Origin of the sequence: Aquicoccus sp. SU-CL01552, from assembly GCF_040365005.1 — a bacterium.
Taxonomy (GTDB): domain Bacteria; phylum Pseudomonadota; class Alphaproteobacteria; order Rhodobacterales; family Rhodobacteraceae; genus Antarcticimicrobium.
Map to the genome: position 1 here is coordinate 111,198 of NZ_BAABWV010000007.1, position 56,767 is coordinate 167,964.

General features: G+C 65.0%; 51 protein-coding genes, 2 tRNA genes and 1 pseudogene (2 of these 54 only partly in view). 34 read left to right on the top strand and 20 right to left on the bottom strand.

The features are described 5' to 3' along the window. The 5 genes from ABWV23_RS10075 to ABWV23_RS10095 all read left to right on the top strand — a co-directional run. A protein-coding gene (locus tag ABWV23_RS10075) for a Lon protease family protein (protein WP_353347326.1) crosses the window boundary here: on the top strand, positions 1-895 show its end. It extends 1,562 nt beyond the left edge of the window; only the last 895 of its 2,457 coding nucleotides appear in the window; its start codon lies beyond the left edge, outside the window; its stop codon occupies positions 893-895. 2 nt (positions 896-897) lie between these two features. Then, the gene (locus ABWV23_RS10080; RefSeq protein WP_353347327.1) at positions 898-1,632 is read left to right on the top strand and encodes a hypothetical protein; all 735 of its coding nucleotides are present in this window, start codon (positions 898-900) and stop codon (positions 1,630-1,632) included. 220 nt (positions 1,633-1,852) lie between these two features. Beyond that, on the top strand, positions 1,853-2,416 hold the full coding sequence (gene petA / locus ABWV23_RS10085; protein WP_353347328.1) for a ubiquinol-cytochrome c reductase iron-sulfur subunit: 564 nt from the start codon (positions 1,853-1,855) through the stop codon (positions 2,414-2,416). Positions 2,417-2,428: 12 nt separating this feature from the next. Further along, positions 2,429-3,772: a cytochrome b gene (gene petB / locus ABWV23_RS10090; protein ID WP_353347329.1), complete on the top strand. Its 1,344-nt coding sequence runs from the start codon at positions 2,429-2,431 to the stop codon at positions 3,770-3,772. A gap of 18 nt (positions 3,773-3,790) precedes the next feature. Beyond that, positions 3,791-4,588 (top strand): cytochrome c1, encoded by a 798-nt coding sequence (locus ABWV23_RS10095; protein WP_353347330.1) that lies wholly within the window; start codon positions 3,791-3,793, stop codon positions 4,586-4,588. 68 nt (positions 4,589-4,656) lie between these two features. Here ABWV23_RS10095 and ABWV23_RS10100 read toward each other — a convergent pair whose 3' ends face one another. From ABWV23_RS10100 to ABWV23_RS10110, 3 genes are all read right to left on the bottom strand, one after another. Further along, positions 4,657-6,669, bottom strand: coding sequence for a hydantoinase/oxoprolinase N-terminal domain-containing protein (locus tag ABWV23_RS10100; protein WP_353347331.1), 2,013 nt, complete (start codon positions 6,667-6,669; stop codon positions 4,657-4,659). Positions 6,670-6,742: 73 nt separating this feature from the next. Then, positions 6,743-7,855, bottom strand: coding sequence for a tRNA epoxyqueuosine(34) reductase QueG (gene queG / locus ABWV23_RS10105; protein WP_353347332.1), 1,113 nt, complete (start codon positions 7,853-7,855; stop codon positions 6,743-6,745). 31 nt (positions 7,856-7,886) lie between these two features. Further along, positions 7,887-8,519 carry a class I SAM-dependent DNA methyltransferase gene (locus tag ABWV23_RS10110; protein WP_353347333.1) on the bottom strand — a complete coding sequence of 211 codons (633 nt, stop codon included), beginning with the start codon at positions 8,517-8,519 and terminating at the stop codon, positions 7,887-7,889. An 85-nt stretch (positions 8,520-8,604) separates the two neighbouring features. Between ABWV23_RS10110 and ABWV23_RS10115 the strand changes: the two genes are divergently transcribed. Together ABWV23_RS10115 and ABWV23_RS10120 are read left to right on the top strand one after the other, a co-directional pair. Then, positions 8,605-9,465 carry an SDR family oxidoreductase gene (locus tag ABWV23_RS10115; RefSeq protein WP_353347334.1) on the top strand — a complete coding sequence of 287 codons (861 nt, stop codon included), beginning with the start codon at positions 8,605-8,607 and terminating at the stop codon, positions 9,463-9,465. Beyond that, positions 9,462-10,058, top strand: coding sequence for an exopolysaccharide biosynthesis protein (locus ABWV23_RS10120; protein WP_353347335.1), 597 nt, complete (start codon positions 9,462-9,464; stop codon positions 10,056-10,058). The genes ABWV23_RS10115 and ABWV23_RS10120 overlap by 4 nt, the downstream gene beginning before the upstream one ends. A gap of 42 nt (positions 10,059-10,100) precedes the next feature. On the opposite strand, the gene dxs is transcribed toward ABWV23_RS10120, so the two are convergent. From dxs to ABWV23_RS10150, 6 genes are all read right to left on the bottom strand, one after another. Continuing rightward, the gene (gene dxs / locus ABWV23_RS10125; protein WP_353347336.1) at positions 10,101-12,029 is read right to left on the bottom strand and encodes a 1-deoxy-D-xylulose-5-phosphate synthase; all 1,929 of its coding nucleotides are present in this window, start codon (positions 12,027-12,029) and stop codon (positions 10,101-10,103) included. Positions 12,030-12,053: 24 nt separating this feature from the next. Then, positions 12,054-12,920, bottom strand: coding sequence for a polyprenyl synthetase family protein (locus ABWV23_RS10130; RefSeq protein WP_353347337.1), 867 nt, complete (start codon positions 12,918-12,920; stop codon positions 12,054-12,056). Then, on the bottom strand, positions 12,920-13,174 hold the full coding sequence (locus ABWV23_RS10135; protein WP_353347338.1) for an exodeoxyribonuclease VII small subunit: 255 nt from the start codon (positions 13,172-13,174) through the stop codon (positions 12,920-12,922). Before ABWV23_RS10135 ends, ABWV23_RS10130 begins: the two co-directional genes overlap by 1 nt. After that, on the bottom strand, positions 13,171-14,094 hold the full coding sequence (locus ABWV23_RS10140) for a histone deacetylase family protein (RefSeq protein WP_353347339.1): 924 nt from the start codon (positions 14,092-14,094) through the stop codon (positions 13,171-13,173). The genes ABWV23_RS10135 and ABWV23_RS10140 overlap by 4 nt, the downstream gene beginning before the upstream one ends. A 70-nt stretch (positions 14,095-14,164) precedes the next feature. Then, positions 14,165-14,866: a response regulator gene (locus tag ABWV23_RS10145; RefSeq protein ID WP_353347340.1), complete on the bottom strand. Its 702-nt coding sequence runs from the start codon at positions 14,864-14,866 to the stop codon at positions 14,165-14,167. After that, positions 14,863-15,375, bottom strand: a complete 513-nt coding sequence (locus tag ABWV23_RS10150) for a MarR family winged helix-turn-helix transcriptional regulator (protein WP_353347416.1) — start codon at positions 15,373-15,375, stop codon at positions 14,863-14,865. The genes ABWV23_RS10145 and ABWV23_RS10150 overlap by 4 nt, the downstream gene beginning before the upstream one ends. Before the next feature lie 177 nt (positions 15,376-15,552). On the opposite strand from ABWV23_RS10150, the gene ABWV23_RS10155 reads away from it, so the two are divergent. Continuing rightward, complete coding sequence (locus ABWV23_RS10155; protein ID WP_353347341.1) at positions 15,553-16,419, top strand: branched-chain amino acid aminotransferase; 867 nt, start codon at positions 15,553-15,555, stop codon at positions 16,417-16,419. 121 nt (positions 16,420-16,540) lie between these two features. Next, positions 16,541-16,614 (top strand) — tRNA-Gly (locus tag ABWV23_RS10160). Positions 16,615-16,697: 83 nt separating this feature from the next. Here ABWV23_RS10160 and argE read toward each other — a convergent pair. Beyond that, on the bottom strand, positions 16,698-17,876 hold the full coding sequence (gene argE, locus ABWV23_RS10165) for an acetylornithine deacetylase (protein WP_353347342.1): 1,179 nt from the start codon (positions 17,874-17,876) through the stop codon (positions 16,698-16,700). Next, complete coding sequence (locus tag ABWV23_RS10170; protein WP_353347343.1) at positions 17,873-19,057, bottom strand: M24 family metallopeptidase; 1,185 nt, start codon at positions 19,055-19,057, stop codon at positions 17,873-17,875. Before ABWV23_RS10170 ends, argE begins: the two co-directional genes overlap by 4 nt. Positions 19,058-19,374: 317 nt before the next feature. Here ABWV23_RS10170 and ABWV23_RS10175 point away from each other — a divergent pair, with 317 nt between their 5' ends. The 6 genes from ABWV23_RS10175 (at position 19,375) to ABWV23_RS10200 (ending at position 26,522) form a co-directional block, all read left to right on the top strand. Beyond that, the gene (locus ABWV23_RS10175; RefSeq protein ID WP_353347344.1) at positions 19,375-20,475 is read left to right on the top strand and encodes an ABC transporter ATP-binding protein; all 1,101 of its coding nucleotides are present in this window, start codon (positions 19,375-19,377) and stop codon (positions 20,473-20,475) included. A 95-nt stretch (positions 20,476-20,570) separates the two neighbouring features. Beyond that, the gene (locus tag ABWV23_RS10180; RefSeq protein WP_353347345.1) at positions 20,571-21,677 is read left to right on the top strand and encodes an extracellular solute-binding protein; all 1,107 of its coding nucleotides are present in this window, start codon (positions 20,571-20,573) and stop codon (positions 21,675-21,677) included. 179 nt (positions 21,678-21,856) lie between these two features. Continuing rightward, on the top strand, positions 21,857-23,512 hold the full coding sequence (locus tag ABWV23_RS10185) for an ABC transporter permease (RefSeq protein ID WP_353347346.1): 1,656 nt from the start codon (positions 21,857-21,859) through the stop codon (positions 23,510-23,512). A gap of 76 nt (positions 23,513-23,588) precedes the next feature. Further along, positions 23,589-24,761, top strand: coding sequence for an ABC transporter permease (locus ABWV23_RS10190; RefSeq protein ID WP_353347347.1), 1,173 nt, complete (start codon positions 23,589-23,591; stop codon positions 24,759-24,761). A 155-nt stretch (positions 24,762-24,916) separates the two neighbouring features. Beyond that, positions 24,917-25,528, top strand: coding sequence for a TetR/AcrR family transcriptional regulator (locus ABWV23_RS10195; protein WP_353347348.1), 612 nt, complete (start codon positions 24,917-24,919; stop codon positions 25,526-25,528). A 13-nt stretch (positions 25,529-25,541) separates the two neighbouring features. Beyond that, entirely contained in the window at positions 25,542-26,522 is a 981-nt protein-coding gene (locus ABWV23_RS10200; RefSeq protein WP_353347349.1) for a zinc-binding dehydrogenase, read from the top strand. 288 nt (positions 26,523-26,810) lie between these two features. Here the strand turns inward: ABWV23_RS10200 and ABWV23_RS10205 are convergent, their stop codons facing one another. The 3 genes from ABWV23_RS10205 to dapE all read right to left on the bottom strand — a co-directional run bounded on the left by ABWV23_RS10205 (position 26,811) and on the right by dapE (position 31,733). Next, positions 26,811-28,142 carry a lytic murein transglycosylase gene (locus ABWV23_RS10205; RefSeq protein ID WP_502901643.1) on the bottom strand — a complete coding sequence of 444 codons (1,332 nt, stop codon included), beginning with the start codon at positions 28,140-28,142 and terminating at the stop codon, positions 26,811-26,813. A gap of 105 nt (positions 28,143-28,247) precedes the next feature. Next, the gene (gene rnr, locus ABWV23_RS10210; protein WP_353347350.1) at positions 28,248-30,500 is read right to left on the bottom strand and encodes a ribonuclease R; all 2,253 of its coding nucleotides are present in this window, start codon (positions 30,498-30,500) and stop codon (positions 28,248-28,250) included. Between the two features lie 87 nt (positions 30,501-30,587). Then, a complete protein-coding gene (gene dapE / locus ABWV23_RS10215; protein WP_353347351.1) occupies positions 30,588-31,733 on the bottom strand; it encodes a succinyl-diaminopimelate desuccinylase in 1,146 nt (381 codons plus the stop codon). Between the two features lie 140 nt (positions 31,734-31,873). Between dapE and ABWV23_RS10220 the strand changes: the two genes are divergently transcribed. Then, positions 31,874-32,935, top strand: coding sequence for a transporter substrate-binding domain-containing protein (locus tag ABWV23_RS10220; protein ID WP_353347352.1), 1,062 nt, complete (start codon positions 31,874-31,876; stop codon positions 32,933-32,935). Positions 32,936-32,947: 12 nt separating this feature from the next. On the opposite strand, the gene ABWV23_RS10225 is transcribed toward ABWV23_RS10220, so the two are convergent. Beyond that, a complete protein-coding gene (locus tag ABWV23_RS10225) occupies positions 32,948-33,307 on the bottom strand; it encodes a DUF8846 family protein (protein ID WP_353347353.1) in 360 nt (119 codons plus the stop codon). 175 nt (positions 33,308-33,482) lie between these two features. Between ABWV23_RS10225 and ABWV23_RS10230 the strand changes: the two genes are divergently transcribed. Beyond that, entirely contained in the window at positions 33,483-35,051 is a 1,569-nt protein-coding gene (locus ABWV23_RS10230) for a choice-of-anchor L domain-containing protein (protein WP_353347354.1), read from the top strand. Positions 35,052-35,124: 73 nt separating this feature from the next. Here ABWV23_RS10230 and dapD read toward each other — a convergent pair whose 3' ends face one another. Beyond that, complete coding sequence (dapD, locus tag ABWV23_RS10235; protein ID WP_353347355.1) at positions 35,125-35,952, bottom strand: 2,3,4,5-tetrahydropyridine-2,6-dicarboxylate N-succinyltransferase; 828 nt, start codon at positions 35,950-35,952, stop codon at positions 35,125-35,127. A gap of 91 nt (positions 35,953-36,043) precedes the next feature. Between dapD and ABWV23_RS10240 the strand changes: the two genes are divergently transcribed. Further along, positions 36,044-36,439, top strand: a complete 396-nt coding sequence (locus ABWV23_RS10240) for a VOC family protein (protein ID WP_353347356.1) — start codon at positions 36,044-36,046, stop codon at positions 36,437-36,439. 15 nt (positions 36,440-36,454) lie between these two features. On the opposite strand, the gene ABWV23_RS10245 is transcribed toward ABWV23_RS10240, so the two are convergent. After that, positions 36,455-37,375 (bottom strand): threonine/serine dehydratase, encoded by a 921-nt coding sequence (locus ABWV23_RS10245; RefSeq protein ID WP_353347357.1) that lies wholly within the window; start codon positions 37,373-37,375, stop codon positions 36,455-36,457. A 164-nt stretch (positions 37,376-37,539) separates the two neighbouring features. Here ABWV23_RS10245 and ABWV23_RS10250 point away from each other — a divergent pair, with 164 nt between their 5' ends. After that, entirely contained in the window at positions 37,540-38,385 is an 846-nt protein-coding gene (locus tag ABWV23_RS10250) for an LOG family protein (RefSeq protein WP_353347358.1), read from the top strand. 46 nt (positions 38,386-38,431) lie between these two features. Here ABWV23_RS10250 and ABWV23_RS10255 read toward each other — a convergent pair whose 3' ends face one another. Then, the gene (locus tag ABWV23_RS10255) at positions 38,432-38,644 is read right to left on the bottom strand and encodes a hypothetical protein (protein ID WP_353347359.1); all 213 of its coding nucleotides are present in this window, start codon (positions 38,642-38,644) and stop codon (positions 38,432-38,434) included. A gap of 128 nt (positions 38,645-38,772) precedes the next feature. On the opposite strand from ABWV23_RS10255, the pseudogene ABWV23_RS10260 reads away from it, so the two are divergent. The 9 genes and pseudogenes from ABWV23_RS10260 to ABWV23_RS10300 all read left to right on the top strand — a co-directional run. Further along, positions 38,773-38,877, top strand: a pseudogene (locus ABWV23_RS10260) (ATP-binding protein); the annotation flags it as partial. A 14-nt stretch (positions 38,878-38,891) separates the two neighbouring features. After that, the gene (locus ABWV23_RS10265) at positions 38,892-39,437 is read left to right on the top strand and encodes a nitrilase-related carbon-nitrogen hydrolase (RefSeq protein WP_353347360.1); all 546 of its coding nucleotides are present in this window, start codon (positions 38,892-38,894) and stop codon (positions 39,435-39,437) included. 29 nt (positions 39,438-39,466) lie between these two features. Then, entirely contained in the window at positions 39,467-40,381 is a 915-nt protein-coding gene (locus tag ABWV23_RS10270; protein ID WP_353347361.1) for a LysR family transcriptional regulator, read from the top strand. A 93-nt stretch (positions 40,382-40,474) separates the two neighbouring features. Continuing rightward, positions 40,475-41,431 carry an agmatinase gene (gene speB, locus ABWV23_RS10275; protein ID WP_353347362.1) on the top strand — a complete coding sequence of 319 codons (957 nt, stop codon included), beginning with the start codon at positions 40,475-40,477 and terminating at the stop codon, positions 41,429-41,431. Between the two features lie 32 nt (positions 41,432-41,463). Next, positions 41,464-42,528, top strand: a complete 1,065-nt coding sequence (locus tag ABWV23_RS10280) for an ABC transporter substrate-binding protein (protein ID WP_353347363.1) — start codon at positions 41,464-41,466, stop codon at positions 42,526-42,528. Between the two features lie 66 nt (positions 42,529-42,594). After that, positions 42,595-43,632, top strand: coding sequence for an ABC transporter ATP-binding protein (locus tag ABWV23_RS10285; RefSeq protein ID WP_353347364.1), 1,038 nt, complete (start codon positions 42,595-42,597; stop codon positions 43,630-43,632). Beyond that, entirely contained in the window at positions 43,629-44,483 is an 855-nt protein-coding gene (locus ABWV23_RS10290; protein ID WP_353347365.1) for an ABC transporter permease, read from the top strand. Before ABWV23_RS10285 ends, ABWV23_RS10290 begins: the two co-directional genes overlap by 4 nt. Next, a complete protein-coding gene (locus ABWV23_RS10295) occupies positions 44,480-45,280 on the top strand; it encodes an ABC transporter permease (RefSeq protein ID WP_353347366.1) in 801 nt (266 codons plus the stop codon). Before ABWV23_RS10290 ends, ABWV23_RS10295 begins: the two co-directional genes overlap by 4 nt. Further along, entirely contained in the window at positions 45,273-46,292 is a 1,020-nt protein-coding gene (locus ABWV23_RS10300) for an alcohol dehydrogenase catalytic domain-containing protein (RefSeq protein WP_353347367.1), read from the top strand. Before ABWV23_RS10295 ends, ABWV23_RS10300 begins: the two co-directional genes overlap by 8 nt. A 407-nt stretch (positions 46,293-46,699) precedes the next feature. Here the strand turns inward: ABWV23_RS10300 and ABWV23_RS10305 are convergent, their stop codons facing one another. Next, complete coding sequence (locus tag ABWV23_RS10305; protein WP_353347368.1) at positions 46,700-47,311, bottom strand: TetR/AcrR family transcriptional regulator; 612 nt, start codon at positions 47,309-47,311, stop codon at positions 46,700-46,702. Positions 47,312-47,495: 184 nt separating this feature from the next. Here ABWV23_RS10305 and ABWV23_RS10310 point away from each other — a divergent pair, with 184 nt between their 5' ends. The 5 genes from ABWV23_RS10310 (at position 47,496) to ABWV23_RS10330 (ending at position 55,596) form a co-directional block, all read left to right on the top strand. Then, positions 47,496-50,723 (top strand): acetyl-CoA carboxylase family protein, encoded by a 3,228-nt coding sequence (locus tag ABWV23_RS10310; RefSeq protein ID WP_353347369.1) that lies wholly within the window; start codon positions 47,496-47,498, stop codon positions 50,721-50,723. Positions 50,724-50,755: 32 nt separating this feature from the next. Beyond that, positions 50,756-52,465 (top strand): AMP-binding protein, encoded by a 1,710-nt coding sequence (locus ABWV23_RS10315; protein ID WP_353347370.1) that lies wholly within the window; start codon positions 50,756-50,758, stop codon positions 52,463-52,465. 94 nt (positions 52,466-52,559) lie between these two features. Further along, on the top strand, positions 52,560-53,675 hold the full coding sequence (locus ABWV23_RS10320) for a C4-dicarboxylate TRAP transporter substrate-binding protein (protein ID WP_353347371.1): 1,116 nt from the start codon (positions 52,560-52,562) through the stop codon (positions 53,673-53,675). A gap of 71 nt (positions 53,676-53,746) precedes the next feature. Further along, positions 53,747-54,295, top strand: coding sequence for a TRAP transporter small permease subunit (locus ABWV23_RS10325; RefSeq protein WP_353347372.1), 549 nt, complete (start codon positions 53,747-53,749; stop codon positions 54,293-54,295). Continuing rightward, positions 54,292-55,596: a TRAP transporter large permease gene (locus ABWV23_RS10330; protein WP_353347373.1), complete on the top strand. Its 1,305-nt coding sequence runs from the start codon at positions 54,292-54,294 to the stop codon at positions 55,594-55,596. Before ABWV23_RS10325 ends, ABWV23_RS10330 begins: the two co-directional genes overlap by 4 nt. A gap of 777 nt (positions 55,597-56,373) precedes the next feature. Here the strand turns inward: ABWV23_RS10330 and ABWV23_RS10335 are convergent. Then, positions 56,374-56,460, bottom strand: a tRNA-Leu gene (locus ABWV23_RS10335). 228 nt (positions 56,461-56,688) lie between these two features. On the opposite strand from ABWV23_RS10335, the gene ABWV23_RS10340 reads away from it, so the two are divergent. After that, positions 56,689-56,767, top strand: the 5' end (the start) of a protein-coding gene (locus ABWV23_RS10340) for a complex I NDUFA9 subunit family protein (protein ID WP_353347374.1). It continues 905 nt past the right edge of the window; the window shows 79 of its 984 coding nt (coding positions 1-79); its start codon is at positions 56,689-56,691; its stop codon lies beyond the right edge, outside the window.

Here is a 56,767-nt window from a genome sequence, read left to right on the forward strand (position 1 = left end):
GGGCGATATCCTGCGCGAGGCCGATCACTATGCCGACCGGAACCGGCGCGAGACCATCGAGGCCGAGGATGTGGAAAAGGCCGTGCAGCAGGCCGACCGCCGCGCATCGCGGATCAAGGACCGCATGCGCGAGATGGTGACGCGAAAGACCATCCTGATCGACACCGAGGGGGCGCAGGTGGGCCAGGTCAACGGGCTCTCGGTGATTGGGCTGGGCGGTTATCGTTTCGGGCGGCCGGCACGGATCACCGCCCGCACCCGCATGGGCAGCGGCAAGCTGATCGACATCGAGCGCGAGGTGGAACTGGGCGGCCCGCTGCATTCCAAGGGGGTGCTGATCCTGTCGGGCTATCTCAGCTCGACCTATGCGCTCGACGTGCCGTTCTCGCTGCAGGCCAGCCTCGTGTTCGAACAGAGCTATGGCGGCGTCGATGGCGACAGCGCCTCGGCGGCGGAGCTTTTCGCGCTGATCTCCTCGCTGTCCGGGCTGCCGCTTGCCCAGCGGTTCGGCGTCACCGGTTCGGTCAACCAGAACGGCGAGGTTCAGGCCATCGGTGGCGTCAACGAGAAGATCGAGGGATTTTTCGAGACCTGCGCCGACCGGGGGCTGACCGGGACGCAGGGGGTGATCATCCCGGCCGCCAACGTGGATCACCTCATGCTGCGCCAGGACGTGGTCGATGCGGTGCGCGACGGCAAGTTCCGGGTGATCGCGATCCACAGTATCGACGAGGGGCTGGCGGTGCTGACCGGGCGTGATCCCGGGGTGCGCGGCGCGGATGGCAGCTATCCGCCCGACTCGGTCAACGGGCTGGCCGAGGCCCGGCTGCGCGGCTTTGCTGAACAGCGGTTGAAATTCGCCCGCGACGCCAAGCCTTCGGGACAGGGGGGCTGAGCATGGCGGCACGGGGGACCGGACACAGACGTATCCTTGTCGGCGCCGGCAGCTATGCCGACGCCCGCGCGGCTCTGGCCATTCTCGAGCGTCTGGCCGGATTCGGCATCAGCGACATCGGCGGCGTGTTCCTCGAGGATCGCGGCATGATGGAGGCCGCCGCGCCGGGACTTTGCGCGCTGGTCAGCCCACGCGGTGCCCTTCGCGGGGTGCCGTCGCGGCACGGGCTACGGCGGATGTGGCAAAGCGACGCGCGCGCCTTTCGCGAACAGCTGATGCAGCTTGCCGCGCGCCAAAGCCTTCGCTGGAGTTTCGAGCGGCTGCCGGGCGATCCGGTGGCGGACCTCTGCGGTGCGGCGCAAAGCTGGGACTGGCTGCTGATCGGGCACCTGCCCGCCGGGCGCCACGCCGGTAAGGTGGTGGGCATCGCCCATGAGGATGGCGGTCCGGACGGTGTCGCCGAGCTGACCGGGGTGCTGGCACAATCGCTGCGCACCGGCGTCGAGCTGATCCCCGATACCACGCCCGAGGTGGATATCCTGTCGCGGGTGGGCCGGCTGCATGCGGCGGCGGTGGTGGTCGATGCCGCCACCGGGCCGTTCCGCACCTCCGGGCAGATCCGGGCGCTGCTCGACGTGGCGCGCTGTCCGGTCCTCGTGCTCGGGGCGGGGCGCCTTCCCGGCCTTGTCGAACACAGCACCCAGATCCCGCAACCGCCGGACCCGGCCCCCGGCTGACCCGCGCCTGCGCTCGCGGCGACCGCCGGCTCGGGCGAAACGCGGTCGCGCAGGTGTGACCAAACTGCGTCAAACGGCCACGTCTGCGACTCCTTGAACCGTCAAAGCCGCTGGACGAAGCCGGTTCACAACGATAGATACCCGCCGTGAGACACCGCGCGCATGCAGCGGTGCCCGTGCTTATTTGCCCCTTGCGGGCGCAGGAATCGGAGAAAACCTCGTGTCCCACGCAGAAGACCACGAAGGCACCCGGAGGGATTTCCTCTACTACGCCACTGCCGGCGCAGGTGCCGTGACCGCCGGGGCCGCCATCTGGCCGCTGGTCAACCAAATGAACCCCTCGGCCGACGTGCAGGCGATGTCGTCGATCCGCGTCGACGTCAGCGGGGTCGAAACCGGCACCCAGATCACCGTCAAGTTCCTTGGCAAGCCGGTGTTCATCCGTCGCCGCACCGAGGAAGAGATCGAACAGGCCCGCGCCGTCGAACTGGCCGACCTCGTGGATGCTGGCGCCGAGAACAGCAACCTCAATGCCGATGCCACCGCCATCGACGAGAACCGCACCATGGACGAGGCCGGCGAATGGCTGGTCATGATGGGGGTCTGCACCCACCTGGGCTGCGTTCCGCTGGGCAACAACTCGGGCGATTTCAACGGCTGGTTCTGCCCCTGCCACGGCTCGCACTACGATACCGCCGGACGCATCCGCAAAGGGCCCGCGCCGCGGAACCTGCCGATCCCGTTGGCGGAATTCGTCGACGAAACCACCATCAAACTGGGGTAAGGGAACGCAAATATGTCCGGAATTCCGCACGACCATTACGAACCCAAGACCGGCGGCGAAAAGTGGCTGAACAAGCGCCTGCCGATCGTCGGGCTGCTTTATGACACCCTGATGATCCCGACGCCGAAGAACCTGAACTGGTGGTGGATCTGGGGCATCGTCCTGGCCTTCTGCCTGGCGCTGCAGATCGTCACCGGCATCGTCCTGGTGATGCACTATACCCCGCATGTCGACCTGGCCTTTGCCTCGGTCGAACACATCATGCGGGACGTGAACGGCGGCTACATGCTGCGCTACATGCACGCCAACGGTGCCTCGCTGTTCTTTGTCGCCGTCTACATCCACCTGTTCCGCGGGCTGTTCTACGGCTCGTACAAATCGCCGCGCGAGATCACCTGGATCATCGGCATGCTGATCTTCCTCGCCATGATGGCGACCGGCTTCATGGGCTATGTCCTGCCCTGGGGTCAGATGTCGTTCTGGGGCGCCACGGTGATCACCGGCCTGTTCGGCGCGATCCCCTTCGTCGGCGAATCGATCCAGACTTGGCTGCTCGGCGGACCGGCGGTGGACAACGCCACGCTGAACCGTTTCTTCTCGCTGCACTACCTGCTGCCCTTCGTGATCGCGGCGCTTGTGGTCGTGCACATCTGGGCCTTCCACACCACCGGCAACAACAACCCCACCGGGGTCGAGGTGCGCCGTGGCTCCAAGGAAGAGGCCAAGAAGGACACGCTGCCGTTCTGGCCCTACTTCGTGATCAAGGACCTGTTCGCGCTGGTCGTGGTTCTGGTGGTGTTCTGGGCGATCGTCGGCTTCATGCCGAACTACCTCGGCCACCCCGACAACTACATCGAGGCGAACCCGCTCTCGACGCCCGCGCATATCGTGCCCGAATGGTACTTCCTGCCGTTCTACGCCATCCTGCGCGCCTTCACCTCCGAGGTCTGGGTGGTGCAGATCGCTTCCTTCATCACCGGCGGCATCGTCGACGCCAAGTTCTTCGGCGTGCTGGCGATGTTCGGCGCGATCCTGGCGATGGCGCTGGTGCCCTGGCTGGATACCTCCTCGGTGCGCTCGGGCAAGTACCGCCCGATGTTCAAATGGTGGTTCTACCTGCTGATCATCGACTTCTTCGCCCTGATGTGGCTGGGCGCCATGCCCGCGGAAGAGCCCTACGCCTCGTTCTCGCTGATCGCCTCGGCCTATTGGTTCGGCTACTTCCTGATCATCCTGCCGATCCTCGGCGTGATCGAGAAACCGACCGAGATGCCCGCGACGATCGAAGAGGATTTCGAGGCCCATTACGGCAAGAAACCGGACGCCTCCGCGCCCGAAGCCACCCCGGCCGAGTAAGAGAAGGGACCGCATAAGATGTTCAAGAAACTTGCAATCGGTGCCGCTGTTGCCCTGGGGCTGACCGCCCCGGCAGCCACCTACGCGGCGGGCGCCGGCGGTCACGTGGAGGATTTCTCGTTCTCCTTCGAGGGACCCTTCGGCACCTATGACCAGAACCAGCTCCAGCGCGGCTTGCAGATCTATACCGAGGTCTGCAGCGCCTGCCACGGGATGAAGTTCGTGCCGATCCGCACCCTGGCCGACGAGGGCGGGCCGCACCTGCCCGAGGACCAGGTCCGCGCCTATGCCGAGCAGAACTTCGAGGTGTTCGACGCCGAGCTGGACGATTTCCGCCCGGCCAAGCCTGTCGATCACTTCCCGGCCAACACCTCGGCCGGCGCCCCGGACCTCAGCCTGATGGCCAAGGCCCGCGCCGGGTTCCACGGCCCCTATGGCACCGGGATCAACCAGTTCTTCAAGGGGATCGGCGGACCGGAATACATCGCCTCGATCCTCACCGGTTACACCGGCGAGGAAAAGGAAGAGGCCGGCACGCTGTTCTATGAGAACCACGCCTTCCCGGGGGGCTGGATCGCGATGGCGCCGCCGCTGTCCGACGAGCTGGTGGAGTTTGCCGACGGTCACGACAACAGCGTGCACCACATGGCACAGGACGTCGCCGCCTTCCTGATGTGGGCCGCCGAGCCCAAGATGATGGCGCGCAAGCAGGCCGGCCTTGTCGGCGTGCTGTTCCTGGTCATCCTCGCGGCGCTGCTCTACCTGACCAACAAGAAGATCTGGGCCCCGATCAAGGGCAAGCGCTTCCAGGTCTGATTCGGACCAGGACGCCGAGACATTAAACCCCCGCCCGACCGGCGGGGGTTTTTCGTTGTTAGACGGCGTCAGGCAGGTTGCTCCACCGCCACCCGTGGCCGCCCGCTGGCCTCCACCGTCAGCGTGGCCTCGACGAAGACCGAGCGCGCCTCGACACTCGCGGTGCGGATGTCGCGACTGGCGCTGACGTGGATGCCCTCGGCCCCGGCGGCGCGGGCGGCGGCCTCGACCTCCTGCCGCAGGGCCGCCTCCAGCCGGGCCATCGCCGCCTCCGGGTCCGGGAAATCCTCGGGGCCCTGCGCCAGGTGGGCGCGGAACCTCCCCTCCGAGGGCGAGGTGACCGTCCCGCTGCGCCGCACGGTCACCCGGCCGACCACCGCGCCGATGGCATTGGCGACCCCGGCGTGCGCTGGCAGGATCATTTGGCAGCGCAGCCGCTCTCCCACCGCCGGGTAATAGCTGCCGGCCGAGGCGCCCAGCCCCACCACGTCCACGTTCAGCGCCGCGTCCAGCGCCAGCAAGCCGCGATGCCCGTCCAATCCCCGGCGTAGCAGCACGTGTCGCGCCAGTTCGGCCGGGGGCAGGCCAAAATCATCGGCCTCTTCGGCAAAGGCAGTCTCTAACAGGGCCAATACGGTCTGTTCGGTCAGTTGATCTATGATCATCCGGGCAAGGTGGTCCGCCCCGGAGGCAAGCGGCCCGCCGCTTCCGGTGCGCTTGCGCGCCATCAGCTCCAGCGCCATCCGCGCCGCCTCTGCGTCCCAGGTGTCGAGCCTCCCCAGACCGTGGCTGGCATCCGTCGGGGTCACCCCGGCGATCTGCACCAGCCCCCGGCTCACCAGCCGGTCCAGCGCGCCCCGGTCTGTCCGCACCCGCAACACCCGTGCCAGTGGTTGCACATCTTCGCCCAGGCGCTCCAGCAGCGTCGCCTCGCGCGGGTCCAGCCGATCCGGCACCAGCCCCGGCACCGCACGGGCAAAGCGCGCGTCATGCTCGTTCGGCACCGGGTTGCGCAACTGTGCCTCCAAGGCCGCGCGAACCGCCGCGCCGCCCTCGGTCGAGATCAGCGCGATCGGCAGCACCCGGCGCGGCCCCAGCGTGACACCGCCGTCCAGCCCCTCGGTGCGCGGCCGCACCTCGCTGTCGCCACCCAGCCCGCTGGTGCGCATCGCCACCGCCTCGACCATGGTGCGATGCCCGCCGACCTGCGCGCCGTCCGGGTCGATCGCGGGCCGTCCGCCCTTGATCAGGGCCACATCCGTGGTGGTTCCGCCGATGTCCGAGACCAGCGCCTCCTTGGCCCCGGTCAGCCAGCGTGCCCCGACGATCGAGGCCGCCGGCCCGCTCAGGATCGTCTCGATCGGTCGCGCGCGGGCCTGATCCGCGCTCATCAACGCGCCGTCGCCCCGCACCACCATCAGCGGCGCGGTCACCCCGATCTCGGCCAGCACATCGCCGGCGCGCCCGATCAGCCGGTCGATCATGCCGATCAACCGCGCGTTCAACACCGCCGTCACCGCCCGTTTCGGCCCGTTCAGCCGTGCCGACAACTGGTGTGAACAGCTCACCGGGCGTCCCGTGCGGGCCTCGATCAGCCGCGCCACTTCCTGTTCATGGGCCGGGTTGCGGGTGGCGAACTGCGCCGCCACCGCATAGCCAGAGACCCCGGTTTCAGTCTCTAAAATGGCATTCAGCGCCGCCACGTCCAGCACCTCGGCCTCGGTGCCGGCGTGGCTGTGGCCACCGGCGACGATCACCGCGGGGTCGCCCGCCAGCGCCTCGCGCAGATCCGGCCGCTCCAGCGTGGCGGGGCGGAAACCCACAAGGACCAGCGCCACGCGCCCGCCCTGTCCCTCGACCAGCGCATTGGTGGCCAGCGTGGTCGACAGCGCCGCCAGCCCCACCGCGCCCGCGTCCACCCCGGCCTGTGCCAGCACCGCGCGCACCGCCGCGCCGACGCCCACCGCCAGATCCTGCCGCGTGGTCAACGCCTTGGCGCTGGCCACCACCTCGGTCTCGTCGCGGATAAGAACCGCATCGGTATAGGTTCCGCCCGTATCCACGCCCAGTGCCAGCGCCATGCCCGAATGCCCCTGTCAGTGTCTGAGTCCGACCATTAAGCCGGTGTTCCGCGCCCCGTCGCGCCCGTTTGCGTCATTTGGTGAGCCGTTCAACCGCCCAGCGCGCCGCATCGGCCACCGCCGGGTCTGGGTCTTCGGTCAGCCCCCGTGCCACCCCGGCCAATGCCGCATCGCCGGAATTGCCGATGGCATAGAGCACGTTGCGCACGAAGCGGTCCCGCCCGATCCGCTTGATCGGACTGCCCGAGAACAGCGCCCGGAACCCGGCGTCATCAAGCAATGCCAGCTCGGACAGTCTCGGCGCCGCCAATTCTTCGCGCGCGGCATAGCGCAGATCGCTTGCAGCCACCGCGAACTTGTTCCACGGGCAGGCCGCCAGGCAGTCGTCGCAGCCATAGATCCGGTTGCCCAGCTTGCCGCGCAATTCCTCCGCCACCGGCCCCTTGTGCTCGATGGTCAGGTAGGAAATGCAGCGCCGCGCGTCGAGCCGATAGGGTGCCGGAAAGGCCTCGGTCGGGCAGGCCGACAGGCAGGCGCGGCAGGATCCGCAATGATCGCGCTCAGGCGCGTCGACGGGCAGCTCCAGCGTGGTGAAAACAGACCCTAAAAAGGCCCAATTGCCGAAATCCCGGCTGAGCAGGTTGGTATGCTTGCCCTGCCAGCCCAGCCCGGCGGCCTGCGCCAGCGGTTTCTCCGGCACCGGCGCGGTATCGACGAAGACCTTGACCTCTGGCCGCGGGCCGGCGCCCGGCGGCAGCGGCACCCATTTTCCGGTCGTGCTGTCGCGGTTGCCGCCCTTTTCGACCGTGTCGATCAGCCAGCGCGCCAATCGCTTCAGCCGCTTCTTGACGATGTCGTGGTAATCGCGGTTCTGCGCATAGACCGAGATCGCGGCGCGGTCGCGCCGGGTCAGGATCGCGCGCGGATCGTGGTCGGGGGTATAACTTTCGGCCAGCATGAGGACCGAGCGCGCCTCGGGCCAGAGCGCGTGCGGATCGCCGCGCCAGGCCATCCGCTCCTCCATCCAGCCCATCTGCCCGTGCCAGCCCGCCGCCACGAATTCGGCCAGCCGGCCGGGCACCTCGGGCACGTCCCACGGGCGACAGATCCGGGCAGCGACGAATCCCTCGTCGCGCGCCTGCGCGACCAGGCGGCGTTTCAGCTCATATGCCGTGTCGTGATCCAACAGACCTCCGCCGGCGGTACCGCGTGCCGCCTCAGACCTTTTCGAACAGTGCGATCAGCGCGATGTCGTCCTTGTGCTCGCCCTGCGCCTTGTCGCCATAGATCCGAACCTCGGGCAGGCGCAAGTCGCGGATCGCGCGGCGGCTCAACGCCTCCAGCTTGGCGGCGAACCCGGCGGCGCGGTAATGCGCGGCATTGATCGAGATCGCGAACAGCGCCCCGGGCTTGGCCACCGGCAACAGCGCCTCCAGCGCCTCGGGGCCGACATGACCGGTGGTGAAGGTGCCCGAAGAGAGGATGCCGGCATAGCTCTCCGGCGCCATCGGCAGCCCCTTGGTCAGGTCGGCCTCGATCAACTGGCGATACACCGCCTTTTCCCCGGCGCGCGCCAGCATCTCGGGGCTGATGTCGGTGGCGTCCAGCGGGCCGACGCCCAAACCGGAGAGAGCTGCGCCGCACAGGCCGGTGCCCGCGCCCACGTCCAGCACCGGGCCCTGCCCGCCGGCCTCGGCAAAGGCGCGGGCGGTGCGCACGTGCAACCGGTAGTCCTGCGCATCGGCGAAACTGCTGTCGTAATCCTCGGCCCAGCTGGCATAGAGGTGCCGCGAATCCTCGGGCGTTTTCAGGTCATAGGCGGCTTCGAGATCGGGGGTTTTGTCTGTCATGCCCCCAACAAGGCCCAGCGCGGGACGGAAATCAACCCCGCAGCCGGGCTTGCAAGCGGTCCCGCGCCCGCGCATCTAGGGGGGCATGAGCAAGACGCTTCTCTGCATCGGCCACGGCTATTGCGCCCGGGCCCTGGCGCGGCACCTCCTGCCCCGGGGCTGGCGCATCCTCGGCACCACCCGTCACGCGGACCGGGCCGGGGCACTGGCCGAAACCGGAATCACGCCGCTAGTCTGGTCGGGGCAGGGGGCCTTGCCGGAGCTGGACGTGGCCACGCATCTGCTGATCTCCGCCGCGCCGGGGCCGGATGGCGACCCTGTTCTCGCCACGCTGGGCGAGCAGATTGCCCGCATCGCGCCCCGGCTCGATTGGGTCGGTTACCTCTCCACCACGGCGGTCTACGGCGATCACGGCGGCGGCTGGGTCGACGAGGACACGCCGCTGACCCCGGCCACCGCGCGCGGCAAGGCCCGCGTGCAGGCCGAGGCGCAATGGGCCGCCCTGCCGCACCTGCCGCTGCACATCTTTCGCCTTGCGGGCATCTACGGCCCCGGGCGCGGTCCTTTTGCCAAGGTCCGGGCCGGCACGGCGCGGCGCATCGTCAAGCCGGGCCAGGTGTTCAGTCGCATCCATGTCGACGACATCGCCCGGGTGCTCGCCGCCTCCATCGACCGGCCCGACCCGGGCGCGGTCTACAATGTCTGCGATGACGACCCGGCCCCGCCGGAAGAGGTCATCGCCGAGGCCGCCCGCCTGCTCGGCCTGCCGCTGCCGCCGCCCGAACCCTATGACGCGGCCGAGATGACACCGATGGCGCGCAGCTTCTACGCCGAGAACAAGCGGGTGAAAAACGACCGGATCAAGCGCGACCTCGGGGTGCAGCTGCTTTATCCAGATTACCGCGCCGGGCTGGCGGCGCTGCTGGCCGAAAGCGGCGCGGGATGAGCGGCGACACGGTGCCACAGCCCGGCAGCCTGACCGGCCTGCTCGATGCGCTGGACGCGGCCGCCACCGGCCCCAGCGTCAGTGTCGCCGACCTGTTGACCCATATCGGCGACCGTTCCTTCACCCCGGTGATCCTTGCCGTCGCGGTGCTGCTGGTCTCGCCGATCTCAGGCATCCCCGGCGTGCCGACGCTCTCGGCGCTGGTGATCGTGCTGATCGGCGCGCAGGCGGTGTTGCGGCGGCGGCATCTCTGGCTGCCCGGCCCGCTGATGCGGCGCCGGATCGCCTCCGACCGGTTCCGCCGCGCCATCGCCTGGTTGCGCCGCCCCTCGTCCTGGATCGACCGGCATTCACACGCCCGGTTGCGCATCTTCACCAGCGGCCCGGCGCGGCTGGCGGCGTTCTCGCTCTGCGTGCTGGTGCCGATGATGTGGCCGGCGTTGGAGCTGGTGCCGATGGTCACCTCGCTGGGCGCCGCCGCCGTGGCGCTGGTGGCCTTCGGGCTGCTCACCCACGACGGGCTCTACGTGCTGCTGGGCTACGCCATGTGCGGTGCCATGGGAGCGGCGGTGATGGCGCTGGTGGGGGGCTGACCCCCACACCACACCGATCTGTCACGTCACGCGCAGACGCCCTCAGGCCCGTTTCCCCGCGATCGAGGCCACGCCCAGCACCTCGAGCACCTTGGCCTCGATCTGCGCCGCGCCAAGGCCCGCCACCGCGTACATGTCCGCCGGGCTGGCCTGGTCGATGAAACTGTCGGGCAGCACCATCGAGCGGTATTTCAACCCGCTGTCGAACACGCCCTCATCGGCGAGAAGCTGGGCCACGTGGCTGCCGAAACCGCCCACCGCGCCCTCCTCGATGGTGATCAGCGCCTCGTGCTCCGCCGCCAGTCGCAGGATCAGCTCCCGGTCCAGCGGCTTGGCAAAGCGCGCATCGGCCACCGTCGGGGAAATCCCCCGCGCCGTCAGCGCCTCCGAGGCCGCCATCACCTCCGACAGCCGCGTGCCGAAGGACAGGATCGCCACCCGCCCGCCGTCGCGGATCATCCGGCCCTTGCCGATCTCCAGAACCTCGCCGCGCTCGGGCAATTCCACGCCCACCCCCTCGCCGCGCGGATAGCGAAAGGCGATCGGCCCGTCGTCATGGGCAACGGCGGTGGCGACCATGTGCTTCAGCTCGGCCTCGTCGGCGGCGGCCATCACCACCATGCCCGGCAGGTTGGCAAGAAAGGCCACGTCGAAGGCGCCCGCATGGGTCGCCCCGTCGGCGCCGACCAGCCCGGCCCGGTCGACTGCAAAGCGCACCGGCAACCGCTGGATCGCCACGTCATGCACCACCTGGTCATAGCCGCGCTGCAGAAACGTCGAATACATCGCGCAAAACGGTTTCATCCCCCCGGCGGCCAGTGCTGCGGAAAAGGTCACCCCGTGCTGCTCGGCGATGCCGACATCGAAACAGCGCGACGGGAATCGCTCCGCGAACAGGTTCAGCCCGGTGCCATCCGGCATCGCCGCCGTCACCGCCACGATCTTGTCGTCGCGCGCGGCCTCCTGCACCAGCGCCTCGCCGAACACGCTGGTATAGCTCGGCGCGTTCGACGGTGCCTTTTTCTGCTCGCCGGTGACCACGTCGAACCGGGCGGTGGCATGGCCCTTGTCGCGCGCCGCCTCGGCGGGGGCATAGCCCTTGCCCTTCTTGGTCAGCGCGTGGATCAGGATCGGTCCGGTCGCCCGCGCCTTGACCATGCGCAGGATCGGCAGGACCTGGTGCAGGTCGTGGCCGTCGATCGGCCCGATATAGGAGAACCCCAGCGCCTCGAACAGGGTGCCGCCCATCGCCATGCCCTTGAGCATGTCCTTGGCGCGCTTGGCCCCCTCGCGGAACGGCTCGGGCAGGAAAGAGATCGCCCCCTTGGCCGCCGCCTTCAGCTCCTGGAACGGCTCCTCGGCATACAGCCGCGACAGGTGCGCCGACAGCGCGCCGACCGGGGGCGCGATGCTCATCTCGTTGTCGTTCAGGATCACGATCAGCCGCTTGCCCAAGTGGCCGGCGTTGTTCATCGCCTCAAAGGCCATGCCGGCACTCATCGCGCCATCACCGATCACCGCGATGGCATCGCCCAGCCCCTCGGGCACCACCCCGCCCAGGTCGCGCGCCACCGCGAAGCCCAGCGCGGCACTGATCGACGTCGAACTATGCGCCGCGCCGAACGGGTCAAAGGGACTCTCGCTGCGCTTGGTGAACCCGCTCAGCCCGTCCTTTTGCCGCAGGGTGCGGATGCGGTCGCGCCGCCCGGTCAGGATCTTGTGCGGGTAACACTGGTGGCTCACGTCCCAGATCAGCTTGTCGCGCGGGGTGTCGAACACCGCGTGCAGCGCCACGGTCAATTCCACCACCCCCAGCCCGGCGCCCAGGTGGCCGCCGGTCGCGCTCACCGCCGAGATGGTCTCGGCGCGCAGTTCCGCGGCCAGCTGGATCAGCTGGCTGTCGCTCAGCCGCTTCAGGTCGGCCGGGGATTCGATCCCGTCCAGCAGCGGTGTGTTCGGTCGATCTGGCATCTGCGCCTCCTTCGGCAGCAGCGTCTAGCTTTCGCGCGAGATAACGAAGCGCGCCGCCTCCCGCAAGGGATCGGCCCGCTGGCCGTAGGGGGCAAGCGCCGCTTCGGCCTGCTCGGCCAGCGCATTGGCACGGGCCCGCGCGCCCTCCAGGCCCAACAGCGAAACAAAGGTTGCCTTGCCGGCCTCGGCGTCCTTGCGCAACCGCTTGCCGGCCTTCGCGGCGTCGCCCTCTTCATCCAAGATGTCATCGGCGATCTGAAAGGCAAGCCCCAGCGCCCGCGCATAGTCCGCCAGCGGCGCCGTCTCCGCCCCGGCCAGCCGCGCCCCGGCACAGGCCGCCCATTCGATCAGCGCCCCGGTCTTGCCCGCCTGCAACCGGGTGATCTGCTCCAGCGACAGCGGTGCCTCGGCGGCCTCGGCGGCAATGTCCAGCGCCTGGCCCAGCACCATCCCCTGCGCGCCCGAGGCCCGGGCGAGGCTCACCGCCAGGTCGGCACGCACCGTCGCCGCGCCGCAATCCTCGTGCGCGGCCAGCTCGAAGGCCAGCGCCTGCAAGGCATCGCCCGCCAGCACCGCCGTGCCCTCGTCCCACTCCACATGCACCGTGGGGCGGCCCCGGCGCAGGTCGTCGTCATCCATGCAGGGCAGGTCGTCATGCACGAGGCTGTAGGCATGCAGCGCCTCGATCGCGCAGGCGGGCCAGATCGCCCGCTCCGGTGCCACGTCGTGCAGCCGCGCGCCCTCCAGCACCAGGAAGCCGCGCAGCCGCTTGCCGCCGGTCGTGGCATAGGACATCGCCTGCACCACCGGCAGGGCATCGAACCCGACCAGCACGCGATCGAAATGCGCCTGGATGCGCGCCGCATCCCCGGCCAGCCGCTCGGCGAACATTACTGGCCTTCGACCGGCTTTATGCCCGTCGGGGTGCCGTCCGCGTCCAGCGTGATCGCCGCGACCTTTTCCTCGGCGCGCTTCAACTCGTCCTCGCAGCGTTTCTTCAGCTTGGCGCCGCGCTCGTACAGCGCGATGGATTCCTCCAGCGCCACCTCGCCACGCTCGAGCCGGTCCACCACCGACTCCAGCTCTTTCATCGCCTGTTCGAAACTCATCTTCTCGACGGGTGTGCTCGGGGGGGTCTCAGTCATGTCGCGGCCTTCATCAGTTCTTCCACATGCGCCTTGGCCGATACGGCCAGCGCGTTCAGATCATACCCGCCCTCCAAAGTCGAGACGATCCGGCCCCCGCACAGCGTATCGGCAAGTTTGCACAGCTCGGCGGTCAGCCAGGCATAATCCTGCACCTCCCACTCCAGCTGCGCCAGCGGATCGTCGCGATGGGCGTCGAATCCGGCCGAGATCACGATCAGCTCGGGCCGGAAGGCGCGCAGCCGGTCAAAGGCCGCGCCCCAGGCCGTGCGCATCTCGGCGCTGCCGCTGCCCGGCGGCAGGGGCAGGTTCAGCACGTTGTCATAGCCGCCGGTCTCATGGGCCTGCCCGGTCCCGGGCCAGAGCGGCAGCTGCTGGCTGGTGATCACCAGCGCGCGCCGCTCCCCCGAGAGCAGCTCTTGCGTGCCATTGCCGTGATGGACGTCGAAATCCACCACCGCCACCCGCGACAGCCGGTGATGCTCCAGCGCGTATTGCGCTGCCAGCGCAGCGGTGCCGAACAGGCAGAACCCCATCGGCGTTTCCGCCTCGGCGTGATGCCCCGGCGGGCGGGTGGCGCAAAAGGCATTGCCGACCTCGCCCGCAAGCACCAGGTCCACCGCCCGCAGCGCGCCGCCGACGGCGCGGAACGCCGCCGCGAGCGAGCCGGGCGACATCCAGGTGTCGGCGTCCAGCTGCACGATCCCGGCCTCGGGCCGACGGTCGCGCAATTCCTGCAGATAGGCGGCCGGATGCAGCCGCAACACGTCGTCCTCGGCCGCCAACGGCGCGGTCACGCGCCGCAACTCCAGCGGCTCCAGCGCCTGCAGCACGCGCTCCAGTCGCGCCACCTGCTCGGGGTGGTCGGCCGGGGTCTCGTGCCCGAGACACTCGGCATGGGTGATCAGGGCGGTGGTCATCGGCTCTCCCGTCTTTTTCTGGCCGGAATCACGTGCGCTGAAAGCGAACCCCGCCTTCGCTCCGACCGCCTCAGTCCGGCGCCAGCATGTAGCCCGCGCCGCGTACCGTCTGCAGGTAGCGGGGCTGTTTCGGGTCGGTCTCGATCTTGCGCCGCAGCCGGGTGATCTGCACGTCCACCGCCCGCTCCTGCGCCTGGCCCCGGTCGCGGCCCAGGTCCTCGACCAGCTTGGCGCGGCTCACCGGCTCGCCTGGGCAGGCGGAAAAGATCCGCATCAGCTGGCTTTCGGTGGCGGTCAGCCGCACCAGCTCATCGCCCTGCCACATCTCGCCGCGCTCGATGTCATAGCGGATCGGCCCCAGGTTCAGGATCTTGGGCACCGCCTGTTCCGCCGGGGTCTCCGGCATCCGCCGCAGGATCGCGTTGATACGGAGCAAAAGCTCCTTGGGCTCGAACGGCTTGGCCAGGTAATCGTCGGCGCCCGCCTCCAGACCGGCGATCCGGTGCTCGGTCTCGCCCCGCGCGGTCAACAGCAGGATCGGCGTGCTCAGCGTTTCGCGCAGCGACTGCGTCAGGCTCACCCCGTCCTCGCCCGGCATCATCACGTCCATCACGATCAGGTCGAACTCGAGCCCCGCCAGGATCCGCCGCGCATGGGCCGCATCGCGGGCGGCCGAGACCAGGAACCCGTTCCGCACCAGGAACTTCTGTAGCAGCTCGCGGATGCGCTCGTCATCGTCCACGATCAGCAGGTGGGCGTCCATCGCGGTCATCCGGCGCTGTCCTTCAGCCGCAGGTAACAGCGGTGCATGTCGCCATCCATCATCGATTCCAGTACCTTGCGAAAGCCCGCCACCGCCTCCGGCCCGGCCTCGCGGTAGGCGGCGCGCATCCGGGCGCGCTGGGCATCGGAGAGAGTCGCCTCCAGCTCGTGCCCGGCCTCGGTCAGGTAGAGATGCCGCTCGCGCTTGTCGAGGTTGCCGACCCGGCTCTCGACCAGCCCGTCGGCGATCAGCGTCCGCAGCACCCGGTTCAGCGATTGCTTGGTCACCCCGAGGATGGCCAGCAGGTTGTTCACCGTGGTGCCCGGCGCGCGGTTGATGAAATGGATCGCCCGGTGATGGGCGCGGCCATAGGCCAGCTCGGCCAATATGCGGTCGGGATCGGCGGTGAACCCGCGATAGGCAAAGAACATTGCCTCGATGCCCTGCCGCAGTTGCTCGTCGGTAAGAAACAGCAGGCTCTCGCCGCTGTGCACCTGCGCCGTGCGCCCGTCCGTCATGGTCGTACCCATCCCTGCTGGCAGCCTTTCTGATCCTGTCTTGGAGAGTTTACGTCAGTCTTATTGACATTCCAAGACCAGACCGATATCGAATCGCATCTTTTGCGCAACTTTATGTCCGACTCGGACGCGAAGCTGCAACAAAAGGAAACCGCACAGAAGAATGGAGAATGTGCAATGTCGGGATATGATGACCGCGACGGCAAGATCTGGATGGATGGCCAGTTGATTGACTGGCGTGAGGCGAACGTACATATCCTGACCCACGCGCTGCATTACGCGAGCTCGGTATTCGAGGGCGAACGGTGCTATAACGGCAAGATCTTCAAGGGCGTCGAACACTCCCACCGGCTGCGCAGTTCGGCACAGCTTCTGGACATGGAGGTCCCCTATTCGGTCGAAGAGATCGAGGCGGCGAAATATGCCATGCTCAAGGCCAACGGCTGGACCGACGCCTATGTGCGCGCGATTGCCTGGCGCGGCGCGGGCGAGGACATGGGTGTCTCGGCGGCGCGCAACCCGGTGCGCCTTGCGGTGGCCGGCTGGGAATGGGGCGCCTATTACGGCGACGCCAAGACCAAGGGTGCCAAGATCGGCATCTCGCGCTGGAAACGGCCCAGCCCCGAGACGATCCCGGTGCACGCCAAGGCCGCCGGCCTCTACATGATCTGCACCATGTCCAAGCACGAGGCCGAGGCCCAGGGATTCTCGGACGCGCTGTTCATGGATTATCGCGGCTACGTGGCCGAATGCACCGGCGCCAACATCTTCTTCGTCAAGGATGGCGAGGTGCATACGCCGCTGCCCGACAGTTTCCTGAACGGGATCACCCGCCAGACCGTGATTGGCCTGCTCAAGGAAAAGGGAATCCGGGTCTATGAACGCCACATCGAACCCTATGAACTGGAAGGGTTCGAGCAAAGCTGGCTGACCGGCACCGCCGCCGAGGTCACCCCGGTCGGCCAGATCGGCGATTACCATTTCGAGGTTGGCGCGCTCACCCGTGACATTGCCCAGACCTACGAGGAACTGGTCCGGCGCTGACCGCAACCGATGATTGACCGTCATACCGGCGGTTCCGTCAGGGGGCGCATTCCGCGTCCCCTGACCCGCGAAAGGCACCCTTGACGGCACCCCGCGCATTGCCTAGGACTACCGGCGCTGAGCGGGCGTTGTGTAGTGGTAAGACCTTAGCCTTCCAAGCTAATGACGCGGGTTCGATTCCCGCCGCCCGCTCCAAGCTTTCTTCCCCACATCGCAAGCGCCCCGCGCAACATGGCGCAAGGTGTTGATGTGGCGCAGGAAACCGCGCCCGGCCGCGCCTAGTCCTCCGGCCCCACCAGCGCCGCCGAGCGCCCCAGTTTCTCCAGCATCTGCAAACAGGCCTGCATCTGGTCGAGGCTGACGAACTCGTCGGGCTTGTGCGCCTGCTCGATCGAGCCGGGCCCGCAAACCACGACCGAGGTTCCCATCTTCTGGAACAGCCCGGCCTCGGTGCCGAAGGGCACCACATGGGCGCCGTTGGCCCCGACCAGCCGCGATATCAGGTCGCGGGCGGCATTCTCTTCCATCGGCAACAGCCCGGCGACCTCGCCGATCACCTCGGTTTCGATCCAGGCTTCGTCGCAGACCGCGCGCATCGCCGGCAGCAACTCGTGATCGACATAGGCGGCGACCGCCTCCTTGACGAAATCCACGTCCGCGTCCTGCACCGGGCGCATTTCCCAGTCGACCTCGGCCTTGCCGGCGATCACGTTATGCGCCACGCCGCCACTGATCCGACCCACGTTCAGCGTGGTCCAGGGCGGCTCGAACCGGCCGTCATCGGGCGCGCGCAGCATCAGCGCCTGCCGCAGCTCCATCAGCCGGGTGACATAGCGCGCCGCGTATTCTGCCGCGTTCACCCCCCGCTCGGGCGATGATCCGTGCCCCTCCAGCCCGGAAAACCGCACCGTGTACTCGCAACAACCCTTGTGCCCCTCGATCACCCGCATCGAGGTCGGCTCGCCGATCACCGCCATCGCCGGGCGCAACCCGCGCTTTTCCAGCTCGGGCACCAGCGCCCGCGCGCCAAGACAGCCGACCTCCTCGTCATAGGTAAAGGCGAAATGCACCGGGCGGCGCAGATCGGCCTGCGCGAATTCGGCCGCCATCACCGTCGCGGCGGCGATAAACCCCTTCATGTCGCAGCTGCCGCGACCATAGAGCAGCCCGCCCTCCTCGCGCAGGGCAAAGGGATCGCCGGTCCAGTCCTGGTCCTCGACCGGAACCACGTCGGTATGACCCGACAGCATGATTCCGCCCGGCCCTTCCGGCCCCAGCGTGGCAAACAGGTTGGCCTTGCGCCCGCTGGGATCGGCAAACAGGTCCACCCGTGCGCCGACCGCCTCCAGCCGCTGCGCCAGCTCGGCGATCATCGCCAGGTTGCTGTCGGAAGAGACCGTCGGATAGGAAATCAGCCGCTCCAGCAGCGCCACGGTTTCACTCAGCCGCGCGCTCATGGTTTGACGAACATCTTTCGTGGCCGGTTGCAAAAGGTCTCCGCCGGCCCTTCGTCGCGGATCAGGATGCTCTCGGTGATTTCCAGCCCCCAGTCGAGCATCCACAGCCCCGGCATGAAATGGAACGTCATGCCCGGCTCCAGCACGGTTTCATCCTCGGACCGCAAGGAGATGGTCCGCTCGCCCCAGTCCGGCGGATAGCTCAGCCCGATCGGATAGCCGCAGCGCGCGCCGCGCTCGATCCCGGCCCGCTCCAGCGGTTCGGCCAGCGCATTGGCGATGTCACAGGCCCGGTTGCCCGGCCGCGCCGCCTCCAGCCCGGCCTCCAGCCCCTCGATCAGCGCCGCCTCGGCCCGCAACAGGAAATCCGGCGGCGTGCCGAGGAAGATGGTGCGGCAGAACGGCGCGTGATAGCGCCGATAGCAGCCCGAGACCTCGAAAAAGGTCGCATGTCCGGTCTCGAACGGCTTGCCGTTCCAGGTCAGGTGCGGCGCCGCGGCATCCGGCCCCGAGGGCAGCAGCGGCACGATCGCCGGGTAATCGCCCCAGGCCCCCTCGACACCGCGAATCGCATCGCGAAAGATCTCGGCCACCACGTCGTTCTTGGCGACGCCCGGCTCGACCCGCTCCAGCAGCCCGTCGACGATCTTCTCGGAAATCGCGGCCGCCTTGCGCATGAAGGCGATTTCCGGCTCCGATTTCACCGCGCGCTGCCAGTTCACCAGCGCGGTCGCATCCACCCAGAACACCTGCGACAGTGTCGCCGAGAGGGTCTCGAACGCCTTGGCCGAGAAATAGTAGTTGTCCATCTCCACGCCGATCCGCCCCTGTTCCAGGCCCAGCCCGGCCAGCCGGGCCGACAGGTCCTGCATCGGGTGCCGCTCGGTCGATTGCACGTAATTGTCGGCGTACCCCCAGACCCGGTCCTCCTCCATCCAGACCGTGCGCAGCGCGCCGTTGGTGTCCTGGTTGCGGCCCCACCAGATCGGATCCTCGTCCGGCAGCACGATCACGCCCTGGTGCACGTAGAACGACCAGCCGTCGTAGCCGGTCAGCCAGGCCTGATTCGACGGATCGGTGACGATCAGGGCATCCAACCCCCGTTCGGCCATCTCGCGGCGGGTCAGATCCAGCCTGCGGCGGTATTCGTCGCGGGAAAAAGGCAGATCAATCACGGTCATTTCGCGCCTCGTCACACTGTCATGGAGTCGGCCCATATGGACACAAGCACTCGCGCGAACAAATATTTTTTTGCCCGGCCCTTTGACCCAGCGCAGAGCGCGCGAAATGCAAATCCGGCGCGCTGAAAAATTGTGCAACGCATCATGTTGTGGTGTCGCTTTTTTCACCCACAATAGAGCCTGTATAAAGGTCCCGCGCGTCGACCCCGGTCCCGTCTTTTTTCGTTAACGGGTTGCACTGTGGCCGCTAACAGGTTTTATTTCATTACAGAAAGCGGCGCAGATCGCAGAATAACGATTATCACGGGGAGCCACTCTTGGCCGATACATCAAGCAACGATGCGTTCGTCGAATTCGAACGCGTGCAAAAGAGCTATGATGGCGAGACGCTGGTCGTCAAAGATCTCAACCTGTCCCTGCCCAAGGGCGAGTTTCTGACCATGCTGGGCCCGTCGGGATCGGGCAAGACCACCTGCCTGATGATGCTCGCCGGGTTCGAGACAGCCACCCACGGCGAGATCAAGCTCGACGGACGGCCGATCAACAACATCCCGCCGCACAAGCGCGGCATCGGCATGGTCTTTCAGAACTACGCGCTGTTTCCGCACATGACGATCAACGAGAACCTCAGCTTTCCGCTCGAGGTCCGCAAGATCGGCAAGTCCGACCGCGAGGCCAAGGTCAAACGCGCGCTCGACATGGTCGAGATGGGCGCCTTTGGCGGCCGTCGCCCGGCCCAGCTCTCGGGCGGTCAGCAACAGCGGATCGCACTGGCCCGCGCTCTGGTGTTCGAACCGGAACTGGTGCTGATGGACGAACCGCTCGGCGCGCTCGACAAGCAGCTGCGCGAAAAGATGCAGTTCGAGATCACCGACCTGGCGCACCGCCTCGGCATCACCGTGGTTTACGTGACCCACGACCAGACCGAGGCGCTGACCATGTCCGACCGCGTGGCGGTGTTCGACGATGGCCGGATCCAGCAGATCGCGCCGCCGGACGAACTTTACGAAAGCCCGCAGAACAGTTTCGTCGCCCAGTTCATCGGCGAGAACAACACGCTCGAAGGCACCGTCAAGGAACTCAGCGACGATCTGGCGCTGGTTCAGCTCGACGGTGGAGAGTTGATCGACTGCATGCCGGTCAACGTCCACGCCGTGGGCGAGCGTACCAAGGTGTCGATCCGGCCCGAGCGTGTCGAATTCCAGAAGGACCGCCTGAAAGAGGGGGCGCACCTCCTCAAGGCGACGGTCAAGGAATTCATCTACATGGGGGACGTGTTCCGCACGCGCCTCAGCGTTGCCGGCAACGATGAATTCATCATCAAGTCACGCAACGCGCCGGACCAGGTCCGCCTGAAACCGGGCGAGCAGATCGAGATCGGCTGGCTTCCCGAGGATTGCCGGGCGCTCGACGCGTGAGGGGCACGAACGTGCCGAAACCCCGGCGCCCAGACCGGGGGAAAAACAAGGAAACGCGAACAATTCGACGCGAAAACCACAAGGAGAGTCCAATCATGAAACTCAAATCGCTTGCCGCGCTGGCCGCCAGCACGGCGCTTCTGGCCCCGATGGCCCATGCACAGGACATGGCCGACAGCATGACCCTGGTCAGCTGGGGCGGTGCCTATCAGACCAGCCAGGTCAAAGCCTATTCCGACCCCTACAAGGCCATGCACCCCGAGGTCGAGATCGTCTGGGATTCCAGCTCGAACGAGGCGGTCGCCAAGCTGCGCGCCATGGCCGAGGCCGGCAATGTCACCTGGGACCTGGTCGACGTCGTCGCCTCTGACGCCATGCGCCTGTGCGACGAGGGCCTGGCGATGGAATACGACCCCGAAGACCTGCTGGCCGCGGCGCCCGATGGCACCTCGGCGGCGGACGACTTCGGCGACCTGATCGTCTCCGACTGCTTCATTCCGCAGATCGTCTACTCGACCGCCTTCGGCTATCGTACCGACCTGGTCGGTGACACCCCGCCGGACGACATCTGCGACGTCTTCGACCTCGAGGCCTACCCGGGCAAGCGGTCGCTCGAAAAGCGTCCGATCAACAACATGGAATGGGCCCTGCTCTGCGACGGCGTCGCCAAGGACGAAGTCTATGACGTGCTGGCCACCCCCGAGGGGCAGGAAAAGGCCCTCGCCAAGCTCGACACCATCAAGGACAGCGTGATCTGGTGGTCCGCAGGCGCCGACACGCCGCAGCTTCTGGCTGATGGTGAAGTCGTGATGGGCTCGACCTACAACGGGCGCCTGTTCTCGGTCATCGAAGAACAGCACCAGCCGGTTGCCATGCTCTGGGACGCGCAGGTGTTCGACCTCGACGGCTGGATCATTCCCGCCGGCCTGCCCGCCGATCGCCTGGCCCGCGTCAAGGACTTCGTCAAGTTCGCCACCGACACCCAGCGTCTGGCGGATCAGGCCAAGTACATCTCCTACGGCCCGGCCCGTGCCTCCTCGGCGCCGCTGGTCGGCAAGCACGCCGACCTGGGCATCGACATGGCGCCGCACATGCCGACCGATCCCAACAACGCCAAGAACACGTTCCTCTACAACTACGAGTTCTGGGCTGACTATCGCGACGACATCGACGCCAAGTTCCAGGCGTGGCTGGCCAAGTAAGGCCCTGTCGTGACGATTTCCGGATGGGCCCGCTCGGGGCCCATCCACCCCCGGCCTGCCACGGTGCCCTGCCCACGGGCGACGGTGCCGCCGCAGGACAACCGCCCCGGCACCCTCGGGGCACGGAACTTGAACGCCACGCGACCGGCCCCGCCGTCGCAACGGCGGAGGGCACATAGATGAGCGACCTCAAGAGCACCGGACAACAGACCGCCGACGCCCCCACCCCCGACGATGCCCTGCACGAGGCGGCATCGCTCGCCGCGCGGGAACGGGCACAGGCCCACGGCAGCGCCGCAGATGATGGCCCGGTCCTGTCCGCCGACGGCACCCCGCTCAAACGCAGCCTCGCCCGCGCCCTCCGAATGCAGAAGTTGCGCGCGCTGGCACTGATCGCGCCGCTGCTGATCTTCATCCTGCTCACCTTCATCGCGCCGATCGCCGACATGCTGTTCCGCTCGGTCGAGAACCAGATCGTCTCGGAAACCATTCCCGAGACCGTGGTCGCGCTGGCCGACTGGGACTCCGAGGGCGGCTCGCCACCTGCCGAGCCGGTGTTCGACGCGCTTTACGTCGATCTCTTCATCGCCGAGGAACAGAAGCTTCACACCCGCCTCGGCACCCGCCTGAACTACGAGAAAACCGGCATCTCCTCGCTGTTCCGCAAGTCCGGCCGCCGCGTCGGGCGGTTTGACACCGACAGCTATACCGACCAGATCACCGCGCTGGACGAAACCTGGAAGGATCCCGCAACCTGGGTCGCGATGATGCAGTCCGACGCCAACCGCGCCGCGCTGCCCTTCACCGCCCGCAGCTGGGATCGCTGGACCGCCTATCTCGTCTCCGAGGGCGACGACCCCGCCAAGGAGAAGATCGAGGATTTCCTCTTTACCACGCTGTTCCTCGACCTGCGCGAGACCGGCGGCAACGGCGCCACCGATCCCCGCATCGCCAAGGTCGCGGCCGCCCTCGACGGGTTCGAGACGGTCACCCTGTCCGAACAATTCGCCAAGGCCGACAAGGACTGGCTCGATCCCGAGGTCTGGGGCACCATCAAGGCCTTCGCGCCGCCCTATACCGGCGGCTACTTCCTGAACGCCATCGACATGCAGAAAACCCCGCACGGGATCGAGGCACGCCCCGAGAACCAGCGGATCTACATGACGCTGTTCAAGCGCACGATATTCATGTCGATCATGATCACCCTGTCCTGCGCCCTGCTGGGCTACCCGGTGGCCTGGATCCTGGCCAACCTGCCGTCCCGCACCGCCAACCTGCTGATGATCCTGGTGCTGCTGCCGTTCTGGACCTCGCTCTTGGTGCGCACCTCGGCGTGGAAGGTGATGCTGCAACAGCAGGGGGTGATCAACGATACGCTGGTCTGGCTCGGGCTGGTGGCCGACGACGCGCGGCTGGTGATGATCAACAACCAGTTCGGCACCATCGTGGCGATGACGCATATCCTGCTGCCGTTCATGATCCTGCCGCTCTACTCGGTGATGCAGACGATCCAGCCCACCTACCTGCGCGCCGCCAAATCTCTGGGCGCGACCAACTGGACCGCCTTCTGGCGGGTCTATTTCCCGCAAAGCGTGCCGGGGATCGGCGCCGGCTCGATCCTCGTCTTCATCCTGTCGATCGGCTATTACATCACCCCCGAGATCGTCGGCGGCAACACCGGGACGTTCATCTCGAACCGGATCGCCTATCACATCTCGTCCTCGCTCAACTGGGGGCTGGCCGCCGCGCTCGGCTCGATCCTGCTGGCGGTCGTGATGGGGCTCTACTGGGTCTACGACAAGATCGTCGGCATCGACAACGTGAAGCTGGGTTAGGGCGATGACAGGCACGCGCATATCCCATCACCGCCCCGACCCGGCGTCGGCGAACATTCGAAACGGAGGCTGAGACGTGGCTGCACTGACCCCGATTTTCCGCACACCCGTCACCTTCTACGTGCCCGTCGTGGCCGCGGCGGGGGCCTTTGCCGGCCTCTTCGTCGGCACCGCGCAGGGCAGCGGCCTGCTCGGCATCATCGCCGGCGCCGCGCTGCTGGCGATCCTCGCGCTGGCCGGAACCCGGCTGGTCGACAACGAAAAGGCGGTGCGTTGGGGCATCGTCGCGCTCTTCGTGGTCGGCGGCTGGCTGATCGGCGGGGCACCGGGGCTCGTGCTCGGCCTCGGCTGGTTCTTCGGCTGGTTCACCTTCTGGACATACGAAGGCCGCTACCGGGCGAAGCTGCCGCCCTATCTGACCCAGGGACAGGTGCTCTGGCACTATGCCTTCCGGGTGATCTGTGGCGCCATCCTGGTGTTCCTGATCACCCCGATCCTGGTGGTGATGCCGCTCAGCTTCAACGCCGAGGATTTCTTCACCTTCACCCCCGAGATGCTGCGCTTCGATCCGGCCGGCTACTCGCTCAAGCATTACCGCGATTTCTTCACCAACGACGATTGGCAGCAGGCGCTGAGGAACTCGGTGATGATCGCGCCGGTCGCGACCTTCCTCTCGGTCAGCTTCGGCACCCTTGCCGCGATCGGGCTGAGCTCCGAGCACGTGCCGTTCCGCCGCGCGATCATGGCGATCCTGATCTCGCCGATGATCGTGCCGCTGATCATCTCGGCGGCGGGGATGTATTTCTTCTATTCCCGCATCGGGCTGCAGGGCACCTACCTGGGCGTGGTTCTGGCACATGCGGCGCTGGGCATTCCCTTTGTCATCATCACCGTGACCGCGACGCTGGTGGGCTTCGACCGCTCGCTGACCCGCGCGGCGGCCAACATGGGCGCCGATCCGGTCACCACCTTCTTCCGGGTGCAGATGCCGCTGATCCTGCCCGGCGTGATCTCGGGCGGGCTGTTCGCCTTCATCACCTCCTTCGACGAGGTGGTGGTGGTGCTCTTCGTCGGCTCCGCCGGGCAAAAGACGCTGCCGTGGCAGATGTTCACCGGGCTGCGTGAACAGATCAGCCCGACCATCCTTGCAGTTGCGACGATCCTGGTGGGGATCTCGATCTGCCTGCTCACCGTGGTCGAGATGCTGCGCCGCCGCTCCGAACGCCTGCGCGGGATGAGCCCGAGCTAACCCCGACACGAACACCGACAACGGACGCCCTCGCAGACCTTTGCGGGGGCGTCGTCGTTTCGGGGGCAGCGATGCCATTGACCGGGGAACCCGGTCGCTCACGTTTGCGCGAGCGGCACTAGACGACCGGTCTATTATGCCATACCTGCCACCCCATGACAGAGGTAAGCAAATCCGATCTCACGCGAAAACGCATCCTCGATGCCGGGCGCGCACTGGTGCTCCGCAACGGGTTCTCGGGGGTCGGGCTTTCGCGGATCCTGAAGGAAAGCAAGGTTCCCAAGGGATCGTTCTATTACTACTTCGCCTCGAAAGAGGCTTTCGGCACCGCGCTGCTTGCGGAGTATGTCGACAGCTACCTTGAACGCGTCGATGCGCTGATCGCGGAACCGGGACCGGCGGGCGACAAGCTGGACCGGTTCTGGGAGGCCTGGCTGGCGCATTCCGGTTCGGCCGGGATCGCTGGCGAATGCCTCGTGGTCAAGCTCGGCTCCGAGGTCGCGGACCTCTCCGAGGACATGCGCAAGACCCTCGACAAGGGGGTCGACGCGCTTGTCGCCCGCATCGCCCACCTGCTGCGCCAAGGCGCCCGGGACGGATCGGTCCGGGCGCTGGACGATCCCGACACGGCGGCCCGAATGCTCTATGCGAAATGGATCGGCGTTGCGGTGCTGGCCAAGCTCGCCCGCAGCGACGCACCGCTGCGCATGGCCCGTGCCGAAACCTCTGCACAGCTCTCCCCGACCGGGGACCCAACCAAAACCTGAAAGGAAGACCAGCATGTATGCTGCCATCCACGACACCTTCGGCGAACCCGCCGAGGTCCTGACTCCGCGCGAGATCGAGACACCCACCCCCGCCGAAGGCGAGGCCCTGATCCGCATGGTGCTCTCCCCGATCCACAACCACGACCTGTGGACGATTCGCGGCAACTACGGCTACAAGCCCGAGTTGCCCGGCGCCATCGGCGGCTCCGAGGCCCTTGGCATCGTCGAGGCGGTCGGCGCAGGCGTCGATGCGGATCTGGTGGGCAAGCGCGTCGTCGCGGCGGGCGTTCACGGCACATGGGCGGCCTATTTCACCGCAGATGCGGCCACCCTCCTGCCGCTGCCCGACGCGATCCCCGACGAGGCGGGCGCGCAACTGGTGTCGATGCCGTTCAGCGCGCTGTCGCTGCTGGAAACGCTCAAGGTCGGCAAGGGCGACTGGCTGATCCAGACCGCAGCGAACGGCGCGGTCGGCAAGATCATGGCGGGCCTGGCCAAGGCGCGCGGCATTCACCTGCTCAACCTCGTTCGCCGCGAGGAGGCCGCCGAAGAGTTGCGCGCCGCCGGGATCGACAACGTACTGTCGACCTCGGACGCGGACTGGATGAGCAAGGCGCGTGCCCTGATCGGCAAGGCTGGCGCGGTCTCGGCCATCGACTCCGTCGGCGGCGAACTGGCCGGCGATCTCGTGCAGCTTCTGGGCATTGACGGCGAACTGGTGGTCTTCGGCACCGCCACCGGCCAGCCGCTGTCGATGTCCTCGGGCGACCTCATCATGAAGCATATCACCGTCAAGGGCTTCTGGGGATCGCGGGTCAGCAAGGAGATGGCGCCGGAAACCCGCTTCCGCCTGATCGGTGAACTGGTCGGCCTCGCCGCGCAGGGGCAATTGCCGCTCGATACCGGCGGGACCTATCCGCTGGCCGAGGCCGCCGAGGCGATGAAGGCCGCCCTTACCCCCGGACGCGGTGGCAAGATCATGCTGCGGCCCTGACGGCCTGAACGGGACACCACCGGCTTCGGGACCGAGGCCGGTGGATCCATCACGATCGCGATCACGATCTCGGGCGCGTTAACCCTTTTGCGCCCGGAAAAATGCGCTTCGGCGGGGTTTTGTACGAAACGCGCCGAAAACCCCCCAAATCGCTCTGAAAGCGGCCGGGCGGGGCAGGGCGGCTTGTACGAAACCGCCCTGAAACTCCCCGAAACGGCGAACTGCGCGGCGCGAAAATCCCCCTCCGACTCACGCTCGGGGGCCGGTTAACGCATCGTGCGCACTTTCTCAGCGCAGTCGCTTCAACAGTTCGAGCGAGGCATAGCCGTCCGGCAACAGCCCGTTGGCCAGTTGATAGGCCCGCACCGCCGCCATCGTCTTCGGCCCGATCCGCCCGTCGATCCCCGCCGTCGAAAAACCCTTTGCGGTCAGATGCTTCTGCATTTCCTTGCGCTCGGTAAAACTCAGCCCCCGGTCGCCGCGCGGCCAGGTCGCGCGGATCGGCCCGCCGCCCGCGATCCGGTCGGCCAGGTGCCCGACCCCGATCACATAGGCATCCGCCGGGTTGTACCGCTCTATCACCTTGAAATTGTTGAAGATCATGAAGGCCGCCCCTCGTCCCCCGGCGGGCAGAAGGATCGCCGCTGCACCATGGTTCGGAACCGGTTTCCCGTCCATCCCCACGACCCCCATCCGGGCCCAGTCGGCGGGCGACTTCGTGATGGTCCGCTGCGCGAGGCGAAAGTCAAAATCTTGTGGCAGGCGAACCTCGACCCCCCAGGGCTGGTGTTTCGTCCAGCCAAACCGCTTGAGATAGGCAGCGGTCGAGGCCAGCGCATCGCTGGGATCCTCGGACCAGATATCACGCCGCCCGTCGCCGGTGAAATCCACCGCATGCTCCAGGTAAGAGGTCGGCATGAACTGGGTATGCCCCATCGCCCCCGCCCAGCTTCCGGTCATCCGGTCCGGCGTGGTGTCGCCACTTTGCAGGATCCGCAGCGCCGCGATCAGTTGCGCCTCGAAAAAGCTGGCCCGCCGTCCCTCGAAGGCCAGCGTCGACAGCGAGCGAACCACGTTGTTGCGACCCCGGAACCCACCGAAATTGGTCTCCATTCCCCAGATCGCGAGGACCACCTCCCGGTCCACGCCATAGTCCCGTTCGATCCGGTCCAGAACCGCGCGGTGCTCCTGCAAGGCGTTGCGGCCATTGGAAATTCTGCTGTCGGAAACGGCGCTGTCGAGGTATTCCCAGATCGGTTTGACGAACTCCGACTGGTTGCGGTCGAGCCGGATCACCTCCGGGTCGAAGTGCACCCCGGCAAAGGCCCGGTCGAGGACATCACGGCGAATGCCCTGCGATGCCGCGCGCCGCTTGAAGGCCCGAACCCAGGCCTGGAACCGGGCGTTCTCAACCTCGTTACCCTCGGGCATGGTCGCCTCCATCCGGGCCGGGCGCAGGCTGGGCCGCAGCGATATCAACACCGAGGGCGCGGCACGCTGCACCGTATCCGACACCAAAGGTGGTCGGACCTCGGGACGGGGGGATCGTATGACTGCCTCTGCCACGACGGGAGTCGCCCCGCACAGGGCCAGCCCTGCGGCATATAACCAAACACGCATTTTTTTTGTCCTGTCAGACTGCTCAGCGCTGATTCTAGCGCGAAAACCGATCTCGCGAAAGCGGCCCGTATCCACGGGGGGCCGGGCGGCGCCTTTGTGCCGGGCTTAGCGCTGCCGTCGCAGCTTGCGCTTGGCCTTGTCGGACTTTTTCTTGGACCGCACCGGCTTGCGCTTGGGGGAACGTCCACGACCGGCGCCGGAACCGCGCGGCAAAGCCTTGTCCTCCAGCGTCAAGAGTTCCAGCTCCAGCCCGCCGGTCACCGGCGCGGCCTCGACCAGTCGCACGGTCACCCGCTGCCCGATGGCGATGGTCAGGCCGGTCTCGGAACCCATCAGCGTGCCGGCCTCGCGGTCGAAATGGAAATACTCGCGCCCCATGGTCCGGATCGGGATCAGCCCGTCGGCGCCGGTCTCGTCCAGTTTGACAAAGGCCCCGAACCGAGCGATTCCACTGATCCGCCCGGTGAACTCATTGCCGACCCGCTCGCTCAGATAGGCGGCAAGATAGCGGTCGGTCGTGTCGCGTTCGGCCATCATCGAGCGCCGCTCGGTCTCGGAGATATGCTCGGCGGTCCGGTCCAGCCGCTCGATCTCGTCGGGCTTCAACCCGTCCTCGCCCCAGCCATGGGCGGCGATCAGGGCGCGGTGCACGATCAGGTCGGCATAGCGTCGGATCGGAGAGGTGAAATGCGCGTATTGCCCCAGCGCGAGGCCGAAATGGCCAAAGTTTTCAGGGCTGTAATAGGCCTGTGTCATCGACCGCAGGGTCGAGAGGTTGATCAGCTCGGCGTCGTCGCTGTCGGCGGCCTGGTCCAGCAGCGCGTTGAGGTGCCGGGTCTGCAGCACCTGCCCCTTGGCCAGCGTGTAGCCCGCCGCCTGCGCCGTCTCGCGCAGCGCCTCGAGCTTCTCGGGACTGGGCTCCTCGTGGACGCGGAACAGCAGCGGCGAGCGTTTGGCGATCAGCGTCTCGGCGGCCGAGACATTGGCGAGGATCATGAACTCCTCGATCAGCCGGTGCGCGTCCAGCCGATCCCGGAAATTGACCGAGGCGACCTTGCCGTCGTCGCCCAGCACGATCCGCCGTTCCGGCAGGTCGAGGTCGAGCGGCTGGCGCTGCTCGCGCGCGTTGTGCAGCGCTCGGTAGGCGGCGTAGAGCGGTTTCAGGATCGGCTCCAGCAACGGTTCGGTTTTCTCGCTGGGATTGCCGTCGACTGCCTCCTGCACCTCACCATAGTGCAACGCGGCGGCCGAGCGCATCAGCCCGCGCACGAACCGATGGCCGATCTTGTGGCCTTGCGCGTCGATCTGCATCCGCACGGCGACACAGGCGCGCGGCACGTTTTCATGCAGCGAACACAGGTCACCCGACAGCCGGTCGGGCAACATCGGCACCACCCGGTCGGGGAAGTAGGAGGAGTTGCCGCGCTTGTACGCCTCGCGATCCAGCGCGCTGCCGGGACGGACGAAGGCGGCGACATCGGCGATGGCGACCCAGATAACGAAACCGCCGGGGTTCTTGGGATCGTCGTCGGGCAGGGCAAGACAGGCGTCGTCACGGTCGCGCGCATCGGCCGGGTCGATGGTGATCAGCGGCAGGTCGCGCAGATCCTCGCGTCCGCTCAGGCCCACGGGCTTGCAGGCGTCGGCCTCGGCGATCACGTCGTCGGGGAAGTCATCGGGAATGCCATGCTGGTGAATCGCGATCAACGACACCGCCCGCGGCGCGCTGGGATCGCCCAGACGCTCGACGATGCGCGCGCGGGGCAGGCCCATCCGGCCCTTTGGCCCGGCCTGTTCTGCCTCGACCAGTTCGCCATCCCTGGCGCCGTGGCGGGCGTCCTCGGCGACGCGCCATTCGGTGTTGGTGCCCTTGTCGATCGGCACGATGCGGCCACCCTCGGCGCCCTTGCGAAAGACGCCCAGCACCCGTTTTGGGTTGGTGCCGATGCGGCGGATCAGCCGCGCCTCGTAGTTGTGGTCTTCTTCGTGCACCAGCGTCAGCCGCGCGAGGATGCGGTCGCCCTCGCCCAGTGCGGGATCCGAGGCGCGCGGCATGATCAGAACCGTGGGTTCCACCCCCTCGCCGTGCCATTCCAGCGGGCGGGCGAACAGATCGCCGTCCTTGCCCGGCGCCTTGACCAGCAGCACGGTCACCGGCGGCAGGCTGTCGGCGTCACGATAGGTTTTCTTGCGCTTTTCCAGATGCCCCTCGGCCTCGAGTTCCTTGAGAACCCGTTTCAGGTCGATCCGGTCGGCCCCCTTGATCCCGAACGCCTTGGCGATATCGCGTTTGGAGGACTGGGTGGGGTGGGCGGAAATCCAGTCGAGGATTTCCTGTTTTGAGGGTATGCGCGTCATGGTTTCGGGGTAGCACGGCGCGCCGGGCGCGTCATCGCGAAAAGCGACCGGGTCGGCGCCGCCTCTGCTCGGCGGCGCATCGGGCCGTCACGCGAAATAGTCGCGCAGGATCCGGGTATAGATCGCCTTGAGCTGATGGATCTGCGCGACCGGCACCCGTTCGTCGACCTGGTGCATGGTCTGTCCGACCAGCCCGAATTCGACCACCGGGCAGTGATCCTTGACGAAACGCGCGTCCGAGGTGCCCCCGGTGGTCGACAGCACGGGCCGGACCCCGGTCTCGGCCTCGACCGCCGCGGACACCAGATCCGAGAGCGGCCCCGGCGGGGTGAGGAAGCTTTCGCCCGAGATCTTCACCTTCATCTCCACCGTGACACCGAAGTCTTGAGCCACCCGGTCGGCCTCGGCGCGCAGCCAGTCGCTCAGGTCGGCGCCGTTGTGGGTATCGTTGAACCGGATGTTCACCGTGCCGCTGCATTGCGCCGGGATCACGTTGGTCGCGGGATTGCCGGTGTCGATGGTCACCACCGCCAGCGTCGAGGGGTCGAAATGGTCGGTGCCCTTGTCCAGCTCGTGGCTGGCCAGCCGGTCCATCAGCCGGGCCATCGCCGGCAGCGGGTTTTTCGCCCGGTGCGGATAGGCGGAATGCCCCTGCTTGCCCACCACGGTGAACCATGCGGTCATCGAGCCGCGCCGACCGATCTTGATCATCTCGCCCATGGTCTCGGGGCAGGTCGGCTCGCCCACCAGGCAGACGGACATCTTTTCGCTGGCCTCGTCCATGTAGTCGAGCAGGGCGGTGGTGCCGTCCAGCGCATCGCCCTCCTCGTCGCCGGTGATGGCCAGGATCACCGCGCCGTCGGGCGGGGTGTTGGAGACGAAGTCGATGGCGGCGGCGGCAAAGGCGGCAACCCCCGATTTCATGTCGGTGGCGCCGCGCCCGTACAGCACGCCGTCCTTTTCCACCGCGCCGAAGGGCGGCACTGTCCAGGCGGCCTCATCGCCCACCGGCACCACGTCGGTATGGCCGTTGAAGCCGAAGCTGCGCGCATGTCCCTTGTCGCCCCAGCGGGCAAAGAGGTTGGAGACCACGCCACGGTCGACGCGGGTGCAGGCAAAGCCTGCTGCGCTCAGCCGCTCTTCCAGCAGCACCAGCGCGCCCCCCTCTTGCGGTGTGACCGAGGGGCAGCGGATCAGATCGGCGGTCAGCCGGGCGGGATCGGTAGCGGGCATTCGTGAGTATTCCTTTTGCCTGATGTGTGGGCGGCGCCAACTTGCGGCGAAACCGGCGTGATGCCAACCCCCGCCAAACCTGTACGCGTGCTTGCCCCGTTCAGGAATTCTGCGTAAGCAAAGTTAAAACGCTGGGACAGATGAAAAAGATTATCGCCATATTCACCTTGGTGACGGCGCTTTGGGCCCAGGCCGTCGCCGCCCAGACCCTGACCGTGACCACTGTCACGCGCCCCCCCTTCTCGATGGTCGAAGGCGGGGAGGAAGATGGATTCTCGATGGATCTTCTGGCCGCGCTGGCCGAGACTCAGGGCTGGGAGTATCGCGTCGAGCGGGTCGAGCGGTTCGGTGACATGCTGGCCGCGGTGACCGACGGCACCGCGACGGCGGATCTGGCCATTGCGAATATCTCGATCACCGCGGCGCGCGAGGCGGTGATGGATTTCAGCCAGCCGATCTTCGAGGCCGGGCTGCAGATCATGGTGCCGCCCGGTGATAGCGCCGGATCGTCGGTGTGGCGGGCGATCTTGTCGCCCGACCTGCTGCTGGCCATCGGTGCCGCCCTTGTCCTGCTGATCGGCGGCGGCATGTTGATGTGGCTGTTCGAACGCCGCGCGCAGCCCTATTTCGATCGCCCCGTGCACGAGGCATGGTTCCCCTCGTTCTGGTGGGCCCTGAACCTGGTGGTGAACGGCGGCTTCGAGGAGCGGGTGCCGCGCACCCTGCTCGGTCGTCTCTTCGGCGTGATCCTGGTGGTCTCATCGCTGTTCATCGTGTCGGTATTCGTCGCCAAGATCACATCGGTGATGACGGTCGAGGCGATCAGCGGCTCGGTCAACTCGGTCAACGACCTGTACGGCAAGCGGGTGGGCACGATCGAGGGGTCCACCGCCGCCGCCTTCCTTGACCGGCGCGAGATCGGCTATGACGGGTTCGGCGCGCTTGAGCCGATGCTGCAGGTCTTCGAGGCGGGCGAGGTCGAGGCGGTGGTCTTTGATGCGCCGATCCTTTCGCATTACGCCAACACCGCCGGGCGCGAGGTTGCGCAGTTGGCCGGGCCGGTGTTCCTGCGGGAAAACTACGGAATCGCCTTTCCCACCGGCAGCCCGCTGGTTGAAGAGGTGAACCAGGCCCTGCTGGCGCTGCGCGAGGACGGAACCTATGACCGTATCTACCGCGAGTGGTTCGGGCAGCGGCGCTGAGCGCCGCACGGTTCAGTGCAGGATGTCGTCGGGATCGGGCGCGTCGCCGAAAAACGGTGTCATCTGCGCCACGATCACCGCGTTCTCGTCCAGCGCCCTTTGCATCAGCGCGCGTTCCTCGTCGTCGATCTCGTGGCCGGCCTCTTGCCGTTCCGCCAGGGTGCCGTAGCCGGTGACATCCAGCGGCGCGGTCTCGGCCTGTTTCAGGATCGCCACGGTTTCACGCACCGCCTCGGCCTCGTCCACGCCCGAGGCGAAACATATCAGCGCGGCGCCGGTGGCGCCCTTGGGCAGGCCGTCGCCGGATTTCCGGCCGATCTGAACCAGCAGCGTATAAACCTGTTGGCGGGAGGGTTTGGATTTGGTGTTCATGTCGCGGGCCTTAGCGGCAACGGCCGGTCGCGGTCAAGCGCGGTGGTGGATGGCGGGCGTTCCAGATCTTTTTTAGCGAAGTTGAAGAGAACTGCACATTTTTGCCCAATTCTTTGTTCATAAGTGACGATTAAGAAAAACCGCTCAAGCGGCCCATTAATATTGAGGCATAGTTATGGTTACGGCTTCCGAGCTTCCTATCGACACGTCCGCTTCCGCGATGGACATGGCCGAGGCCATGTTCGGCAGCGGGATTTCCATCACATCGGCCAGCTACACCGGCGATTCCGATGCCTCGGGCATCTATTCCGACGGGGATTCGGTCGCGCCGAATCTGACGCCATCGGATACAGGCGTGATCCTGTCGACCGGCGAGGCCGAGGATATTACCCACAGTTCCGGTGATCCGAACAGGTTTGAGAATACAACGACGAATAACAACGACCCGGGCGATTCGGATCTCTCCGGCATTGCCGGGCAACAGACCTTTGACGCCGCCGTGTTCGAGGCCACCTTCGTGCCCGATGGCGACACGCTGACGATGCAGGTCACGTTCTCGTCCGAGGAATACCTGGAATACGTCGACTCCGGGTTCAACGATGCGGTCGGGATCTGGGTGAACGGGGTGCAGGCCGAACTGACGGTCGGGACCGGCGATATCACCATCGACAACATCAACGACGAGAGCAACGAGAACCTCTACGTCGACAACCCGCGCGAACTCGACCTCTACAACACCGAGATGGACGGGTTTACCGTCACCCTGACGCTGAAGGCGCCGGTGAACGCGGGCGAGGAGAATACCATCAAGATCGGCGTCGCCGATGCTGGCGACTCGCAGTGGGACAGCAACCTGCTGATCGCCGGGGATTCGATCCAGACGGCGCTGATCGCCGGTGACGACGTGATCGAGGTCCTGGGCGCCGAGGGCACCTTTGACATCCTGGAGAACGATGTCAGCAACACTGGCGGCACGCTGACCATCACCCAGATCAACAACCAGCCGGTGGTGGCGGGCGATACCATCATCCTGCCGACCGGCGAGGCGGTGACGCTGAACGCCGACGGCACCGTGACGGTCGAGGCAGACGGCGATTTCGAGACCAATACCTTCAGCTACCAGGTGTCCGACGACGACGGCAACACCGACACCGCCTTTGTCGAGATGACGACGCTGCCCTGCCTCGTGGCCGGCACGCTGGTCGAGACGCCGAATGGTTCGGTCACGGTGGAAAGCCTGAGACCGGGCGACATGGTCATGACCCGCGACGACGGCCCGCAGCCGGTGCGCTGGTGCGGCCGGGCCACCCGCCGCGCCAGCGGCCCGGATGCGCCGGTAGTGATCGAGGCCGGTGCGCTGGGCGATCATGATCGGGCCGAGCTTTCGCCGAATCACCGGGTCCTGATGAAATCGGCCCGCGCGGAACTGCTGTTCGGAGAGGGTGAGGTTCTGGTCAAGGCCAAGGACCTGGTGAACGGGTCCACCGTGCGCCTGCGCCGCGACGGCGGGGCGGTCACCTATGTGCATGTCATGTTCGACCAGCACCAGATCATTCGTGGAAACGGCCTGGAAAGCGAGAGCTATCATCCCGGGCGGGAGACCGTCGAAAGCTTTGACGCCGAAACGCGGGAAGAAATCCTGCGGCTGATGCCCGATGCCGCCGACCACGACGGGTTCGGCTATGGCCCCTCGGCGCGCCCCTCGCTGCGCGGTTTCGAGAGCCGGGCGTTGCTGGAGGCCTGATCCGGACCGGACGGCAAACGAAACAGGGGCGGCCAGATGGCCGCCCCTTTGCATTTCCGGAACGTCGTCGCGATCAGTCGCGCAGCAGCTCGTTGATGCCGGTCTTGGAGCGGGTCTGCGCATCCACCCGTTTCACGATCACCGCACAATAGAGGTTGATGCCGTTCTTGGACGGCATCGAGCCGGAGACCACCACCGAATAGGGCGGCACCTCGCCGTACATCACTTCGCCGGTTTCGCGGTCGACGATCTTGGTCGACTGGCCGATGAACACCCCCATGCCGAGGACCGAACCTTCGCGGATGATGCAACCCTCGACCACCTCGGAGCGGGCGCCGATGAAACAATTGTCCTCGATGATCGTCGGGCCGGCCTGCATCGGCTCCAGCACGCCGCCGATGCCGACGCCACCCGACAGGTGCACGCCCTTGCCGATCTGGGCGCAGCTGCCCACCGTGGCCCAGGTATCGACCATGGTGCCCTCGTCGACATAGGCGCCGAGGTTGACGAAAGAGGGCATCAGCACCACGCCGGGCGCGATATAGGCCGATTTGCGCACGATGCAGTTGGGGACGGCGCGAAAGCCCGCGGCACCCCATTCGTTGTCGCCCCAGCCCTTGAACTTGCTGTCGACCTTGTCCCACCAGCCCGAGCCCTGCGGGCCGTTGTCGTGCACTTCCATGTCCTTGATGCGAAAGCCCAGCAGGACGGCCTTTTTCGCCCATTGGTTCACATGCCAGGATCCGTCGGCCTGTTTCTCGGCCACGCGCAGGCTGCCGCTGTCGAGCGCGTTCAGAGTGTCTTCGATGGCTTCGCGGGTTTCGCCGCCGGTCGAGGGGGTGATGCTGTCGCGGGTTTCCCACGCGGATTCGATCGCGGCTTCCAGTTGGGCGTTGGACATCTTTCTCTCCTCGTCCGATCGGGTTTCATGCCCTATAGCGGGCGCGCCGCTTGGCGACAATCCGTCAGCACCCCTGCAAGGAGAGATACCCATGGCCAAAGCCATTCACAGCATGATCCGCGTCCTCGACGAGGCGCGCTCGGTCGCCTTCTACGACACCGCATTCGGCCTGAAGGTCGCCGACCGGCTGGATTTCCCCAGTTTCACCCTTGTGTACCTCAGCAACGAGGAAACCGGGTTCGAGCTGGAGCTGACGGTGAACAAGGACCGGACCGAGCCCTATGACCTGGGCGATGGTTATGGGCACCTGGCGGTGTCGGTCGCGGATCTGGCGGCGGAACATGCGCGGCTCAAGGCGGCGGGGCTGGCCCCGCGCGACATCGTGGCCTTTGCCCCCGCCGGCGAGGTGATCGCCGAGTTCTTCTTCATTGCCGATCCCGACGGGTACCAGATCGAGGTGCTCAAGCGCGGCGGGCGCTACCTGTAACAGGCGGCGGGCCGGTCACCCCAGCGGATCGGACGCGATGTTGCCACCACAGACCAGCACCGCGACCCGCTCGCCCGGCTCCGGCACATAGGCGCCCGACATCAGCGCGGCGAGCGCGGTGGCGCCGGCCGGCTCGACCAATTGCCGCCGCTCCTGCCACAGGGCACGCTGGGCGGTGGCGATGGCGTCATCACGGACCAGAACCGATTGCGCCTCGAAATTCCGGGCCAGGTCGAAACAGATCTGCCCGATCCGCCGCGCCCCCAACGCGTTGGCGGCGATGCCGGAGACCTCCACATCCACCGGCTCGCCCGCCGCCAGCGCGGCGTTCAGCGCGCAGGAGGTTTCGGGTTCCACCGCCACCACCTTGCGCGCCCCGCGCAACCAGGCCAGCGCGCCCGCGATCAGCCCGCCGCCGCCCACCGCGATCAGAACGGTATCGGCACGCAGCCCCTGGCCCTCCCACTCCCGCAGGCAAGTGCCCTGGCCCGCGACGGTGGCGGGCGCGTCATAGGCATGGATCTGCGCCGCCCCGGTCTCGGCCTCATAGGCCTGCGCGGCCTGGAACGCGTTGGCATACTCGCCGGCCACCACGTGCAGGTCGGCACCGGTGCGTTCGATCAGCGCGATCTTGGCCGGCCCCGCCATCTCGGGCACGAAGATTGCGGCGCGGTGCCCCAGCGCGCGGGCGGCATGGGCCACCGCCGCACCGTGGTTGCCTCCCGAGGCCGCGACCAGCCCCGCGTCGGGCACATCGCCGCCCAGCATCGTGTTGAACGCGCCGCGGGCCTTGAAACTGCCGGTGTGCTGCACCTGCTCGAGCTTCATCTCGACGGCAAAGGGCAGGTCGAACCCCGACACCTCCATCACCGGCGTGCGCACCACGTGGCCGGCAATCCGCGCCGCCGCCGCCTCGATATCCTGACGATCCACCATAGCTTGTCCTTCCCGGTTCGTGCCGGCCCAGATAACGGGGCTTTGGCGGAAAGGGCAACGGGGCTGGCTTGACGGCGCCGCCCCGACCGCCGCACCGGGGCATCTGGCCACCGACACGGGAACGCGATAAGGCTGCCCCCGAAGAATTGTTCAGGGCCAGTATCATGACAGACGATCGTCGCAGCGTTTTCCGCGATGCCCATTTTGACCGCACCACCGCACGGCAGGTTCCCGATACGCCTCAAAGCCGGTCGTCGACCTATCGGCTGGCCTTTACCGACGAAGAATTCATGTGCCGGGACGAGTTGCGCCCGGTGCGGTTGCAGCTCGAACTGCTCAAGCCGCAGCTTCTTCTGGAAGAGCGCCAGATCGAGAGCACGGTCGTCCTGTTCGGCGGCGCGCGCATCCCCGAGCCGGCGCAGAAGCACACTGCGCGCACCAAGACCCTGTCGCAACTGTCCGCATTTTACGACGAGGCCCGCGAGTTTGCCCGGCTGATGACCGAAAAGGCCATTGCCAGCGGCAACCGGGAATACGTGATCGCAACCGGCGGCGGGCCCGGCGTGATGGAGGCAGGCAATCGCGGCGCGCAGGAGGCCGGGGGCATTTCGCTGGGCCTGTCGATCGTGCTGCCGCACGAACAGGCGCCGAACGAATACGTGACGCCCGAGCTCAGCTTCAATTTTCACTATTTCGCGATCCGCAAGATGCACTTCCTGATGCGTGCCCGCGCCATCGGCGTGTTTCCGGGCGGCTTCGGGACCCTTGACGAGACCTTCGAGGCGCTGACCCTGATCCAGACCGGCCGCATGGACCGCGTGCCGTTCGTGTTCTTCGGGCGCAGCTTCTGGGAGACGGTGATCAACTGGCAGGCGCTGGCCGATGCCGGCACCATCTCGGACGAGGATCTGAGCCTGTTCCGCTTTGTCGATTCCGCCCAGGAGGCGGCCGATATTATCGAGAATTGGCAGCCCGCGCCGCCGCGTGACGTGATTCCCGGTCGGGGCTGATCACGCGCGCATCACCGTGACAACGCCCCCGCGTGGGGGCGTTTTGTCAGTGGATCTGGGTCGGAAGTACACCGAGTTCGGTGTTCTGGGGCAGCTTGGTTACCACCTGGGTACCCGCCACGTCCTTGATCGCATAGCCATAACCGGCAAGCCGGAATTTCCATTCCCGCGGGCTGACCGCCATCGCGCGCTCGCGCTTCAGCAGATCCAGAACCGGGGCCTCGACCGGGGTGCGGCAGATCGTGTATACCTGTGCCATCTTCAATATTCTCCTGCACTCATTACATTGTCCGTAATTTGGAAACTGATTGTTGATGACGGCTTAATTGGTCCCGGATTGTGAAATTTTGAGGGCAGGGCGGCCGAGACCGACACGGCTGTCAGCGCCAATGGGTCGCTGTCTTCGGCGACGCCAAGATGACAACCGCGCTGCTGGATCGCGTCACGCACCACTGTGTCATCATCGAGACCGGCAACACGTCATACCGCTTCGCGCAGGCTGCGGGATGTGCGATCTGTGTCGGCTACCGGAGCGGGCGGGCGATACGATCCATAACGCGGCGCTTTGTGTGTCGGCTGAGGGCGAGCTTCTCGGCAATCATCGCAAGATCCAGCTTTACGGCCCCGAAGAGGCAAAACGTTTCACCGCCGGAGCGCGCTATACCGTGTTCGATCTGGCCGGACGTAAGGCTGCCATTCTGATCTGTTACGACGTGGAATTTGCCCCGCATATTGCCGCGCTCAAACGCCGGGGCGTCGAGATCATCCTTGCTCCGACGGCGGCGATGGACCCGTTTGAGCATGTGGGAGAGCATGTCGTGCCGGCGATGGCCGCCAATCACGGGTTGAGCATCGCCTATGCGAACCTTTGCGGCACGGAGGCGCATCTGAGCTATTTCGGCGGTTCGGTGGTCGCAGGCGCGGACGGCAAGGTGCTTGCCAGTGCCGGACGTTCCCCGGCGATGCTTCTCGCCACTGTCCGCGCATGCTATGATCCGACGACGCTCTCCACACAGGAACGCGATTTCAGGCCGGTTAGCGACGAGGCATAATGCAACTCTCCGGAGCGGATATCCGATTGATGCGCGTGTTCGACGCGGTGGTGCGACACCGTGGGTTTGCTGCGGCGCAGGCCGAACTGAACGTCAGCCAATCGACGATTTCGACCCAGATCACCGCTTTCGAGGATCGTCTTGGCATGACGCTGTGCCGTCGCGGGCGGGCAGGATTTCGTCTGACGCAAAAAGGCGAGGCGGTACATGCGGCCGTGGTGCGTTTTCTCGCCGCCTCCGAAGAATTCGTGTCGGAAACCGCCGTGCTGCGCGGGGCGCTCTCCGGCACCTTGCGGATCGGTGTTGTGGATCACGTGGTGACCGATCCCAATTTTCGTCTGCCGGAGGCCATCGGCATGCTCGAGAAACGCGCCACCTCGCTGCGCTTCGAACTGGCGCAATGCAGTCCGCAGGATTTGCAGGCGCAGGTGCGCGATGGCTCCCTGCACCTGGGCATCGGGTCGTTTCCGCATAAGGTCGCGGGGCTTGATTACCAACCGCTCTACACGGAGACCAATTATCTCTATTGCGCCTCTAACCACCTGTTGTGGAACGTGGGCGAAGACAAGTTGACGCCGGAATTTGTCACCACCATGCGCACTGTCGGGCGCAGCTATTGGCGCGACGATCACTGGAACAACCGGGATTTTCCGAACTCTCCCGCCATGGCGCAGGGGCTGGAACAACAGCTGATCATGATCCTTTCCGGCGCCTATATCGGGTATCTGCCCGATCATTCCGTGACCACTTGGGTCGAGCGGGGGCGACTTAAACAGGTGCTCAGCGAGCGGTTTATCTATCGCTGTACCTTCGAGGCGATAACCCGCCCGGATGTCGATGCCTCGCCTTTGGCGCAGGAAATGCTCAAGGAGCTGTCGCGACTGTATGGTGAACAGTCAAACCCTGGCGCGGAAACTGCCAAAAAAAGCGGCGCGGCCTTCTGAAGCTTTCATTTTCATCGAACTAAGAATCTTCATCGCGATATTTTTAGGATGAAGACTTTCACGCATTCTCCGCCTGAACGAAGGAGAAAGCCGATGAGCGAGCACCGTTTCAATCAACCCCTCAGTGGTAACGACATGCCGCGTACGGGCGGCCTGGCCTCGATGATGCGCCTGCCTGTGGCGCAGAGCGCCGAGGGGCTGGATGCCTGTTTCCTGGGGATTCCGATGGACATTGGCACCTCGAACCGTCCGGGAACGCGCCTCGGTCCGCGCCAGATCCGCGATGAAAGCCGGATGATCCGCCCCTATAACATGGCGACGGGGGCCGCGCCTTTTGAGCATCTGCAAGTGGCCGACATCGGTGACGTGCCGGTCAATCTCTATGATCTGAAAAAATCCGTCGACATCATCGCCGAGCATTACCGCGGGGTTCTCGCGCACGGGGCGGTCCCGCTGACGCTCGGTGGCGATCACACTCTGACCTGGCCGATCCTGCGGGCCGTGGCGGAAAAACACGGCCCCGTCGCACTCATTCACGTCGATGCCCATTCCGACACCAATGAGGACATGTTCGGCGAGAAAGAAGCGCATGGCTGTCCGTTCCGCCGTGCCTGGGAAGAGGGCTGTCTGCAAAACGACAAGGTGTTCCAGATCGGGTTGCGTGGCACCGGCTATAGCAAGGCCGATTTCGACTGGGGTCGGGATCAGGGCTGGACCTGCATTCAGGCCGAAGAGTGCTGGCACAAATCGCTGACCCCGCTGATGACCGAGATCCGTGAAAAGATCGGCGATGCGCCGGTCTATCTGTCCTATGACATCGACAGTCTCGACCCGGCCTTCGCGCCCGGCACCGGTACGGTCGAGGTCGGTGGTCTGACCACGATGCAAGGTCTCGAGATCATCCGTGGCACTGCAGGTCTGAACCTTGTGGGTTGCGATCTCGTCGAGGTCTCGCCGCCCTACGATCCGGCGGGCAATACCGCCGTGATCGCAGCGAACTTCCTGTTCGAAATGCTCTGCGCGCTGCCCGGCGTGCCGCAGGGTCGCTGATCAAAAGCCGGATTTTTGGGAGTTATCCACCAATGCAAAGACGTCAATTCCTCAAGGCGAGCGCCGCAACCGTCGCCGCCCTTTCCGCGCCGACCGTTCTGCGCGCGGCCAATAACGCGCTCAAGGTCGGCACCTATGGCGGCTATTTTCAGGAGAGTTTCGACAAATACATCTACTCCGATTTCACCGCCGCCACCGGCATCGAGATCGAGAGCATTGCCGAGCCGACCGGCGAAGCGTGGCTCGTACAACTGGCGCAGGCCGCCCGCGCCGGTCAGGCCCCGGCGGACGTGTCGATGATGGCACAACTGGCCCGCCTCAAGGGCGAACGCTCCGGTCTCTGGGCCCCGCTCGACGAGACCGCCCTGAGCAATCTCGGCAACCTGCCGGAGCATTTCGTGCAACGCTATGAGGATGGCAAGCTCTATGGCACAGGCGCGGTGAGCTGGTACATCACGCTGGTGACCAACACCGAAGCCTACGCGGAAGCGCCGACCTCATGGACTGCGCTCTGGGATGCGGCCAATGCCGACAAGCTTGGGTTGATGTCGTTGGCGACCAACTCTTTCCTGCTGGAGATCACCGCGACGACCTATTTTGGCGGCACGGATATCCTCAAGACCGACGAGGGCGTGCTTCAGGTCATGGAAAAACTCGCCGAGTTGAAGCCCAACGTGCGCCTTTGGTATCGCGACGAAGGTCAGTTCCAGCAGGCGCTGGAAACCGGCGAAATCCCGATGGGGCAATATTACCACGACGTGACCGGTCTGGCCGCCTCGCAAGGCAAGCCCGTGCGCTCCAGCTTCCCGGATGAGGGCGCTGTCCTGGATAGCGGCTCTTGGGTGGTGTCGAAAGCCTCGAAAGCCATCGAGCCGGCGCAGGTGTTCATCGACTACATGGCGCAGCCGGAGATTCAGGCGAAACTGTCGCGCTTTGTCGGCACGGCCCCGACCGTGGCGCGCGAACTGACCGATCTCACTGACGAGGAATTCGCCGCCGTGTCTTCGGACAAGGCGCCGATCCTGCCGCTCACCCAGATCTATGTCGATCGCGGTGACTGGATCAACCAGATGTGGTCGGAAAAGATTACCGGCTAAACTTTCCCTGGCGTGCCGCGGCGGACCTCTTGCCGCGGCGCGATTTTCGACGACAGGAGATCCGACATGACCGAATTGCGCATCGACGGCCTGAGCAAGGACTTCGGTACATTCAGGGCACTCGATGACGTGTCGTTGGACATTCCCAATGGCAAATTCGTATGTCTGCTCGGCCCCTCGGGCTGTGGCAAAACCACGCTTTTGCGGCTGATCGCAGGGCTTGAAGCGCCAACGGAGGGGCGGGTCTATGTCGGTGGCTCCGACCAGACCGAAGTGCCAACGCACAAACGCGGCATGGGCATGGTGTTCCAGTCTCTCGCGCTTTTCCCGCATCTCGATGTCGCTGAAAACATCGCATATCCCCTCGCCATTCGTGGTGTCGACAAGGCAAAGCGCCGCGCGCGTGCCGAGGAATTGCTCGATCTGGTGCGCCTGCCGGGGCTTGGATCGCGCCGCATTCACCAATTGTCCGGCGGCCAGCGTCAGCGCGTCGCAATTGCCCGCGGGTTGTCTATCGACCCGCAGGTCTTCTTGCTGGATGAACCGTTGTCCGCGCTCGACGCCAGCCTGCGCGAACATATGCAGATCGAACTGCGCCAAATTCAGGAACGCCTCGGTGTGACCACCGTCGTCGTGACCCATGACCAGAAAGAGGCCCTGACCATGGCCGATCTGCTGATCGTGATGAAAGACGGTGTGATCCAACAGGCGGGCGCGCCGATGGAGTTGTATCACACCCCCGCCAACGCTTTCGTTGCGGAGTTCATCGGCACGACGAACCTGATGCCCTGCACCGTGGCAGATGGTGCGGTTTCCGTCCTTGGCCATGCTTTCCCGATCACTGACGGCGACCGGATCGCCATCACCTCCGGCGAGATGCATCTGTCGGTGCGTCCCGAACATGTGCTGCTCTGCCCCCCCGACGAGGGCCTGTCCGCCGAGATCACCTTTCTGCGCGATCTGGGCGAAAGCCTGCACGTCCTGATGCGCGTCGGCGATCAGGATATAACCGCGCATCTGCCCCCGGGGCATGGCCATGACCTGCGCACCGGCCAGACCATCGGCATCCGCTTTCGTGACGGGGAGAAGGTGGTGGTGCAATGAGCGCGACGTCTCTACAGACCGCCACTCCGCGCTGGCTCGGGCTCTGGCCCGCCGCCATGCTGACGCTGTTTTTCCTCGTGCCCTTTGGCATCATGTTGGCCGTCTCCGTCGCCCATCGCGATGTCAGTGGTTTCTATGAATGGGCTTTCGAATGGGACAGCTACGCGCGCTTCTTATCCGCCTTTTTCGGCAAGGTCATGGTGGTGTCGATCTCGGTTTCGCTTACCGCAGCGGCGATCTGTGTTGCGCTGGCCTTCCCGTTCACCGTCTTTCTGTCGAACATGGGGCACAAGGCCCAGACCCGTATTCTGGTCGTGTTGTTGTCCGCCCTGGCCCTGTCCGAGGTGATCATCGGCTTTTCGCTTTCCACGCTGTTGTCGCAGACCGCCGGCATCGGCAATCTGTTTCACTGGTTGGGCCTGATCGACGCGCCGCGCGCCTATACGCCCTCGCTCTTCGCGCTCATTGCGGGCCTGTGCTACATCGGCTTCCCGTTTGCCGTTCTGGTGCTCTACCCGCCGGTGTCGCGGCTTGACCCAGAGATCGTCGAAGCGGCGCGCGTCATGGGCGCCTCGGGCCCCCGCGCGTTCTTCGGCGTCATCGTCCCGAACCTGCGCGGCGCCATCGTCGGTGCCTTCATCCTCGTTTTCGTCTTCACGCTGGGTTCTTACCTGTTGCCGCAACTTCTCGGCCGGTCCGAGCACTGGACGCTCTCGGTGCACATAACCGATCAGGCGATTTATCAGTCCAACCTGCCCTTTGCTGCGGCCATGTCGGTGTTTCTCATGCTGGTGGCGCTGGCGCTTGTGGGGCTGGCCTCGCTGGCCGGACGTGAAAGGCGGGCGGCATGACTCGCGCTTTGAAAACCACCTATGTGCTGGTGATCCTCGCCCTGCTGGTCGCACCGCTGATCGTCGTGGCGGCGGTGTCTTTGAACGGCTCGCAGAGCCTGCGCTTTCCGCCGGTCGATCCGTCGCTGCGCTGGTATGGTGAGCTGTTTCGGCAAAGCGAATGGCTTGTGCCGCTGCGCCATTCCCTGGTGATCGCGGCCTGTGCGGCGGCGCTGGCGGTGGCGATTGCCCTGCCCTTGGCGTTGTTCGTTTGGGAAAGACGCGGCCTCGTCGCGCGGGCGCTCACCGGGATGGGGTTTGCCCCGTTTGCCTTGCCGCCCGTGATCTCTGCGCTCGGCTTCATGATCTTCTGGATGACGCTCGGCGGCTATGGCCAGATCTACGCGACCATCGTCTCTCACGGCATCTTCCTTGTGACCCTGCCTTTGGTGACCATCTCGCTGGGCCTCCAGGGAATCGACAGATCGTTGATCGAAGCTGCGCGGGTCATGGGGGCCGGACGCTGGGGAGTGTTTCGCACCGTCATCCTGCCGCTGCTGGTCCCCTTCATGGTCTCGGGCTATGCCTTCGCCTTCGTGCTCAGCCTCAACGAATACATCATCGCCTATATGGTCGCGGGGTTCACCGTCGAAACCCTGCCGATCAAGATCTTCAATGCCCTGCGCTATGGCTATACGCCGATCCTCGCCGTGGTCTCCGTCGTCTTCGCCGTGCTGTCGGCATTGATCTTCGGGCTGATCGGGCGGTTCGGCAACCTGCCGCGCCTTTTGGGGGCCGAACGGAGCCAACATGACTGACCTTCCCACGACGATGAACGCCGCGCTTTGCGATGCTCCGGGCGCGCCGCTTCGGATCGCCGAGGTGCCGGTGCCCGTGCCGGGACCGGGGCAGTACCTTGTGCGGCTCGAAGCCTGCGGCATCTGTCACTCGGACCTGCATGTGCAGCGCGGCGAGGAACCGATGCCGGAGGAGGCCTTCCCGCTCATTCTCGGGCATGAGGGCATCGGCCGGATCGTGGCGGGGGACGGTCCCCTTGCACTGGGCACCCGGATCGGCCTGCCGTGGCTCTATGAGACCTGCCAGCATTGCGATCCTTGCTTGACCGGGCATGAGACCTTTTGCCAGTCGCAAAAGGCGCGCGGCCTCGATGCCTATGGCGCGTTTGCGGAATATGCGATCGTTGAGGCGGCTTTCGCGACGGAAATTCCCGACGGACTCGATCCTGTCGCCGCGGGTCCGCTGTTGTGTGCCGGGCTGACCGCTTGGTCGGCGTTGGAGCGCTGCGACGTGCACGCCGGTCAGCGGCTTTTGATCGTGGGCGCAGGCGGGCTCGGCCAATATGCGATTGCCATCGGGCTGGCGCGCGGGCTTGAGGTCGCGGTGGTCGATCTCGATCCCGCCAAACGCGCCGAGGCGTTGCGCCATGGTGTGAGCCTGGCCGTGGCCCCGCACGAGGTCGATGCGATCCACGCCTGGGGCGGGGCCGACATCACGCTGAACTTCGCGCCAACTGCGAAGGTCTGGGATTTGATCGCCACTGTTGCCAATCCGCTGAGCCAGATCGTTGCCGTCGCTTTGGTGCACGATCCGGTGCCTTTGTCGATGATGTGGCTGATCAATGGAGGGCATCGGGTTTTGGGGTCCTCTGTCGGAACCCGTGCTGAATTGCGCGCCTTCTTGGCATTTGCCTCCAAACATATGCCACCGATCGAAATCGAGCCGGTGCCGTTTGACCAGGTCGCTGCGGGGCTCGAGCGCCTGGCCGCTGGGGATGTGAAAGGCCGGCTCGTTCTGAAAATGGGCGCCTGAAGCAGAACCTCAGGACCTTGTTGCACATATCCGTTATGCGGATTCATTGAACGAATCCCGTGCGTTAGGATCGGCTCATGCCAAAGCCGTATCCCACTTGCTATCGCACGACGGTCTGGTTCGCTCATAGTTCAGCGCTGCGACGGCATGGCCCCGCGAAACTGCTCCAGCCGCAGGGTTTTCCGCCGCGTCCCGCATAGGCGCGGATCACGTCTTCGGGGCGGCTGTCAACCTGCGCCGATCAGCGTAAACACCAACCGGACTCCGGTCGCGGCTGGATGAAGTTCAGTGGCAGGTCAGAACCTTAAAATCGATTCCCGTCCGTCCCTCAAGGCAACTGCGTCGGGTACTGTGACTGCGGCGTGAATTCTACGGCCAAGTTCCCTTGAAAATAGGGAAATACCTGGTCAGCGCACCGCAACATAGCCTCGCAGTGCTTCCTTGGTGACATCGCGAGCAATTTCAGCGCGCTTCATCGCGCCTTCATCGCGATACCAGATTCCGACCCAGTTGACCGCTCCGAGGATTACGAGGCTGGCCATTTTGGGATCCAGGTCCGCACGAAGTGACCCATCTGCGACTCCCTCGGCCAAGACTTCGCGCACCATCGTGTCCAGCCTGTCGCGGCTACGTTGCTCTCCACGATTGCTGCCGGAGGTGACAAATGGCGGCGTGTATCGCCAGAGATACTGCATGTCTTTCTGGGTCATCGCGAGGATATAGGCCTGCATTGCGGCGTCAAGTTTCTCGGCTGCGCTGCCGCTTCGGTCCATTGCTGCCTCGACACTCGTCACAAGCCGCTCCATCCCCGCCTCATAGCACTGCATCAGAAGGTCGTTCTTGCTTTTGACATAGTTGTAGAGCGCGGCCTTGGTCACGCCCAACTCGGCCGCGATGGCATCCAGCGGAACGTTTTCATACCCTTCAGCGCCGAACTTTTCGCTCGCACAGCGGACGATTTCCCGGCGCTTGAGATCGTGCAGTTTTGCTCGGGTCGGGAAGCCGGTGATTTCAGTCATTTGTGCAATCTCCTCAAGGAACGACCCAGCGTCAGCATACTGAACCCAACTGAAGTCCTTGCCAAACGATAAGATCTCAATCTATAGAAATATAAGTTACCGAGGGTTAGTTTTATTTCGCTTAGTTATTTTGGGCGATTGAAACTACAGGAGGCGGTAATCCGGTCGCAGGGGAGGGCTACCGATGTTCGAGAAAGTGCTGATCGCCAACCGTGGTGAGATCGCGATTCGGGTTGCGCGCACGGCTGCGGCCCTCGGCATCAAATCGGTCGCGGTGCATACCGTCGACGATTCGACATCGCTCCATGTCAAACATGCGGATGAACTGCGGCGACTGCCGGGTTCGGGTGTTGCCGGATATCTCGACATTGATGCGCTTGTCGCGATCGCCCTGGAGACCGGGTGCGACGCGGTGCACCCCGGCTACGGACTGTTGAGTGAGCGCGGCGATTTCGCAGAGGCCTGCGCCAAAGCGGGCTTGCTCTTTGTTGGCCCGGACGCAGCAACCTTGCGCCGTCAGGGCGACAAGGTTTCGGCCCGGAATTTGGCAGAAGAGGCCGGCGTTCCGGTTCTACGCGGATCCGACCCCTTCGCGACGGCCGAGGATGCCAAGGCCTATTTCGAGGCCCAAGGCGGCGTTCCATTGATGATCAAGGCGGTGAATGGCGGGGGCGGGCGCGGCATGCGCGTGGTTCACTCCGCCGAAGGTATCGAAAGCGCCTTCGCGCAGGCCGAAGCCGAGGCGACGGCAGCCTTCGGCGACGGTGCACTCTATGCCGAACGCTTCCTGGCCTCCGTGCGCCATATCGAGGTACAGATCATCGGGGACGGTGCCGATGTGACCCACCTGTGGGAACGTGACTGCTCTGTGCAAAGGCGCCATCAGAAGATCATCGAACTGGCACCAGCACCAAACCTTGCCCCCGCCACGAGAAACGCGCTGCTGAACGCGGCGGTCGCAATCGGAAAGGCCTGCGGGTATCGCGGCATCGGCACAGTCGAGTTCCTCGTGGAGGACACCGGTGACTTCTATTTCATCGAGACCAACCCCCGTATTCAGGTCGAGCACACGATCACCGAGGAGATCACCGGCCAGGACCTTGTGGAAATTCAGTTCGCACTGGCTTCCGGTTCCAGTTTGGCGGAACTGGGGTTGGATAAGCCGCCGGCGACGCCGGCCGGATACAGCGTGCAGGCCCGAATTAATACCGAGCGGTTGTCTCCCGATGGCATTTTCGCGCCGACCGGCGGGAAGCTGAGCAGCTATCAGGCTCCATCCGGCCCAGGGGTGCGGATCGATAGCTATGCCTATCCGGGCTACAGCACGAACCCGAGCTTCGATTCGATGTTGGTCAAGCTTGTCATCCATGAGAAGTCCGATGATCTCGGGCGCCTGTTTGCACGAGCTGAACGGGCGCTGTCGGAGTTCCTGATCGGAGGGGTTGAAACCAACATCGGTTTTCTGCGGGCGCTTCTTTCACTGCCACGATTGGCAAGCTGGGATGTCGATGTTCGCATGCTCGATACCCTCATGCCCGACCTTGTTCGCTGCCAGCCAGGGCAGGACCGGTTCTTCTGGTCCGAAACCGCCGAGGACGAGTCCACGACCACCATTCCCCAAGGCGCGATTGCGCTTTGCGCCCCAACGCAAGCGGTGGTCCAGGAGCTTCACGTGGTCATGGGGGACACCATCGCAAAGGGGCAAGAGGTTGCCATGGTCGAGGCAATGAAGATGCAACACACCATACTGGCGGAAAGGGGCGGAACCGTGGTCGCGCTCTATGCTGCTGCGGGGGACACGATCTCCTCAGGAATGCCTATCCTCGCCTATATCCCCGATGACTCGCTGGGCGAGACTTCGACAGAAGAATCCTTGCCCGACCCGGACCATATCCGAAGCGATTTGCGCATCCTTCAGGATCGTCTTGCGCGCACGTTGGATGAAAACAGACCTAAGGCAGTTGAGCGCCGCCGCAGCCGGGGGCAGCGGACCACCCGGGAAATCGTCGACGCGCTGTGCGAGGGCGGGGATTTTCACGAGTATGGGCAGCTCGTATTGGCCGGGCAGCGTCGCAAGCTGGGTATCGAGACGCTGATTGACGTTTCTCCCGCCGACGGGATCGTGACGGGTGTTGGTGCGATCAACGCGCGATCCTTTGCCGAAGACCGCTCCCAGGTCGCTTTGATGGCATACGATTCCACCGTCATGGCGGGGACGCAGGGCTATTTCGGACATCTGAAAACCGACCGGATGATCGAAGTGGCCCACAAGCGGGGCCTTGCATCGATCTTCTTCACCGAAGGCGGCGGCGGCCGGCCGAACGACGATGATTTCGCCCAGACGGTGCAGTCCGGCCTCAAGGTTACGACATTCGCGGAATACGCCAGGCTCAAAGGGTGGGGGCCACGCATCACCGTCAATTCCGGGTTCTGCTTCGCCGGGAACGCGGCATTGTTCGGTACAGGAGACATCCGGATCGCCACACGAAACAGCTGGATCGGCCTCGCCGGACCGGCAATGATCGAGGCCGGTGGCATCGGCGCGTTCCACCCCAAGGAAATCGGGCCCGCCCCGATGCACGCCGAGAACGGTTTGCTGGATATCCTTGCCGAAGACGATGACGAGGCGATCGCGGCAACGCGTGCCGTTCTCTCTTACTTCCAGGGTGCCTTGCCGGACTGGGAGGCGCCGGATCAACGCGTTTTGCGCCACGCCATTCCCGAAAACCGCAAGAAGACCTATCACATCCGCCCGGTGATCGAACAATTGGCCGATACGGGCAGCTTTCTTGAACTGGGCGCGCAGCACGCGGCGGGGATGGTCACGGGCTTTCTCCGTATCGAGGGGCGGCCCATGGGGGTGATCGCCAACAACCCGATGTACCTAGGGGGGGCGCTGGACGCTGCGGCCTCTGCCAAGGCGGCGCATTTTCTCAAGCTGTGCAGCAAATTCGAGCTGCCGGTTCTTTCGCTCTGCGATACGCCCGGCTTCATGGTCGGTCCTGAAAGCGAAGCCCAGGGGGGCGTTTCTGCCGCCTGCGACCTGATCTCGGCGGGGGCCAACCTGACGGCGCCGATGTTCTTTGTCTGCCTGCGGAAGGGCTATGGAATCGGAGCGCAAGCAATGGCTGCGGGAAGCCTTGCTGAACCTGCGTTCTCGATCGCTTGGCCAACCGGCGAGTTCGGGCCGATGGGCTTGGAAGGCGCAGTGCAGCTCGGCTACCGCAAGGAGCTTGAAGCCGAAACCGACCCCGTCGCGCGCGAAGCATTGTACACCCGCCTGGTCAACGAACTCTACGAACGCGGGGGCGCCATTAACGTGGCGTCAACGCACGAGATCGACGCCGTGATCGATCCCGCCGAGACGAGGGGATGGATCGCCAAGGGAATGCGCATGACAGCAAATCGTTAGTCCGACAGACCGGATTTGGGGAGGAGAAAACAATGACAGTCATTCAGGATGTCGAGGAACAGGTTAACGAGATCCGCCGCCTGCAGGCCGAAAACTGGCCGGAGGGTATCCCGCGCGACATAACATATCGTTTAGGCAAGACACCCCTCAGCCAGTATTTACGCAACGACGCCAAAAAGCGCCCAGACGACGCGATGGTCCATTATTATGGGCGCACGCTCAACTATGCCGAAATTGACGACCTTTCCGATCGTTTCGCGGGACTGCTTCGCGCAAGCGGTGTTGTTGCGGGAGACCGCGTCGCCCTGATGATGGGCAACTGCCCGCAATACGTGATCTGTTTCTGGGGCATCATGAAACTGGGCGCTATCCTCGTGCCGGTGAACCCGATGTTCAAGGCGGTCGAACTGGCCTACCAGTTGAACGACAGCGGCGCTTCGGTGCTGGTGTTTCAGGACGATCTCGCTCCGCTGGTGGCACAGGTTGCAGGCGATACGCCGGCTAAGACGCTGTTTGCCACAGGCGCTGCGGAACTGGCCGGGGAAGACGACGCCGTGCCGCGCCCTGAAGGCATGGGCATGGCTCCTCCGGCAGACGGCGTTCCAAGGCTGATCGACGCGATCAAGGGGACGGCGCCTTTCGAAGGCCCCGACTGCGTCGATCTCGATGCCGTGGCGGCTTTGAACTATACCGGCGGAACAACAGGGATGCCGAAAGGTTGCGTTCATACGCACGGGGACATGCTTTATACCAGTGCGGCCTACTGCGGCGTCGCGATGGTCGGTGCCGGCTCGGATGACGTCGTCGTCAGTTTCTTTCCGATGTTCTGGATCGCGGGCGAAGACCTTGGCCTGCTCGCCCCTGTCTATACGGGGGCCGCGACGTGCATCCTGAATCGCTGGGATGCAGAGGGATGGATGGCCGCCGTCCAGACCTATCGCGGGTCGATCGTAACACTGCTGGTCGATAACGCTGTTGAAATCATGCATCGCGAGGATGCCGGAAGCTATGACCTCTCGTCGCTTCGCAACACCTCCGTTTGTTCCTTCGTCAAGAAGCTGGGGAGCGGTTTTCGCGATGACTGGCGCAAGCTGACCGGGAGCACGATGATCGAGGCTTCGTGGGGCATGACCGAGACCAATACCTGCGACACCTTCACCGTCGGGATGCAGACGAATGACTATGACCTTGAACAGCAACCCGTTTTCGTCGGCTTGCCGGTGCCGGGTACCGATATCGTCATCCGGGATTTCGACACCGGGGCGCTGAAACCGCTGGGTGAGAGCGGTGAGCTTTGCGTGCGCTCCCCCTCTGTCCTCAAATCCTACTGGAACAATCCCGAAGAGACCGCCCACGTCCTGCGCGATGGATGGCTGCATACCGGCGACATCGGGATGGTGAACGAACGCGGATACGTCCATTTCCTCGGCCGCCGGAAAGAGATGCTCAAAGTCAACGGCATGCCGGTCTTTCCCGCAGAGATCGAGATGCTTCTGGGCCGCCATCCCGCGATTCTCGGTTCCGGTGTCATCGGTCGGGCAGATGACAAGAAGGGAGAAGTGCCCGTCGCCTTCATCCAGCTCGACCCGACCAAGGCCGATGGAATCGACGTCGAGATGCTGACGGTGTGGTGCCGAGATCAGATGGCAGCCTTCAAGGTGCCCGAGATCAGATTGGTTGATGCCCTGCCGATGACGACGACCGGAAAGGTCAAGAAGGATGAACTGGCCGCACTGATTTAACAACAAGCCAGAACAAGAACAGCGCGGCACCACCGGAACTCGGCTTTGCCGGAAACGAAACGGCGGACACGAACGCCAAGGGAGGAGAGACCAAATGATGTTCTTCAAGAAGGAAATGACAGCGGCGCTGGCCGTATTGGCACTGAGCGCCACGGCGGTACAGGCCGAGACCCTGCGACATGCGATCGGCGTGGCGGCTGTCAGCGGACTGACCGACGGCACGCAAGCTTGGGCCGACTACATCAAGGAACAGACCAACGGCGAGGTGGAGGTCAAGATCTACGCAGGCTCCCTCCTGAACTTCACCGAAACCTTCACCGGGCTGCGCGATGGTATCGCGGATAGCGGCTTTGTCGTGCCCGCCTATCACCGGGCCGAGCTTCCCTATGCCAACCTTCTGAGCGATATGGGCACGGCAGGCGTCGATCCGGTTGCCATGGCCGGCGCGGCGAACGAATTCACCTTCACCTGCGCGCCCTGCCTCGCAGAGTTCAAGGCGAACGGTCAGATCTTCCTCGGAACGACCGTTACCGGCCCCTACTACATGTACAATCAGGAGCCGATCAAAGCGCTGGCTGATTTCCAGGGTGCCAAGCTGCGCGCCTTCGGTCCGTTTGCACGCTGGGCCGATGCGATGGGGGCCTCGGCCGTCAGCATGGGTTCTGCCGACATTTACGAGGGCATGAGTCAGGGTCACATCGACGGCAACATCCACACGCTGGAAACACTCGATACGCTTTCCACCGGCGAGGTCGCGGATTACGCACTGAACCAGCCCATCGCGGTCTTCACCGGCAACACCATGTTCAACGTCAGCCAGATGACGTGGGCCGGCCTCAGCGATCAGACCAAGCGCGCGATGATCGACGGGGCGGCCTTGGGCCACGCCATCGCCACCGTGGACAGCGTCTTTCAGGCCACGAGCATCCTGAAGGACTCCGAGGCGCATGGTGTCGAACTCCTCGAACCGGATGCAGATGTAAAGGCGAAATCCGAGGCGTTCCGGACAAGCGACATGGAAACCGTCGTGAACCTCAATCGCGACACCTACGGCATTTCTGATGCGGAGGAACAGGTCGCGCACTTCAAAAAGCTTGTCACCAAATGGGAAGAGTTGGTGAAGACCATCGACACAAGCGATCCGAAATCGGTCGGCGATCTCTACCTTCGCGAGATCTTTTCGAAAGTTGATCCCGCCTCGCTAAGCTGAACCGAACAAACAATGCCCCGGAGCCATCCGGGGCGTTGCCCCCCCACCCATCCCAAAAGGGAGGCGCGCCGTTGTTGAAGCTGATCCATCTGAACAATGCACTGTCACGCTATACCGCGCTACTCGCGTCATTGGCGGTGATCGCGATGATGTTGCTGGTCGCGCTGGATGCCTTCCTGCGCCAGTCGTTCGGTTTTCGTGTCCCCTTCGTTTCCGTCACGGTCGCAAATTACTTCATGGTGATGATTGCCTTTCTGCCCCTCGCGTTAGCTGAGACCGAGGATCGCCACATCTCAATCGACCTGCTTTTCAGTCACCTGAGAGCCGGGATCAAACGGTGGATTGCATTGGTCTTGCACGTACTTTGCGCCCTGACCTGCGCCGGTCTCACTTGGACGACATGGGACGAGGCCATGCGCCGTTTCTCCAGCGGCTCCGTTGCCGTGGAAGACGGAGCATCTATGGCGATCTGGCCGGGATACTTCATTTTGCCGCTCGGGTTTTTCCTGCTTACGCTCACCTACCTTCTACGCGTCGCGCTGGGGCTGGTCGGTGCAGCCGAGGCACAGCAACCCCTGATCGGCGAAGCTGACGTTGCAGCCGCAGAGGTGAACCAATGAGTCCGGAAATCATCGGCTTGATTGGCCTGGGCGTGCTGGCACTTCTGCTGCTACTGCGGATGCCGGTCGGCATGTCGCTGATCCTGGTCAGCTTTTCGGGTATCTACATCCTGCTCGGCCCGCGCCCGGCATGGGGTATCCTGACAAACGTGCCCTACCAATTTGCCGCAAAGTGGACACTGTCTTCGGTGCCGATGTTCCTGCTCATGGGATATGTCTGCTATCACGGCGGCATGACGCGCGCCCTTTTCGCGGCGGCGCGATCCTGGCTTGGCGCCTTGCCCGGCGGACTGGCCATCGCGTCGGTTTTCGGCGCGGGCGGGTTCGCGGCCGTCACCGGATCGTCGGTGGCTTGCGCGGCGGCCATGGGCCGTATCGCGGTGCCTGAGATGACTCGGGCGGGCTATGACCCGGGACTTGCCACCGGATCCATCGCGGCAGCGGGCACATTGGGTGCGCTCATCCCGCCCTCGATCTTGCTGATCCTGTTCGGCATCTTCGCGCAGGTCCCGATCGGCCAGCTGTTCCTTGGTGGTATCGGTGCCGGCGTGCTGACTGCGGTTGCCTATGCTGTGATGATCTACATCCGTGTGCGTCTCGACCCTGCCCTTGCCCCGACGCGCGAGGACTCCGCCAGTTGGACCGAGCGCCTTGCCCACCTGAAAGGCATCTGGCCGGTGATCACTCTCTTCATCGTGGTCATCGGCGGTATGTTCGCAGGTCTCTTCACCGCGACCGAGGCCGGTGCCATTGGGGCGCTCTCGGCCTGTATCATCGCCTGGATGACAGGCGGATTGACCAAGGCGACTTTGCGACAATCGGTGAACGAAACGATCGTGACGACCGCAGCGCTTTTCCTGATCGCCATCGGCGCCAACCTGCTGACCCGTTTCCTCGCGCTTTCGGGCTCGGGCGAGTTGATCACTGAGACGATTCTTGCCTTCGGCGCCTCGAACCTCACGCTTATTCTGGGGATCGCACTGGTCTACATCATTCTCGGCATGTTCCTGGACCCGATCGGCGCCATGCTGCTGACGCTTCCTGTCCTGCTCCCGGTCGTGGGTGAAGCGGGCATTCCTCTTTTGTGGTTCGGCGTCTTCGTGGCGAAGTTCCTTGAAATCGGCATGATCACCCCGCCCGTCGGCCTGAACGTCTTCGTGATCAAGGGCGTGGTCGAACGGTCCATCTCGCTCGGTGTGATTTTCCGTGGCGTGATCTGGTTCCTGATTGCCGATGCTGTCGTCGTGGCGATCATGGTGGCGTTTCCGCAAGTGATCCTCTGGCTGCCAAGTTTGAACTGAACGACCTAAGCCGGAGACGCCTGCATCGGGCGAAAGGCCCTTTGCTCGCGTGTGTCGGCCCCTGCCGCCGAGCATGAGATGGGAGTGGCGGGCTCTGCCGGCGCGACCGGCTCAAAGGCTGACCTTTCGACCGAGATTTGTTCTTCAGAGACCCCGCGTAACCGCCCGATTGGCCGTGCAGTTGAGTTCGTTCGTCAATTCTCTGGTGCCGTTAGGCTACACCCAGTGCGTACTGCGGCCATCTTGAAACACAGGGTTTCACTATACTCGCGGTGTATTGCGTGAACTCGGTGGCGGAACACGGTTTGGCGTCGCTTTTCTATCATGATCGAGCTGAACTATGGGTTGGTCGTCGGAGGTTACACTGTCTCGCCCAGAAAGCGCCTTTTCCAGATAAAGGACGATCGGGACGTTGGTCGGACAGTCGGGGCTGCGCGCCACGATGCTTACCATGATCCTGTGGGTGCGCTTCAACGCGGAAAAAAACGCGATGAAGGGCCGCTTGGCGGGAAGTGATATTGAATGACACCCCACAGCTGCGGGACGTGAGGGCCAAGAGTGCTGCGACGATGGTCAGGTCGGCGAAACGAACTTCGGGTTTGTGGGGCTGCCGTCCGGGGAAAAGCGCAAACATCCGCCGTACACGCCCGTCTCATGACCAGACGATGCGGTCTCCATCCAGATTCGCCTGGCCGTTTGTACAGCAAGACCCACAAGGGCACGGCGCTGGGCAGCGAAATGACCAATGAATTGGGGATTTTATTGAATACTTGACTTTGGTGCCCAGGAGAGGACTCGAACCTCCACGTCCATACGGACACTAGCACCTGAAGCTAGCGCGTCTACCAATTCCGCCACCTGGGCAGGTGTCGTGAGGCGGGTCTCTAAGCCCCTTCTCGGGGGGTGTCAAACGGATTTTTCGGATTGATGAAAAGAATTTCGCATTCCCTGTTTTCAATCCGGCCCGGTCCGGGTTCGGGCGCGTTTCCGGGGCCGGTGACGGCAACGGTCACGGGGCGCGACGAATTCCGCCTTGTTCACGACCGGCGGGGGCGGTAGATCGGGAGCGTACCGATGAACGGGAGCGTTGCCATGTCGAAATTGGTCACCATCTACGGCGGATCAGGCTTTGTCGGCCGCTACATCACGCGCCGCCTGGCTGCGGCCGGCT

Coding starts and splice junctions, on each gene's coding strand:
- ABWV23_RS10120 (WP_353347335.1), top strand. CDS start 9,462: ATGAGCGGCGACACGGTGCCACAGCCCGGCAGCCTGACCGGCCTGCTC.
- ABWV23_RS10240 (WP_353347356.1), top strand. CDS start 36,044: ATGGCCAAAGCCATTCACAGCATGATCCGCGTCCTCGACGAGGCGCGC.
- ABWV23_RS10180 (WP_353347345.1), top strand. CDS start 20,571: ATGAAACTCAAATCGCTTGCCGCGCTGGCCGCCAGCACGGCGCTTCTG.
- ABWV23_RS10155 (WP_353347341.1), top strand. CDS start 15,553: ATGTCGGGATATGATGACCGCGACGGCAAGATCTGGATGGATGGCCAG.
- ABWV23_RS10255 (WP_353347359.1), bottom strand. CDS start 38,644: ATGGCACAGGTATACACGATCTGCCGCACCCCGGTCGAGGCCCCGGTT.
- ABWV23_RS10095 (WP_353347330.1), top strand. CDS start 3,791: ATGTTCAAGAAACTTGCAATCGGTGCCGCTGTTGCCCTGGGGCTGACC.
- ABWV23_RS10100 (WP_353347331.1), bottom strand. CDS start 6,669: ATGGCGCTGGCACTGGGCGTGGATACGGGCGGAACCTATACCGATGCG.
- ABWV23_RS10245 (WP_353347357.1), bottom strand. CDS start 37,375: ATGGTGGATCGTCAGGATATCGAGGCGGCGGCGGCGCGGATTGCCGGC.
- ABWV23_RS10315 (WP_353347370.1), top strand. CDS start 50,756: ATGACAGTCATTCAGGATGTCGAGGAACAGGTTAACGAGATCCGCCGC.
- argE (WP_353347342.1), bottom strand. CDS start 17,876: ATGAGCGCGCGGCTGAGTGAAACCGTGGCGCTGCTGGAGCGGCTGATT.
- ABWV23_RS10330 (WP_353347373.1), top strand. CDS start 54,292: ATGAGTCCGGAAATCATCGGCTTGATTGGCCTGGGCGTGCTGGCACTT.
- ABWV23_RS10130 (WP_353347337.1), bottom strand. CDS start 12,920: ATGTTCGCCGAGCGGCTGGCCGGGGATGCGGCGCGCATCCAGGCGCAT.
- ABWV23_RS10225 (WP_353347353.1), bottom strand. CDS start 33,307: ATGAACACCAAATCCAAACCCTCCCGCCAACAGGTTTATACGCTGCTG.
- ABWV23_RS10170 (WP_353347343.1), bottom strand. CDS start 19,057: ATGACCGTGATTGATCTGCCTTTTTCCCGCGACGAATACCGCCGCAGG.
- ABWV23_RS10200 (WP_353347349.1), top strand. CDS start 25,542: ATGTATGCTGCCATCCACGACACCTTCGGCGAACCCGCCGAGGTCCTG.
- ABWV23_RS10230 (WP_353347354.1), top strand. CDS start 33,483: ATGGTTACGGCTTCCGAGCTTCCTATCGACACGTCCGCTTCCGCGATG.
- ABWV23_RS10195 (WP_353347348.1), top strand. CDS start 24,917: ATGACAGAGGTAAGCAAATCCGATCTCACGCGAAAACGCATCCTCGAT.
- ABWV23_RS10265 (WP_353347360.1), top strand. CDS start 38,892: ATGTGCGATCTGTGTCGGCTACCGGAGCGGGCGGGCGATACGATCCAT.
- ABWV23_RS10300 (WP_353347367.1), top strand. CDS start 45,273: ATGACTGACCTTCCCACGACGATGAACGCCGCGCTTTGCGATGCTCCG.
- ABWV23_RS10220 (WP_353347352.1), top strand. CDS start 31,874: ATGAAAAAGATTATCGCCATATTCACCTTGGTGACGGCGCTTTGGGCC.
- ABWV23_RS10185 (WP_353347346.1), top strand. CDS start 21,857: ATGAGCGACCTCAAGAGCACCGGACAACAGACCGCCGACGCCCCCACC.
- ABWV23_RS10320 (WP_353347371.1), top strand. CDS start 52,560: ATGATGTTCTTCAAGAAGGAAATGACAGCGGCGCTGGCCGTATTGGCA.
- ABWV23_RS10150 (WP_353347416.1), bottom strand. CDS start 15,375: ATGACGGACGGGCGCACGGCGCAGGTGCACAGCGGCGAGAGCCTGCTG.
- ABWV23_RS10250 (WP_353347358.1), top strand. CDS start 37,540: ATGACAGACGATCGTCGCAGCGTTTTCCGCGATGCCCATTTTGACCGC.
- ABWV23_RS10280 (WP_353347363.1), top strand. CDS start 41,464: ATGCAAAGACGTCAATTCCTCAAGGCGAGCGCCGCAACCGTCGCCGCC.
- ABWV23_RS10115 (WP_353347334.1), top strand. CDS start 8,605: ATGAGCAAGACGCTTCTCTGCATCGGCCACGGCTATTGCGCCCGGGCC.
- ABWV23_RS10285 (WP_353347364.1), top strand. CDS start 42,595: ATGACCGAATTGCGCATCGACGGCCTGAGCAAGGACTTCGGTACATTC.
- ABWV23_RS10135 (WP_353347338.1), bottom strand. CDS start 13,174: ATGACTGAGACCCCCCCGAGCACACCCGTCGAGAAGATGAGTTTCGAA.
- ABWV23_RS10305 (WP_353347368.1), bottom strand. CDS start 47,311: ATGACTGAAATCACCGGCTTCCCGACCCGAGCAAAACTGCACGATCTC.
- rnr (WP_353347350.1), bottom strand. CDS start 30,500: ATGACGCGCATACCCTCAAAACAGGAAATCCTCGACTGGATTTCCGCC.
- ABWV23_RS10205 (WP_502901643.1), bottom strand. CDS start 28,142: ATGCGTGTTTGGTTATATGCCGCAGGGCTGGCCCTGTGCGGGGCGACT.
- petB (WP_353347329.1), top strand. CDS start 2,429: ATGTCCGGAATTCCGCACGACCATTACGAACCCAAGACCGGCGGCGAA.
- ABWV23_RS10270 (WP_353347361.1), top strand. CDS start 39,467: ATGCGCGTGTTCGACGCGGTGGTGCGACACCGTGGGTTTGCTGCGGCG.
- dapE (WP_353347351.1), bottom strand. CDS start 31,733: ATGCCCGCTACCGATCCCGCCCGGCTGACCGCCGATCTGATCCGCTGC.
- dapD (WP_353347355.1), bottom strand. CDS start 35,952: ATGTCCAACGCCCAACTGGAAGCCGCGATCGAATCCGCGTGGGAAACC.
- ABWV23_RS10295 (WP_353347366.1), top strand. CDS start 44,480: ATGACTCGCGCTTTGAAAACCACCTATGTGCTGGTGATCCTCGCCCTG.
- ABWV23_RS10080 (WP_353347327.1), top strand. CDS start 898: ATGGCGGCACGGGGGACCGGACACAGACGTATCCTTGTCGGCGCCGGC.
- ABWV23_RS10145 (WP_353347340.1), bottom strand. CDS start 14,866: ATGACCGCGATGGACGCCCACCTGCTGATCGTGGACGATGACGAGCGC.
- dxs (WP_353347336.1), bottom strand. CDS start 12,029: ATGCCAGATCGACCGAACACACCGCTGCTGGACGGGATCGAATCCCCG.
- ABWV23_RS10310 (WP_353347369.1), top strand. CDS start 47,496: ATGTTCGAGAAAGTGCTGATCGCCAACCGTGGTGAGATCGCGATTCGG.
- ABWV23_RS10110 (WP_353347333.1), bottom strand. CDS start 8,519: ATGACAGACAAAACCCCCGATCTCGAAGCCGCCTATGACCTGAAAACG.
- ABWV23_RS10140 (WP_353347339.1), bottom strand. CDS start 14,094: ATGACCACCGCCCTGATCACCCATGCCGAGTGTCTCGGGCACGAGACC.
- speB (WP_353347362.1), top strand. CDS start 40,475: ATGAGCGAGCACCGTTTCAATCAACCCCTCAGTGGTAACGACATGCCG.
- ABWV23_RS10290 (WP_353347365.1), top strand. CDS start 43,629: ATGAGCGCGACGTCTCTACAGACCGCCACTCCGCGCTGGCTCGGGCTC.